The sequence below is a fragment of the Microvirga sp. genome, assembly GCF_014699075.1.
In the GTDB taxonomy this organism is placed as follows: domain Bacteria; phylum Pseudomonadota; class Alphaproteobacteria; order Rhizobiales; family Beijerinckiaceae; genus Microvirga.
The window spans coordinates 1-54,480 of record NZ_JACXAB010000026.1 but is presented as its reverse complement, the minus strand read 5'-3'; the positions used below and the strand labels follow the sequence as shown (position 1 = coordinate 54,480).

Genomic DNA, 54,480 nt, shown 5'->3' with positions numbered 1-54,480 from the left:
CGATGCTCGGATTCAAGTCGATGGCGTCCGCTCGGACGATCTTGAGCGGCATTGAGATGGTTCACATGATGCGAAAAGGACAGGCGAAGTATGCCTGCAAGTTGAACCTGTCACTTGCGGAGCAGTTCGAGCGGCTAGTCGCCTAAAGCTCAGTGAAGATTGCTCCGCCGCTTCGGCCCAACTCTCAATTTGCGACACGTCCGAAGAACCCACCACCAATCAGCAATCCCGCCCGTAGGCGCTGCCGCCGCATCGCCAGGAGGCGTTGCTGGGGTAGTTGTCTGGGCCAGAACTAATGAGGATGAGAGGGTAAGCAGGGCAGTCCCTGCGAGTGAGGTGGATAGAACATCGCGCATGTGTTCCTCCTTGAGTTTCTTGCCAATGAGAGACGGAAGGTCACGGAGCTAATGACGGAGCGCCATCCGATCCATCAGAAGCTGTAACTCGGCCAACCTCTGAACATAGAGAGCGCTTTCTCTCCGGTAGCGCTCTGCAAGTTGGGCAGCGAACCGCGTCTTAATGGCCTCGGGACCTGCCCATCTCTGAAGCTGTTCCTGATCACTGTGGTAGCGAAGCTCGATATCCGCCAGTGCCGCCAGGGTGCTCTGTAGCTGGGGCAGCAAGTCGGCTGGATACGAGGGGCATGGCATCGACGAGGCAGAAGCCAGTCGCGCGGTAGAGGTACGCGGCATCGAACACCCTCCCTCTTCTCAGAAGAGAGGCGAGCATAGCAGCATTCGGGACAGGGAGAAGCCAGATATCCAGGGTAGATCGCCAAAAATCAGAACTTAGGAGCCTTGGCAGAGCCGTTTTGATCTCGCAGTGAGGTTCAAAGTCGGGATCGGGAATATCGCGTTGTTGCCGGAAGGAGACGACACCTGAGAGTAGGCAAACCGTGGGCCTGACTTTCCTTTTGTCGGCTGGCTAAGCTGATCGACTTTTCAGAGGGATCACGTGTGGGCGGGGTGCTCCTCCACAAGCGTTCCGATCAGACGCAGCAACTCCTGCTGTTCAGGACCCTCACCACGACTCAAGAAGGTGGCAATGTCCTCATGCTCCACGTGCCCTCCAGACGCGACATTGGCTTCGTGATGGATGAACAAGGTACCTGAGGGATCACGGATTAAGTACCAGCGGTCGCCGCTTGAGCTTTCGTAGAACTTGAGCGCCTTCTTCACGGACCGCTCCGATCAAATCGCCGTGGTGCGTCCACTATAGCGCCTTTCACTAAGTGGCAGAACGCGTCCTGTAAGGAACCAAGCGTTCTCCAGGAGAGCCAAAGCGGCATCTTCAATAAAGCCAACGGTTTGGTCACCCGACTGAAGCTGGGTCGATCAGTTGGATTGGCTCTGCTGGATTGATCGCAGAAACTGCATGCTTGTAGACGACCTGCATCCCGGTGCCCCGAACAAGCCGGATTGTGAAGTTGTCGAACGATCTGATCTGACCCTGTAGCCTAATCCCGTTCGCCAGAAAGACGGTGACTTCCACTCTGTGATCGCGAAGGTGTTTCAGGAAAAGGTCCTGAAGGCTTGAGGCGCTTTGTGTGGCCAATGTCCGGTCCCTAATGGAAGGCTACTGCACCAGAGCAGGCCAGCGCTGTCAAAGAAATTGGGCCATAGGATCAAAGCCGTTCTTCTCCAGAGGATCAAAGCTCCTGCTGAACGACGTTCTGTCCGTCAAGATATGCTTGGATAATCCCGGTATCTTCTTCCCGTGAGAAAACATCCAGGGAGCTTGATGCCCCTCGAGCGATGATCTTCCCGTCCTCCAGATGGACGTGACCCGCGCTCACCACCGTGGCTGGAACTGACTGGGCCATGTGGGAGTGCTGCATGAACTCGGGAAAGAGCAGCGGGAGCAACTTGCCGCCGTCAAGTCGGAGCATAACGTATTTCATAGGCATAGAGCCCTCCCACTGATGTCATAGCGATAGTATCCCTACCTCAGATAGGGCCCCCCTCTGGAAACACCCGATGTCCGTACCCACGTGGGTCGCTTTATCACCGAAAGGTTACTCCTATGTTTGAGAAGAAGAAGCAGAGTTACACGCCGACAGAGGCTCAGAGAGCCTCTGACCAACTGGATCAGCTTGTTGCGAAGAAGGCCATCAATCCACGACAGGCCGGTGCCTATCGGCGGCACATCGCCAGCCACGTTCAGGTCACGCTGAAGCCATCCTATACCGCACAGGCGGCACGACGCGCCAAGGCCGAGATCGTGAAGCTGACCGAAGCTGGGACGGTCACTATGAAGTCGGCAGCGGCGTACCGAGCGCACATCACCAAGCGCACGCGGACAGCTTGACCCCGGGAACTTCGTTTCTGACCGTGCGATCAGTTCAGGTCGCTGTGAGCGGTCTTCCGGCTTGATCACGCGGCATACCCCTCGCGCATTGTCGCGTTGATCGTATTCTGCGCTTGAGCCTGCATCCCTGTCCAGAGATCGTCACCGCGCTGCGATTGGGGCACAACGCAGAAGAGGCCCTGATGTGCTGGTAAGTCACGACTGTTAGTGCAATGGGCGTTCGTGAGCTACTTCTTCCGCCCGAACAAGGTGGCGAGCAGGCCCCTCTGCTCATTGGCAGGCTGAAGCTCAACATCGACCGGAGTTTCCTCAGACTTTGTCTCTGCTTCAGGTGTTTGTTCGCTCAAAGGTCCCGCGCGGACATCCGATTCAGCCGGAACAGTCTCATCCGCATCCTGAGCGATTGTTTCTTGTGCCCCCAATGCCATTGGCAAGGTCTCGGGCTCAACTGCCGTAGCCCGCTCAGTCCCTGAGAGAACCTCGATCCGGCCTGGAAAGTCGTTCGGACACTCGTAGAGGACGAAATCACGAAACCCACGCCTGATGGGGTGCTCCCAGTCGAGAATAACCTCGTGCGTGACATCGATGACAAAGAAGCGCCCATCTGAGGCACTGCCATCAACCCGACTGACCGTACCCTCACAAAAGCTCTGCATCGGGTAAGGGGGGTGGAAGTGAACGCGCACCTGATCCCCAATGGCGATCTTCATCACTGATGCCTCAGACATTCAGTGTTGACACTCCTGCTCTCGGCAGGCGCTGAGACGCCCACATCGCAGCCTGTGTACGATTGGTAGCTCCGATCTTTCGCAGGATGGCTTTGACATGCACCTTGATGGTGGCTTCAGTGATGTCGAGCCTGCGGGCGATGACCTTGTTGGCCTCTCCCTTCGTTAAACAGCCCAGGATTTCCGCCTCGCGCGCCGAGAGCTTGCAGGCCGTCAGGTCAGACAGCTTCGCCTGCGCCAAGCTGTCATCCTGAACCAGTTGATTATCGGGTTGGGGAGCCCTCTCCATGAGGGAGCGCACCACCTCAAAGGGCAGAATGCTCTCCCCGAGCATGACCAGTTCCACTGAATTGATCAGCACCTCAGGACCGCTGGTGGTGAGGCAGAAGCCGGTGACGCCCATCTCATGGGCCGTCTGCACGAAGCTGAGGTCGAACTGATCCGCCAGAGCCACAATCCGGGTATCTGGCGACTGCGCTCTTACTTCCTTGATTACCTCAAGCACTCGCCCAGTGTTCTGGCTGGCTTCGATGATCATCAAAGCCGTGTTGACCGCACAATGATAGAGCCGCTTTGGACCTGTAACTGACGCTGCTTCGACAACAGCAAACGGCGTGTCACGAAGGATGTGCTGAAGTCCTGAGCGCAAAAGGGGGCTGTCGCACATCAGGGTCGTAGGGATCGGGGGAGTGAAACGCGTCGATGGGGTGTCAGTGGCCAACGAGAGATCATGTACAAGCGTCAGCGTGTGTGCAGTCATCCGCGCCCCCTGTTCAGCCTTCCAAGTTAATCAAAAGTACACAATGAGCGGGAACTCTGTCTGTCTGAATCCCGACAGAACGTACTCAGCTATAAGTCCTATGCTGTTCTTCCAATCACATCCGTGTGAACAAGCTTGACCTTAGGCGACGTAGCCCCTGAACGTTGCCTCAACGCTAACGATAAATGGCAGACAGCAGGCAATAAGAAGCGCCGCTTCAGGCGCTTCAAAGTTCCGGTCCGGAACTATAAATGAGCCGGGAAAGCGAAAATGCTGTCAGCCCGTTGCCTGAAGATCGTGCGGCATCGCTAACGAGAGATGGCTCTGAAGTTCGGCAATCAGGGTTACGTAAGGCTGACGCCGCTCGCGGTGCCGTCGATTCAGATTTTCAGTAATCTGCCGCTTCAGCGCCGGATCAGTCCTGCCGCGCTCCACCCGCTGGACCTCGTGCTGATGTTCAAAGTCGAGATTGGAGAGGGTAAGTGACGTGTTCTGCAACAGAGCATGGAGATCAAAAGTTTGCTCTGCGCCAACAATCAGGCGGTTAAGCGCAGACGAGACATACTGCTGGTTCTGCATTACGGCCCTCGACTGGCCGCGCTGAGCCGCACCCTTATTCGGGTGCTTACGCTCAGCACGTGTCCATTCACAATAAACGGTTCATCCCTAAACTATTCTGCTTCAGCATACAGTGATCGTGTCACAGTTCCTGATCCTCTCTGTGGGAGGTCAGGCGGTTGGCGGGGGCACCCGCCGACTGGATGTTTGCTGAAGACGAGCAGGCAATAATGAACAATGCATCTTGTGTCTGTCTGGAAGCCGACAAAGATGACGGTTTTTCGTTAGCTCAGCTTGCCGCAGCAGAAATTCCCTTGAACCATGAGGGTCGTTTCGCCAAAGCATCCACAATCACTTGTGCCTGCATAGCGCTCTCGCTTGAGCCAGTTGCACGGTGTTACTGGGTACATACCTCCCGAGGGCAGCACCGTTTTTTCGAATTGCAGTGCTCGATCTACAAAACTCAACAGTCAGGGTTTTCACATAACTAAGGGTACCCAGGAACGCCGCTCGCAGCCTTGGCGTTACAAATGGTGTAGGTTGGCGGCAAACCTGCTCTGAACGCTCTGGAGGACCCGTATGGTCAACGCACCCGATAGTAGCAATCGATCCACTCCTGCCAAAGAGGGTAAGTCTACGGAACTTCCCTCGGATAACAGTCTGGCCGAGAATTCGCAGCAGAACCTTGATGCAAGGCTCGACCATGCGATTGAAGAGACCTTCCCAACGAGTGATCCGGTTTCTGTGACTATCACCAAAGGCCCTGAGCCTGATGGTTCTGATCAGGGCGACCGTCCTTCGTCGGCGGATGGTCAGCGAAAACAACCGGAGCAGGAAGCCACCGAGCAAATCCTGGATCAGGTGAGGGAAGCCCTGCACGACGTTGCAGATCAGGCGTCCGGTGCAGCCCGCGACATGTACAGCCGAGGTGAGCACTACGCGCGGCAAGCACGAGAGCAATATCCGGAGGCAGAGCAATACATTCGTGAGGGCCAGCGAGCCGTCACCCGCCGAGTGACAGGGAACCCGTTGCTTGCGCTGTTCATGGCAGGAGTCGCCGGATACGCCCTTGCGTGGATGATCCATGGGCAACAGCGCGGACGAGACGAACACATCCCGGATTATGGCCGCACCAGCCGGGGCTATGCACCTCACCGCGGCGAGTAAGGGCGAGCAACTCACCGACGTTGTAGAGACAAATACCATGGGTGAGGATAAGCCGCGTTAGCCCAGACGACTCAATCCACAAATGCCCAATCAGGTTCTGCTGATGGCGAGCAAGCGACGACGGGGAGAAAACGCACCTTTCTGCCCGCTATCCACAGCCCTCTGCAAAGATGGTTAACGTCGTCTCAACACCTCGATACATCTACTTAGGCGGTGATTTGGAGGCGGTGATGGGAAGCAGCGGCGCGGGTGGCAGAAGAGTCTCACTGGTCTCCGACGAAGACCTTCTACGCATCATCGGCGAGGACCTCCGTAGCTTCTATGCTGACTTCATCCGACAGCCCCTGCCTCCGAAGATCGAAGCTGCTCTGGCCCGGATAGATCGGGTGCAAAGCCAAGGTAGTAACCTGCGCCGACCAACAGCCCATTGGGCTGGGACCTCACTCGGGCTCTAAGCACTTACCAAGACAGCAAAGGCCGCAGCGAGGGAGGCAGCAATGATGCTGTACTCGGCCCATGCTAACCATTGTGGCCTGCTGTGAAAGTTCACCTCACCAAGCATTTCATACCTCCCGTCAGGTGTGCATCGCACCAAGTTTTGTTCTCGCAATGTTCTCATTCTACGACTTCGTCAGAAGAGATCAAGCCGCCAAGAGACTTGTCCACGGGAACGTTGCGCCTCGTACGGGCGCGAGAGCGAAGCGGTCAATAGGTAGGGACCAGCCGCCGTTCAACCAGCGGCGCACTCATCTGGAAGCGTAGACCCTCCTGGGCATATTGCACCTCCACCGCAGCATTGCACTGCATGGGTAGAACCCGCTGGAGCAGGGTTGAACCAAACCCACGGTGCTGAGGCTCCTTCACCGGAGGGCCGCCGACCTCTTCCCACTCAAGGTGAAGCTTCCTTGTCCCCTCGACCTCGTCCACATTCCACTGAACTCGGACATGCCCCGTTGGATTTGAAAGAGCCCCATAGCGGACGGCATTCGTGGTTAGTTCGTGAAGTGCCATGCCGACAGGCACTGCGAGATCAGCCGATAGCTCAACGGGTTGTCCAATGAGCATGAAGCGGGGCTGTCGACTCTCATCGAACGGCTTGAGTTCGTTGAGGGCAATCTCGCGCAGCGGGGCCGTCTGCCAATAGTCCTCGGTCAGCAGGTTGTGGGTCTTCGCTAACGAAGTGATCCGGCTGGAGAACGAGTGATTGAACTCGTCAAAGCTGCCGGTGGACCGGCCTGTGGCTCCAACGAGCGCCTGGACAGTAGCCAGGGTGTTCTTCACCCTGTGGTGAAGCTCGCGAACAAGCAAAGTCTGCCGCTGCTCGATCTGGCAACTGGTCTCCACCTTCGCATCACAGTCTGCAACAGTTCGACGCAGTTCCAGCAGCGCCATAACCTGCCGCGCCAGAATGGAAAGAGTGACAAACTGATCCTGAGACAGTTCACGCACTACACTGTCGAAGACGCACAATGCTCCTAACGGCACACCATCAGGTGTTCTCAGCGCAGCCCCCGCGTAGAAACGCAGGTTGGGCTCGCCCGTTACCAGAGGATTATGAGCAAAGCGAGGGTCTTCCGTCAGGTCAGGCACGATGGTCAGCCCAGCTTGAAGCATGGCAGTGAGACAAATGGAACGATCCAGGGGTGTCTCTCGAACTCCAAGCCCCACCTCGGCCTTGAACCACTGCCTGCGGTCATCAATGAGGCTGATGAGAGCGACGGGAGTCTGACAGATGCGGGCGGCAAGCTGTACCAGATCGTCGAACGCAGGCTCTGGTGGCGTGTCGAGAATCCCATAGCTGCGCAGGATGGCGAGCCGTTCAGTCTCTGATTCAGGAGGGAGCAAGTTGCCGTTCAACACGAGGGATTACCACTGACACCACTCCTGAGAACGTGCATAACCTATGTTAGTTCGAGCAAAGCGGCTGATTTCAAAAGCGATTTAGGGTCAGCCGACCAGAAGCTGCTGGCAGGCTTGGACCAGAGCCCCAGACGGGACGGGTTTCTCGATCCAAGTAATGTGCTGGAAGTCGGACAGAAGCTGCTGATCCTCCTGGTACCCTGAGTATATCAGGAACGGGACCTCACGGCGGCTTAGCTCCAAAGCGATCTCCCGGCAGTGGCCATCTTTCAGGGTTGTGTCCAGGACAGCCATGTCAGGCGTGGTTGTCCGGAGCCACTCAAGGGCGGCAGAGCAGGCTGAAAAGGGTCCAGCGACCATATAGCCTGCATCCTGCAATTCATCTTGAACGTTGAGCGCAATAAGGGCCTCGTCCTCCAAAATCAGGACAAGTGGTCTGCTGTTGGCTGGTTGGTTCATCTGTTCATTCTTCGGCCATCAGGCTTGAATCTAACCTGAACAGGCAAACTTGGCCATTTCTTATGGAATTGAGCAATTCATCTCAGCGCCAGTGCCGCTTTGGACAGATCATCAGGCCCCAAGTCAGCCCCACCTGAAAACTGTAAGAGTGATGCCAGTTTGAACCGGGCGCGGTTCACGCGGCTTTTGACCATGCCAACCGCCACGTCGCACACCGCGGCGGCTTCTTCATAGGACATCCCGTGCGCCCCCACCAAAAGCAGCGCCTCTCGCTGATCCAGGGGGAGCGTGGCTAAGGCCGCTCGGAAGTCCTCGAAGTCGAGACGGCCATGCTGATCCGGGTGTGTTCTGAGGCCAGCGGCATAGGGGGCTTGTCACGTTAACTGACACTAAGCGCGTCGAGCGCAACTTGGCCACTCAATTGGCTTAAGCGATGAGGGTGGCCGCGGCTTTCCACTCCGCCACGGCATTGAGGCGGAGCAGATGGGTGGCAAGGGCAGAGCGTCGGGAGCGGGGCGGAACGAACAGGTTGCGAGTAGCCGAAAAGACACTGGGGAACCGCTGTAGGCCTCCGGGGGAGCGAAAGCCCTGCATTGCCTGCTCTCGCCGTCGTAAGGGCAGATGCGAGTTCTCCGCCCTGTTGTTCAGACCCTTGTGCGAGAGGTGGTCGACCGCTGGCATGATCTGCCGCCGGGCAGCAGCATACGAGCCGAGCTTATCGGTGATCATCCGTCGCGGTGGACAGCCCTGTTTCTTCCACAGACGCCTCAGCAAGCGCTTGGCCGCCTTGATATCGCGGCGGCTCTGGACGATCTCATCGAGCACATAGCCGTCCTGATCGACAGCCCGCCAGAGCCAGTGCTTCTGGCCGGCGATGCTGATGACCACCTCATCGAGGTGCCAAACATTGCGACGGCTCGCCTTCTTGCGCCGGAGGCGGCGAGCGTAGGCGGGTCCGAACTTCTGAGCCCATCGGCGCACCGTCTCATAGGACACGAGAATGCCGCGCTCCAGCAGCATCTCCTCAACCAAGCGTAGGCTCAGCGGGAACCGAAAGTAGAGCCAAACGGCATGGGCGATGATCTCAGGCGGAAAGCGATGGCGCTTATAGCTGATGGGCTTGGTTATGCCGGCCCATCTACACGGCTCCCTTCAATACCCGAGTTAACGTGACGACGCCTATGGGACGTGCTCCTCGCGTGCTTCTGCCCCGCAGCTTACGACCAAGCGGGGCAGAAGCACGGCCGGACCATTCCATTAGCGGCCATTCACTTCGTTTGAATTTCGGGTGCACCTGATGTGCTCAATTGTTACGGCAGAGTGCCGCAAATTTAATATTATAATGTCTTTAGAGACGAAGGTGCGGAGTCGCAATAGTAACCGGGCTTAGGTAAGTCGAGTACCACTTACCGTCCTATGCAATCGATCTCGGGGAACCGAAGATCCTAGGCTTTGTTGGTTGGTATCGCACGCATGGGGAGGAGCCCGATGATCTGCTGGCAAAAGAATCTTCAGGTTGCAACCTTCATGCTGTTCGTCTCTGCCCCCGTTTCGGGAGCAGCGGTTGCTCAGCAGGCTGAAGAAACGTCGTGCTCAGGGACAATGACCCAGCAACTGAGACGCTTCAGCGAAAAGTGCCTGTCCGATCTGGTGACTTTCGTGGCCACGCAGCCGGATATGACTGCGAAGGTCTACAGTGAGAAGGAGAAGTACTTCGTCGCCGTCATCCGAACCGACGATGGGCTGCTCGCAGAGGCTGTCAGCAAGTTCAATTATCCTTTCATGAAGGAGGATACCCCTGAAGTGCTCGAGCGCTTCGGCTGGATGCCCCCGGAGAACGAATCCGACAACTGGAAGAAGAAGATCACCAGCGACCAGGTCAGGGCCGGCGCCGCGGCTCAGGAACTGAGCCAGGCTCTTGCAGCCTATGGGCTCAAGCAGGGGGAGGCCATCTCCCTGACTGTAGGACCCAAGCTGGCGGACAAGCCCACAAGCGGCTAGCCCCGCCCAGGTTCCATCAGGGCCGAACGGCTGGAGTTTCTAGGGGCATACCCTTGGCACGGGTCATCAGGAATAGTTCGAGCTCGACATATTCTTGCGAGCCGTAGGGGTACGGCTCCGCCCGCACGCCTGTCATGCAGTTTCGCAGCCGCCGCTGTAGGGAGCCCATGCCCTGCCATTCCAGACGATAGAGAGGGTAGCCTGTTGGATGGGATTGAGGGATCATGCTGCTGGCAAGTCTTCTCCCCCAGTTGTCGTCGTGGCAATTGGCGCAGGAGAAGTTGAGCTGGCCCTGCCGCTGTTCGTAGAGCTCCTGCCCCCGGGCGCGGAACGGTTCAAGACGGTTGTCTTCACCTGTCGTGATGGGCATGCCGCGTGACTGCTTTCCGATAAAAGACGAGAGTGCGAGAAGATCCCGGCCTTCGAGCGGAAAAGGTGTCGCATTCTGGTTAGTCTTCCGACAGACATTGATGCGGCTCTGGAGATCAATCGGCCGTCCGCTCTCGGCGAAATAGACAGGATAGCGCGCGGCAACGCCCTTCATGCTCACAGACGCGTCCCCATGACACTCGGCGCAGGAGCGCCCGAGCACACCAGCCTTCGCGTTCCAGACGGCCTCGCCCTCGGCGACCCACAGCATGCCGGGGTTCGAGAAGTCATCCTGCTGAGTCGCCTGCGATTCCGGGCTCATGAACTCGAATCCGGACTTGCGCTCGGACGGGGGCGATTGAGCAGTGGCAAGAGAAATGCAAAGAGCCAGTACGCCTCCGAACCCAGCAGTCAGCGCAACGTTCTTCAGCACACCCCTCATTCGACCGCGATCTCTGCTGTCTCGAGATAAGCCTGCCCCCGATCATCGATCCATCGGAACGCGATCCGTCCGCTCTCGGTTGCTGTGGTGGTGAAGGACAAAAACGGGTTGGCGGCTATGGCCGGGAACAAGTCCGCGCTGAAGATCTCTTCACCATTATACGTGCAGATGAAGCGATTAATGATGTCGCGCGGCACAAGCGCGCCGTCGGGCCCGGTTCGATAACCCGTCTCCATGGGATGCGAGATCAGGGCCTTGATCTCGATGATGTCGCCTCGCTTGGCCTTGGCAGGAACATTGATGAGCGCGCGCGCCATGTTCAGCTCTCCACGCAGGCCGGCAAGGTGACGACGAGTTCGGCCTTGTCGGACCAGAATGTGCCGTCGCTCAGCTGAGCAATGGCAACGATGTTTTGGGAGTCGCCCAAGCGGATCCGGGTGGACACGAGGGCCCGTCCTGCGCGGGGGCTCAAGTAGAAAAGGGCCACGTTCGGCTGAGGATTGCGTTCGTTAAAGACGGCGATCCTCTTGACGTAGTCCTGTGCGGTCATTGGGCTGTCGACCTTCACGGTCAGGGGTACGGAGTTGCCGTTTTCCACGAGTGCGGGTAGCTCGAGGGTCACCATTCCCTCCCGTATATCCGCCTCGCCAACAAAGGCTTTGATGGCAGCAGCCATGCTCTCAGGCGTCGCCCGAGCCGGGCGTGCGATGACCAGCGCCAGAGCGCCCGCGCCGGCTGCAAGAATTTCACGCCTTGACGTCTCAACGGGTCCTGACTTCCGGCTCATGGCGTCTCCGTTAATGTTGTGAGGAACGCCACCACGTCCTCGACCTGCTCTGCGCTCAATACGGGCTTATCCTGCCAGTTCCGCCCAACGCGGACGAGACCATCCATGGCGTAGTAGGGCGGCATGATTGTCGCAGGATTCAGCCGTCTGCTGTCGACGATCTTGAGCCTCAGCTGGCCTTCCGACAAGCGGATCCCCACCCCTTTCAGGTCTGGGGCGAGATTTCCTTGAAAACGCTGCTCCGGAAAGGGACCGGTATGGCACAGAAGGCAAAGGCCTCTCTGACGATCCACCACGATGGCACGACCGCGGACAGGATCCCCCTTGGCAGCGGTCAGCGGCACCGGAATGGCATCACCAACGATCTCGTAGGGGCGCACGTCCTGCGCCCTGGCCTGACTGGGGAGGAGGACGGCAAGAAGGACCAGAGCTCCCGCCATCGCCAATCGCCTATCAGCCGTAGACTTCGCGGGAGATGGTCTGGAACCAAGCTTCGGCATAGACAGCTTCCTGGGCCCTGAAGGACGGCGGTGCATTGACAGGGCTGGTGCCGCCGGCACCCTCCACATCGGCCAGTAATCCATTGCGAGGAGTGTACACGCCAGCAACGGAAATGCCGTAATCGGGCGCCACAAGGCTGTAGCAGGTGTTGATGAGCTTTGGCTCAGCCGGAGCCTTGCCCCGTAGAAGGCCCGCAACAGCCGCAGCGCAGGCCTTTCCCTGGGCATTGGCTGAGAAAGCCGATTTGGGCATACCGCCTGCAATCGAGGCATCGCCTATCACGTGAATACCCGGCTGGAGACGGGACTCGAAGGTCACGGGATCGATGGGGCACCAGCCGGTCCGATCGGCAACGCCAGCCACCTGAGCGATCTCGCCGGCGCGCTGCGGCGGGATGACGTTGACGACGTCGCCTTTATGCCGTCCGAAATCGGTGACCAGTGTATTGGCCTTCGCATCGACCTCGATCACCTTGCCCCCGGACGATAGGGACACCCACTCGATCATGCCGGGATAGAGATCCTGCCAGGCAGCCTGGAACAGGCGCTGTTTGGAGAAGCTGTCCTTTGCATCCAGGATGAGGAGCTTGGATCGTGGCTTATGCGTCTTGAGGTAATGCGCGACTAGGCTTGCCCGCTCGTAGGGCCCCGGTGGGCAGCGGAACGGATTGGCGGGAGCTGCCATGACAAAGATGCCGCCGTCATCCATCGCTTCGAGCTGGCGGCGCAGGAGTATCGTCTGCTCTCCAGCCTTCCAGGCATGCGGCATGATGGCGGCTGCCGCCTCGTCATAACCGGGCAACGCATCGAACCTGATGTCGATTCCGGGAGAGAGGACGAGACGGTCGTAGTCCAGCGAGGAGCCATCCGCGAGGATGACACGCCGAGCTTGTGGGTCGACACGGGTCGCCCTTTGCCGGACGACGGCGATCCCGCCCTTCTCGACAGCATCGAGCTTGAGCTGTTGCGCCTCGATCGGACGAAGACCCGCGATCACCGCATTGCTGAACGGACAAGCAGTGTAGACAGCATTCGCTTCGACAAGGCTTATGGCAAATCCCGCCCGCTGCAGTTCCCGGGCGCACGTGGCTCCTCCGAAACCGCCGCCGACGACGACCACTTTCGACGAGGCTTGAGCAGCCGTTCGGCGGGAGAATGCAGCGGCGGCTGCTCCCACGACTGCCGTTTTCAGAAGCGTCCTTCGGGTCAGGGCTTGCGGCATGCCAGCCTCTCACGGTTGCTGACTGAGCCAGGATGCGATGGCGCGGGTTTCCTCATCCGTGAAACCCTTGGCGATGCGATCCATGACCGTCGCCGGGCGCTGACCCGTCCGAAAATCCTGCATGGCACCGACGATCTCTCCTGGGGGACGACCGTGAAGAGGAGGAACGACCGCATCGGAAATGCCTGGACCATGACATCCGGAGCATGCCGTGGCACCGGGAGGCGCCACGTTCTGAGCCATCGCAGGCACCGTTACGGTCATCGTGGCGACCGCCATCGACATCATGCCTCCCAGCGTGAGAGCAGATGTTCGACGCAACCTGCTCACGCCTTAAGCCCTGCGCAGATCGGCTTTCGTCAACGGACCGGAGCGGACCCGCTTTCCAGTCGCGGCGAAGATGGCGTTCAGCACCGCCGGCGCCGCCACGAAGATCGTCGGTTCGCCCACACCGCCCCAGAAGTCCCCCGACGGCATCACGATGGACTCCACTGCGGGCATTTCGTCCATGCGCATCATCTGGTAAGAGTCGAAGTTCTCCTGCTCCACCTTGCCGTCTTTCAGCGTGATCTCGCCGTAGAGCAAGGCTGTCAGCCCATAGACGAAGGAGCCTTCGATCTGGGCAGCGATCTGCTGAGGGTTGACCGCATGGCCGCAATCCGTCGCCGCCACGATGCGGTGGATTTTCAGCACCCCGTTGTCGCCGACCGAGACCTCCGCACAGGCTGCAACGTAGCTGCCATACCCCATATGCTGGGCGAGCCCGCGGTAGATGCCTTGCGGCGCTGGCGTGTCCCAACCTGCCTTCTCGGCCACTGCATTGAGCACGGCGAGGTGCTTGGGATGGTTGACGAGCAGCTTGCGCCGGAACTCCAACGGATCCTTGCCGGCGGCATGCGCCAGTTCGTCCATGAAGCATTCGAGGTAGAGGGCATTTTGATTGTTGTTCACGCCGCGCCAGAAGCCCGGCGGGATCGGCGGGTTCCGCATGGCATGGTCAATGAGCAGATTCGGGATCGTGTAGCCGAGCACACCTTCTGTCCCGCCCGGGTTCAGACCCTGGAAGGTCGCCGGGTCCCGCCCGTTCTGGAGCCCTTGGGGATTCACACCCGCCAGGATCGACTGACCCGAGATGCGCATGCGCAACCCGGTCAGGTTCCCGTCCGCATCGAGAGCTCCAACCATCCTGGCCTGGGTAATGGGATGATAATGCCCGTGCAGCATATCCTCTTCGCGGGACCAAATCAGCTTCACGGGCGTGCCCGGCATCTCCTTGGCGATCAGGACCGCCTGACGGACGTAATCATGGCTTGTGGCGCGCCGGCCGAAGCCCCCGCCTAGGTTCTGGCGATAGACATCGCATTTGTCGATCGACAGGCCCGATGCGGCGACTGCCGTGGCGAGGGCAGCCTCGGCATTCTGCGTTGCCGTCCAGACTTCGCATCTCTCATTGGTCCACAGAGCGGTGGCGTTCATCGGCTCCATGGTGGCGTGATGCTGGTACGGGAAGCCGTAATCCGCTTCCACTTTCTTGGCTGCACCTGCGATGGCTGCTTTGATGTCACCGGCTTGGTTGCCGACGAAGGCCTGCTCCGCCGCAAGCCCCTCCTTCAGCATCTGATCGATGCTCTCACTGGAAAGTGCCGCATTCGCCCCCCCGTCCCATTCGATTGTTAAGGCATCGAGCGCCGTCTTGGCCCGCCACCATGTGTCGGCAACGACTGCGACCGCGTTGTCGCCAACGGTGACGACTTTCTTGACACCCGGCATGCCTTGGACCGGTGCGGCATCGAAGCTCTTGAGCTTTCCGCCGAACACCGGACAGGCCTTGATGGCAGCATTCAGCATCCCCGGACGCTTCACGTCGATGCTATAAATCTGGGAGCCGTTCAGCTTTTCAGCGGTGTCGATCCGCTTGACGGGCTTTCCGGCAATCGTCCAGTCTTTGGGGTCCTTGAGCTGAACGTCTTTCGGGGCTTCAAGCTTCGAGGCAGCTTCAGAGACCTTGCCATAGGTTGTGGTGCGGCCTGACGGCGAATGAGTGATCACGCCTTTTGCGACTGTACACTCACCGGCTGGCACGCCCCACCCGTTGGCAGCAGCCTGGATCAGCATCTGCCGGGCAGCGGCGCCTCCCTTGCGCATGTAATCGTGCGAGTCACGGACACCCCGGCTTCCGGCCGTTTGGAAATTGCCCCAGACGCGGCTGCGGGCAACGTTCTGGCCTGGGGTTGGATATTCGGTTGTCACCTTTGCCCAGTCGCATTCAAGCTCCTCGGCAACGAGTTGGGCAAGGCCCGTCAGGGTTCCCTGCCCCATCTCGACGCGGCCGACCCGAACTACCACCGTTTCGTCGGGTCTTACGATCACCCAGGCATTGATCTCCGGGGCGCTTTGCGCGAGGGCGTCGCCGGCGAAGGGAATGTTGAATCCTAGAGCGAGCCCGCCTGCTGCTGCAGCGGAACCGACAAGAAATGAGCGGCGAGAGACGTCGAGTGCTGCAGGCATTGGTTCCTCCTGATCCCGGTCAGCCGCGGTTCTCTGAGGCGGCGAGTTTGATGGCCGCCTTGATGCGATTGTAGGTTCCGCATCGACAGATATTCGTCATCTCGGCCAAAATGTCGTCGTCGGAAGGATTGGGATTGGCCTGAAGCAGCGCCGCAGCGGCCATGATCTGACCAGTCTGACAATAGCCACATTGTGGAACATCAAGTTCGAGCCAAGCCTTCTGCAACGGGTGCGACGTGTCTGGAGACAGTCCCTCGATGGTCACGATCTTCTGCTCAGACGTAACAGCCGATATCGGGAGACTGCAGGACCGTGTGGCAACACCATCCACATGAACGGTGCAGGCACCGCATTGGGCAACGCCGCAGCCATATTTTGTACCGGTTAGTCCGACCTGCTCGCGTATGACCCACAAGAGCGGCGTGTCCGGTTCAGCATCGACTTGATGAACAGTTCCATTGATCGTCAGGCTGACCATCTCGTTCCTCCCGCTTTTTGATTATGGGTGCATCTTCACGCGCAACTGAACTATGAATTTTAGAACGGTTCGAATGCCAGTCAATCGTTCGTGACTAAATGCAATAGGAATTCAACGATCCTGTATCTCAGCTCCAGCTATGATCGATTTTGCCAAGAGAACGATCAGGCAAGATGAGTTGAACCGTCAATTGGGAAAACCGACACAGGATTGGATTTCTTGCCGCACTGCACATATCAATTGTGCGATGCATCAACTGAGTTAACAGCAAACAGGTCGCGGCTGTTTTGGGCTGCTTGTTCTCTGCTCGCAGCAGAACTGCGGGGCAGAGTCTATGGAACCGCTATGTCATTCTCCGGTTGTGCTTTGGCAACCGTGACTACTGATAGGCTCTCCGATGCGCATTCCTCTTCTCACATTCTTTACCTTGGCATTCAGTCCAACAATGGTTCAGGCCCAGGACGTGGCGGCCGGCGAGAAGGTTTTTGCGCAATGTCGCGCCTGCCATCAGGTTGGCCCTGCTGCCAAGAATGCGGTTGGTCCGGTGCTCAATGGTCTCTTCGGCCGAAAGGCCGGAACAGTCGAGGGTTATAACTACTCGCCCGCCAACAAGAACTCAGGCATAACCTGGGATGAGGCTATATTTTCCGAATACATCAAGGATCCCAAGGCGAAGGTGCCGGGCACCAAAATGGTGTACGCTGGCCTCAAGGACGAGCAGAGGATCAAGGATCTGACTGCGTACCTCAAGCAGTTCGATGCCTCCGGCCAGAAGACAGCGTCCGCCAAAGGCGGGATTACGGTTGCAGAGCACTAGACGGTGCTAGCTGCTGTCCTGCACCAATAGCCCGCTCTAGGATCTCTGCTCCGTCAGCGCCGCTGTCGCTGGAAGCCCACGCAACGAACTGGTCAGGGCGGATGAGGATTAATCTTGCCTGATACTGCTCGCGGCCCTCGTCGCAGGTATCCCTGATGATCTTGAGCGGCACGCTTCGTTGCTTGGCAGATACTTCGAAGGATTTCAGAGCCTCTTCATGGACGTCCAAGCCCAGCAGACAAAAACCCTGGCCTAGTTCCTCGAATAGGTTGCGGCCTGACGAGAGAAGCACAGGCGCAAGGTGATGTCCTGCCCGCGCTACAAAGCTATGTGAACCGAGAGCGCTGCATCCGCTTTCAGGTTCTCCCCACACAAGCGAGGAGCCGCGGTAGTTGGGCTCAAAGGCATTGATCTCGGCCTTTGCGCCGGAGCTCCGAGCCTTCCATTCTCGCTCAAACGTGCTCCGATCACGATCCGGATTAAATCTATCGAGGAAGTGTTTGTCGGCCGAGATGGCCCGCTCGATGAAATCTCGCGCTGTCGACTGAAAGACCGGCCTTCGCTCTTCATCGTAAGTGTCCAGGAGCTTGGACCCGGCCCAGCCTTGCAAGGCGGCGGCAAGCTTCCATCCGAGGTTTGCCGCGTCCTCGAGACCAGTATTGATGCCGTAGCCACCATAGGGCGGATGGCTGTGGGCCGCATCACCGGCGATGAAGATGCGGCCCTTTCGGTAAATGTCGGCCGTGGCAACTCGCAGTTCCCAGAATCCGATGTGTTCAAATTCTACGTCGAACTCTGCTCCTATGGCGGAATGAAGATACTGCCTGAAATCGAAATTATCCTTGTGCGTTCCAAGTGGGACCGGCGCGTGAAAGAACCACCTCGTTCCAAGATCCACCCGACCTAAGAACTTCCAGTATCCCTTCAGTTCTGGGTCAAGAACATTGTAGTATGACTTCCCGGAAAACCGCTCCAAGAGCTGATGGAGGCCTTTGGAGCGAAACACCAGAAGGACCATGAGTCGGTCGTGGTCAGAGCATGTCTGAGTAATGCCACTCTGCTCCCGTACTAAAGACCGGCTACCATCACTGCCTACAACATACTGAGCATGCAGAACTCGGCGATCCCTTTGCTCACGCTCGGACATAACAACATGCACACCATCATGGCCCTGACTTACCTCCTCGACACTCCACCCATATAGCATGCTGACTTCCGGGATCTCGGCAGCACGCTGCCGGAGCACTGCCTCTGTTGCGTATTGCGGCAGCCGCTCGTTATCAGTGAAATAGAATGGCCTTACGAGCTCCCGCTGAAGCCAGTCATAGGCATACTTCCCAAGCAGGGTTTTATAGGCCGTCAAACCTCCAATTCCGTACTCACGTGGGATGGTTCGCGCAGCGCGCAGAGCCTTTTCCGCACCCCAAAAGTAGAAGTGCTCCATCGTCCGCTGAGTTAGATTCTGCCCTTTTGGAATAGGTTGCGGGGACGTGTAGCGCTCGACGACCACGCAGCGGATTCCGCGTTGCCCGAGCTCGATCGCCAGCCCCATGCCGACAGGGCCGCCTCCGACGATGATGACCTGCGCATCGTGCTGTTTTCCGCCGCTCATGGTCACCTTGAGAAGCGATGACCGGTGAGCTTTTCCAGGTTCCTGAAGTAGATTTTTTCCTTATCCTCCTGGGACAGGTCCAGACCTTCCAGGATCTGGAGTGTCTCACGGATGTAGCCGGGTCCCTGCTCGGGATCGAAGGGGCAATCGGATGCAAACACGACATTGTCGACGCCGTAGAACTCGAGGCCGCACATGGTCGCCGCCTTTGAGCCGAACACGGCGGTGTCGGCGTAGAAATCCTGTTTGAAGTAGTCCAGCGGACGCTTCTTCAGACTCTTCAGGAGGGCGAAGTAATCCTCGTCGGAGGTGCGCTTGCCGAGCTGATCCCACCCTGGCCCGACGCGCCCTTCGAAATAGGGCACCATGGCGCCGAGGTGATGCGCGATGATCTTAAGGTTCGGATACTTATCGAGCGTTTGCGAGAAGACGAGACGCGCCATGGCGACACTGGTCTCATACGGCCAGCCGAAGGTCCACCAAATCTCATAGAGCGACTTCTTCTCATCGAGATAGTCCGGGTGGTTGGCGCCTCGGGACGGATGCAGCCATATGGGCTTGCGGAGTTCGTTCATGGCCGCGAAGAAAGCTTCGAATTCCGGCCGGTCGAGCGGCTTGCCGGCCACATTGCTGTAAATCTGGGTGCCGATCGCGCCGAGATCACGGATCGCGCGCTGGGTTTCCGCTACACCGGCGTCCGGCGTCGCAAGAGGCGTCTGGGCAACGAAGGCGGGAAACCGGTCAGGATACTTGGCGCAGAGTTCCGCAAGCCCGTCATTGCAGCGCTTGGCGAGTTCGAGCGCCGTATCCGGGTTCCCTCCCGAGATGATTTCCAGCGGCGGAGCCGGCAGCGACAGAACCTGCGCATAATCGGGGAACTTGTCCATCACACGGAAGCGCTCGTCGAGATCATGGATCGCGGGGATTGCACGGGCACGGCGAACCATGTCCCCCATGTGGCCCGCGACTTCGCCCATCAGATCGTAGTAGCCTTTCGGAAAGAAGTGCGTGAACGCATCGATCCGCTTCATCGATATCTCCTCATGAAATGTCTTGTGGAATGGAGCTTGGCGTTCTGGCCTTGAGACAGGACAAAGCTCGCATTCTGAACTTGCTGATCATTTTGCACACGGAAGCGGCTTAGGCGCCTATTCCTGGGTGATGCCCGCGTCCTTGACCACTTTCGCCCAACGGGGCAGATCCTTCTCGATCAGTGCCGCCAATTGCTGCGGCGAGCCGCCGACCGGCACGAGCCCTTGCTTGGCGAACTGGTCACGGATATCGGGAGAGGCCAGGATCTCGTTCACGACCTTGTTGTAGCGGTCGATGATGTCTTTCGGCGTGCCCGCCGGAGCACTCAAGGCATACCAGAGATCAACCTCGAACCCGCTGACCCCTTCTTCCGCTAGGGTCGGCACATCCGGCGCAAGCATGGAGCGCTTCTCGCTTCCGAGCGCCAGCAGGCGAACTTGGTTCTCAGCCGCCATCGGAAGCACGGTGTGCACTGGGACGAACATCGCGCCTACATGCCCGCCCACCAAATCCTTCACGGCGCCGGCAGAGCCTGTATAGGGGACGTGCCGGAGATCCACGCCCGCAGTGAGCTTGAACAGCTCCATCGCGAGATGCTGCGGCGTCCCACGTCCGGGCGATGCGTACGTGACCTCGCCAGGCTTGCCCTTCGCATAGTCGATCAGTTCCCGTGTGCTCTTGACCGGGGTCGAGGGATGGACGGCCAGAACAAGCGATCCTGTCGCAAGTTCGACAATCGGCGCGAAGCTCTTCACGGGATCGTAGGGCAAGCTCTTGGAGAGCGCGGCGTTCATCAGGAACGTGTTGACACTGAGCAGGATCGTATGGCCATCAGGTTCAGTACGAGCCGCCGCGGCCGCACCGATGTTGCCGCTGGCGCCTGGCTTGTTGTCGATGATGACCGGCTGGTTCCAGCGCTTACGCAGCTCCTCGCCGACGATGCGCGCCAGCACATCGGGCCCGCTGCCCGGAGTGAAGGGAACGATGATGAAGATATTCCGATCAGACAGGCCCTGAGCCTGGGTCAGGCCAGGGGCGGCAGCCGACATCGCCAAGGCGGCGAGCAGGCTCCGGCGCGACAATCCCACCATAAGCTTCCTCCGAGTCATTTCTTGCGAGGCTGCGTTGGCGCGCAGTTACCGGCTTAGTCCGGGTTCCTCTTGGTAGGAAGAATGGAGTTCTTAAGGCTTTGGACAAGGGAGCAGAGATTTCAGATGGAAAACGGGATGGAGCCGATGGCTGGCGGATGCGCCTGCGGAACAACTCGGTATGAGACGGCACCAAACCGATCCGATGCTGAAATGCCACTGTCGCGACTACCAGCAGGCGACCGGCAGCGCCTATGCGGCTCTCATGGTTGTGCAGGAAGAAGCTTTCCGGAGCTTTACGTCCGGATTGGGTCCACCTGAGAAGTTCCGGAACTTTTGAGGACTTCCGCTTATAGGCTGGAAGCGGTCCTTGGGATTTGGATGATTGGCCTGCTGCCCCTCGTCCTGCGCGTGGACAGCGGGACAGGCAGCTGGTACAGTCAATGCATGCGAGGGCCTCGGAAGCCCTTACTGCGCAAGGACTTTCTGCATCGGGAGCGAGAGTCTCCCCCTCTCCGCCATTTATCTCAATCAAAAGAACATCTTAGCTGCTTCGACTTGCGCTGCTGGTCTGAACCGCGAGCTGCTTTTTTCTCGCAGATTCTGTGACGGCCACAATCGCGGCACTCATCATCTGATTTGGTGCCTGCCCAGCGATGCTCCTTGGCAGAGCAACACCGCTTCTGCTTTGCAGACTCTGAGACCTTTAGAAAGAGCCGTGCCTGCAGTTCGCTGAGAGCGCTGTTAGCGCTGCTTAACCTCCACTCCCATTCTTCCATTGACCAGCGATGTCACCGCGGGTAGTGTTCTCTATCCGTTCTTGATTGTAGGCTTGTGACCCAGCTCTGGGCTACAGGCTGCAATAGCATTGCACGATTGAAGATGATGGCGGCCCAGTCAGCCTCGCGCACGCTGTTCTTCTTTGAGAAGCCCTCGGCCATGCGCCAGCTGCAGCGGTTCTTCAAATCGCCAACAACGATCTGTGTTTCAGCCGAGGGCCACCTCCTAGCTGCCGAGGAACCCGGCAACATCCGGGACGAGTGGAAATCGTGGCGCCTTGATACTCTGCCGATCGTGCTCGAGCGTATTCCTGTTACATACGGCACCAGCCGCTCGGGCCAGTCGCACAAGCCCAAGGTCGAGGCGATCAAGCAGGCTCTCCAAGGCGTAGAGCGGGTCATCATCGCCACTGATCCTGGCCGAGAAGGCTCAATGATTGCTTGGGAGGTGCTCGAGCACCTTGGCTACCGGGGTCGGGTGGATCGTCTCAAGCTGGGAGCTCTTGATGAGATCTCGATCCGCCGGGCCTTCTCGGCTATGGCCAAGGAGCCGGACTCGGGTGAGCGGGACTATGCCGCCTATCTGGAGGCTCTGTGCCGCCAATATGAGGATTACCACCTGGGGCTCAACGGCACGCGCGCCATTTCGTTAAGGCTCCGGCCACCGGCTTTCCGACAGCCTTGGCGCTTTGGCGGCGTGCAAACTCCGACGCTCGCTATCCTGGCTGACCTCGAAAAGCGCATTCGCAATTTTGTCCCTCAGGACTATTTCAAGATCGCCCTGGCCGTTACGGCGGACAGCGGAGCCGAGATCACCCTCTGGCACGCGCCAAAGGACAAGATCCTCGCTAAGCAGATCGCCGAGACGATCCAGCAGGCAGCCGCTTTCTGGTCGGGCCCGCTCGGTGTCGAGCAGAAGGATGTGCGTCGATCGCCTCCTCGCCTGTTCTCAAAAGACACTCTCGCACGCCGCTGCGCCAAGCGCTTCGGCTGGGATCCACAGCACACGGCTAAGCTGGCGCAGGAGCTCTACGACCAGGGATACTTGACCTATCCTCGCACCGAGTCTGAGCACCTGCCGGAAAGCCAGACTGGCGACGCCAGTTCTGTGATCGCGAGTGTTGTCGGGATCCTAACTGATCTTGCGAGCCTCGTGCCGGCAGCAGGCAAACTGGTGTTTCGCAAGGGCAACAAAGGCCATTACGTCAAGGATCCGGGCGAGCACCACGCCATTGTGCCACTGCGCAAGGTGCCTCAGCTGGGGAGCATTAATGGGGATCAGCTGCGTCTCTGGGAGTTAGTGGCCAAGAGCTTTCTGGCAGCCCACCTGCCTGACGGTATTGACGCTCGAACCACAATTGCTGTGCAAGTCGCGACGTCACTCAGTCCAAAGCGGTTTTCAGTCAGCGGCAGCGTAATCAAGTCGCCGGGCTGGCGAGCTGTCTATGGAGCCGAGGCTGATGAGGACAATGAAGTTGTTCCAGGCAAGGCCAAGCCGGAGGAGGAACCGACCATTGGACGCCTGCCGCCCGTTCGGGACAACGAGCCGGGGAAAGCGACCAACGCTTGGATCGAGACTGCCAAAACCGAGCCACCCCGCCGCATCACCCGTGGCGAGCTGCCGGTGGTCATGGGGCGCCTCGTTGATCAGGTGGAAGACCCAGCCCTCAAGGCAGCTCTCGAGAACCCAGCGAACCCAAATGAACCCAAGGGTCTCGGGACCGCGGCGACCCGCGACACAATCCTGCCCAAGCTCCAGAAGAGCCAGTATGTTGAACTGCTGAAGGGCAGGGATCCGCCAATCCAGGTGACTGAGGTTGGTCTCGCATTGATCGCTGCTGTTCGTTGTGTCTTTCCGGCCTATGGCGACCCAGTTGGTCGGGCAATGTTCGAGGCTGATCTTGCTGAGATCGGGCGCGCAGCCACACGCGCAGAGGCGGCCCGCCGAGCGGCAGCCTATCAGGAGCGAACCCGCAGCCGTGTCAGAGAGCTGATCACGACGATTGGACAGTCCGGCGCTGTTGCTCTCGATCCGGCATATCTCCCAACGCCCTCCACAGCGGATGGGAAGCCCCCAACGAAGGCGATGATTGCTTTCGCGACATCGATTGCTGCCCAGCGTGGCCTGAAGCTTCCCCGCGGGCTGAAGTCCAATAGTGCCATCTGCCGGACGTTCCTGGACCACCATGCACCACAACGATCGTCTGGACCTACTACGGCAACACCGCAGACCGGCCCGCGTTCTCCAAGTGAGGCAATGGTGCGCTATGCTCGGTCCCTGGCCGAACAGAAAGGGATCGAGTGCCCACCCGCAGTGTTAGATGACTTTGCCGCTTGCCGCACTTTTCTCGATGAACACTCGCTGAAGGCACAGCATCCTGACGAAAAGAACCGGCCCGTCGCTCCAAGAGGCCGCCGCCCAGCCCGCGCGGGCAACAGCGATGTTGGACCAAAGCGAGTGTCTGCGTCCGTAAGGAGGCCGTCAGAGCCAAGAGCCAAGGCGCCACGTCAGCGCTCAAAATCGCGCACTGTAGCTTTCGGCGAAGACGGATAGTGAACGCGCCGGCCCCGATGAGGAGCCGACGCCGAAGCGAGTTCGAGCCTATCTACTGCGCCGTTGGCCAGGGCATAGCCGCATTCACCGTTGAGACAGGGCCGACGCCTTTGTTGACGAACTTCTGCAGGCGCTTACCCGTGTAAGTCTCAGTTGTGTAGATGTTCCCCTTGGAGTCTACAGCGATGGAATGCACACCGAGGAACATGCCCGGCTGACGACCGCCGTAGCCGAAGTTGTAGAGCTCCTCCATGGTCTGGCGATTGAAGACGCGCACATGCTCGTTCACGCCATCAGCGACATAGAGGAACCGCTGCTCGGGATCATGGGAGAAATCAATGTCCCAAACCGAGCCGTCGGCCAGGGTTTGCGTGGCGACGAACACCTCTTTGACAAAGGTCCCATCGGTGCGGAAGATCTGGATACGATCATTCGCGCGGTCGCAGACATAGACCAAGCCGTCGTTCGAGACATTGGAGCAGTGCACGGGATTGGCGAACTGCTGGGCCACGGGAGCTGCTGGATTGTAGGGCGGCAGGACCTCGTCAGTCGGCGGCTTGCCGTAGGCGCCCCAGTAGCGCTTGATTTTGCCTGTATCCATATCGACCACGGCCACACGGTGGTTCAGATAGCCATCCGAGAGGTAGGCCTCGTTGGCGCTCTCAACGAGGTCGATCTTTGCGACCCGGCCAAAACTCTCCTGATCATGGCTGTTGGCCTGGTAGGTCGGCGCGGCTGCCGCGGCAGGTGCGGCAGCGGAAGGAGCCGCAGCGCTCGCGGCAGGAGTTGCCCCCGCAGAAGGAGCAGCAGTGCCCGCTGCAGGAGTCGCCGCGCCCGCGGCGGGAACACTGCCCCCTGGCGCCACGCCGGCATACCCGGCCAGTGGATCCGAGGCCGCAGCCGCGGGCTTAGCCTGGCGAGCACCCGCCCGGCCCCACTGAGCGACGAACTTGCCGTCGCGGGTGAACTTCAGGACATGCGCATCGCCGGCGCCATTTCCGCCAATATAGACGAAGCCTTCTGCATCGACCGCGATGCCGTGATTGGACGAAGGCCACTCATATTCCCTTGTTGGAGAAGGGCCGCCCCAGGAATTTACGAGATTGCCTGCCTGGTCGAACTCCATGACCGGTGGCGAGGGATTGCAGCATTCCCCAACACGCTGACCGGCGCGGTTGCCGGTAATCGGAACGGCTAGTTCCGTATTGTCCAGAGCGGCCGGGTCCGAGCCACGGTGGACGATCCAGATATGGTCGCGCGAATCGACCGCCACACCGATTGTCTGGCCGAGCACCCAGTTGTTGGGCATGGGCTTCGGCCAGAATGGATCGACCTCAAAGCGCGGGGCCTCCTTGCCCTGCGCAATAGCCTTCTGCAGCAGAAGCTGGCCCGTGCCGAGCGCCGCCATAACTGCCAGGAAACTTACACCGACAAACGCCCTGCGACTCCAGAAGAGCTGTCTCATTCTGTTTCCTCCCGGCCCCCTTGCCGGGCAGCTTGGCGCCGCTCTTGTCAATATATTGAAATGTAGCCAAGCTGGGCTCTGCTGTCGAGAACCATCGAGAATCATGGCGCCCCTTCGGATCGTCTTTGCATTCATCATCGCAGCCGCCCTGCTGATTGGCTGGCCCATGCGCACCTCAGCCCATGAAGTGCCCAACGAGGTCACGGTCCTGGCTTTCCTAAAGCCGGAGGGCAAGACACTGACCTTCCTAGTGCGGGCACCGATGGAGTCTCTGCGCGACGTCGATGTGCCGCTCAAGCCCAACGGATTCCTGGACCTGTCGCGCATCGATGCGCCGCTGCAGCACGCCGCCCAGGTCTGGATCCGTGATTTCGTTGAGGTCTACGAGAATGGCACATTGCTGGGAAAGCCCCAGCTTGTCGGCTCGCGGGTGTCGCTGACCTCCGACCGCTCCTTTGCGAGCTACGAGCAGGCGCTGGCCCATATCCGAAGCGGTCCGTTGCCGGCGGACACGGAGATCTATTGGAAGCAGGGTCTGCTGGACGTCGCCTATGAATATACGATTCAATCGGACCAATCAGATTTCGCCATCCGGCCGGGACTGACCCGTCTCGGGCTCAAGGTTAACATAATAATGCGCTTCCTGTCGCCCGACAGCCCGGAACGGGTGTTCGATGTTCACGCCGGTGTCGGCATCGTTCATCTCGATCCGAGCTGGCTGCAGGCGTTCCTGCTCTTCGCTGAGGACGGCTTTCTCCACATCCTGGAGGGCATCGACCATCTTCTCTTCTTGCTCGCCTTGGTCATCCCATTCCGGCGCCTCCGCCCACTTGCCGTCGTGGTGACCGCCTTTACGATCGCTCATTCGATTACGCTAATCGCTTCGGCCTATGGCCTTGCGCCGAGCGCCTTGTGGTTTACGCCGCTGATCGAGACGCTCGTGGCAATCTCGATCCTCTATATGGCACTGGAAAACATCGTCGGCCCCAGCACGGAGAGGCGCTGGTTCGTCGCCTTCGCATTTGGCCTCGTGCATGGTTTCGCCTTCTCATTCCTGCTGAGCGAACGCCTGCAATTTGCCGGCTCGCACCTGATCACCTCGCTCTTGGCGTTCAATGTAGGTGTGGAGGTCGGCCAGCTGGTTGTGCTGGCAGTAGCGGTTCCGGCACTTGGTCTCTTGTTCAAGTATGTGGTGCCCGAAAGGATCGGCACGATTATCCTGTCAGCACTGGTGGCCCATACGGCTTGGCACTGGGTGACGGAGCGTGGCGCCGAACTAGCGCAACATCCGTGGCCGGTGATCGACGCCGCGGCACTGTCGACCGCACTCTGGTGGGCGATGGCCGCGGCCGCGGTGGGGGCGATGCTCTGGCTGTTCTCTGGCCTAGTGCGGGGCTGGCAGTCGCCTCCCAATGCGGAAGGTGATCGAGCCGCCCCGCCCCGTGCTTCGTAGTTCTGCGTGGTCCCGCGCATAGCCTCAACCGGTCTACTCGACCAGAGGCTCGACCTGCCTATTGCGCCGACGACATCTTGCCCTTTGCTTCACCTGGGCCTCTTTCGAGTGCCAACTCCCCTGATCCGTGCAACGCAGTCCTTCCGCACCACAGCGCTTGGAAGCTGCATCGAGCGCTTGACAGGCAAAAGCGCTGGCCAGACATTCGCTCGATGGCCAGCCGGCTCTAGAATATGGCACCTCTATGAAGATCGACATTGACCAGCTGACCGAAGCCGAGCTTATCGATCTCAACCACCGCATCGTCGAGCGCCTGCGCCTTCTCGACCAGATGCGCGCTCATGTGGAGATGCTGGAGTTCAAGATTGGCGACCGGGTCACCTTCCAGCCTCCCGGCCAGGGTCAACTTGAGGGCATGCTGACGCGCTTCAACAAGAAGACCGTGACGGTGATCACCGGCACTGGGCAGAGGTGGAACGTCTCGCCCACCCTCCTCGGGAGGATTGAGCCGAGCAAGGGCACCAATACGGCTGAATTCAATGTGGTCGTGCTGAATAAGTGCTGATGCGATTATTGCCTCGGGCATGGTTGGACGAAGAAATGTTCGGCCGGCTCCCCTACCGAGCACCTTATCCCTGCCAGAATTGACGCGGCCGTTGCAAAGGATGGAGAACGGCCGACGACTCGGTCTCACAGCAGGCGTAGTGCGGCGCAGTTGTCCGGCCCAACTTCACCTGTTGGACGGCCTATTGAAAAATCATAGCACAAACGAAAAGGCCCCAGATCACTCCGGGGCCTTTCCACTGGGTATGATGGGAGCAGGACCTTAGAAGTCCATACCGCCCATGCCGCCGCCCATTCCGCCACCTGGCATCGCCGGAGCGGATTCTTTCTTCGGAGCCTCGGCAACCATGGCCTCGGTGGTGACCAGCAGACCAGCGACCGACGCAGCATTCTGCAGAGCCGTGCGCACGACCTTGGCTGGGTCGACGGTACTGTCAAGTTGACGTAAACAGACGAACCTATCGCTGGGGCAGTCATCGTGATTGCCCACATCAGCCGACGAGGGCAGTACCAGTCGCATCGCGCCAAGAACTGAAAGCGCGATTGCGGGCAACGCGGTACTCGCTGGCAGAAAGACGGTGACGGCGAAGTTGGAAGTGGTTGTGGATCGGAGTGTGAGTGGCGAGAAATTGCTGGGCCTGCCGGGCTGATTTGAACCGCCTCATGTGGCGCTCCCGTCGTCGGGTGGGTTGGTGTGAGACCTCACAGCGGTTGTTGAGATACCGGCTCTGCCGATGTTCCACGCCCGGCAAGATCTCGCGTTCGGCAGCGCCATAAGAGCCAAGTTTGTCCGTCACGATCACTGTCGGCACATAGCGCAAGCCCTTCAGCCGCTTGCGAAAGAAGCGCTTGGCGGCCTTTGTGTTCCGGCGACTCTGGACCAACACATCGAGTACGTTGCCGTGCTGGTCGACCGCCTGCCAGAGATAATGCAGTTTGCCTCGGATGCGAACAAACACCTCATCGAGAAACCATTTGTCACCGGGTTTCGGCCGGCACCGTTTGAGGCTGTTGGCGTAGGTCCGTCCGTAGCGGAGGCTCCACGCGCGGATGGTCTCGTAGCTGACCACGATGCCCCGCGCTGCCAGGATCAACTCGACCTCACGCAGGCTCAAGCTGAAGCAGTGATACAGCCACACCGCCTGACTGATGATTTCGGCTGGAAAGCGGAAGCCTCGGTAGGGGTTGGATGTCGTGCTCATGCCCAAGACCCTGCCATAGGCCCCAGTCCCTTGCCAATTGACAGTACCGTTCACCGGATATCACCATCGCAGGCAGTTTGCTCCTTGGATCAGCCGCTGGAGGGATCGGAGCTGGGCTTGATGCGCGGAAGAACCCGCTCCACGTCCTGGTCCGCTGTGGCTTGTAACCTTGCATCCGGTGCCCGCGCAGCGTCATGCTCGCGAAGCACATCGGCTCATGTCCACGAAATCGGACCAAGCGATTACGTCTCAGGAGTGCCAAAAGCAGTACTCCTCGTCATAGGCTGAAGATCAGCCGCCAATGAGAGAACCGAAGTGCAGTTTCCGATTTTTCCGCGGAGGTCGTGTCATTGTCTCTACCCAAATGCTATTACGAAGCCCGCAAGGGTGATTGCGGCACCGAGAAACTGATTAGCTTTCTCATGACCCATGGCTATACGGCTCAGGCCGATACCGAGGGCATGCAGGGCTGCACTCGCGAGGCTGAAACCTACGCTATATGAAAATGCAGTGGCGCCGGACGGAACTTCGGTGCCATGCGCGTAACCATGAAAAAGCGCAAAGAAGCCCACGAGCATCGCCGCGGCGCTCAGTGGCCAAGACCGGCCCAAGGCCACCACAGCACCGACGGCAACCACCGAAGCAGCTATGGACACCTCAACGGCCGGAAGATTGATTCCCGCCAGTCCAATGACTCCGCCTACGATCATCATCAACACAAAGCTCGCGGGCACCACAATGAGGGCACGGCTGCCTAGCGATGCGGCGAAAAGACCAACGCCGAGCATGGCGATCATGTGATCGAACCCGCCAAGGGGATGCAGGAAACCGGCGGCAAAGCCCGACATTGAATGCACCCCGGTGTGGGCCAATGCCGGTGTTGCGGCTCCGACCGATGCTGCGGCAAGGATTAAATGTTTAAGTCGCATGAATACCCCCTATGCGGCCGCGGCCAAGCCGCCGGCCTGTTCGATAAACTTCGCGATAGAATCCACACCGATGCCGGCGCGGATATTGCTGAAGACATACGGACGCTGTTTGCGCATTCGCTTCGTGTCCTCCTCCATGACAGCAAGGTCGGCACCGACATAAGGTGCAAGATCGATCTTGTTGATCACCAGAAGGTCCGAGCGGGTGATGCCTGGGCCCCCCTTACGTGGGATCTTCTCACCGCCCGCAACGTCGATGACATAGATCGTCAGATCCGCGAGTTCGGGCGAGAAAGTTGCCGACAGATTGTCGCCGCCGGACTCCACTAGCACGATGTCGAGCTCAGGAAAGCGTTTGCACATGGTCGCGATGGCAGCCAGGTTGATCGAGGCATCCTCTCGGATTGCCGTGTGGGGGCAACCGCCCGTCTCCACGCCCATGATGCGTTCTACCGGAAGGGCGCCTGCGACTGTCAGGAGGCGTGCATCCTCCTTCGTATAGATGTCGTTGGTGATGGCGCAGATGTCGTAGCGGTCGCGGAAGAGCTTGCAGAGCGCCTCCATCAGGGCGGTCTTGCCCGAGCCGACCGGCCCGCCGATGCCGACGCGAAGAGGTCCTGTTTGGGATTTCATGAGCGGAAAAGCCTCGTATACTGGTTTTCATGATGGAAGGAGCCGAGATCGGCCCGGAAGGTCGCACCGCCGACATCATCCAGCGATAAGTCAATGGCTTCCTGCGCGATCTCTTGCACAGTCACAGCCAAGGCAGCGCAGACGCGGATGCCTGCCGTCTGCCCAATCGGTGCGAGCCGGATGGCGGCTGAGACGAGCGTTTGCACGAGCCCGAAGAGATAGGCGCTCAAAGTTAGCGGCAGAGGAACGCCATGCGCCGCAGCCGCCATGCCGATGGCGACCGGGAATGCCACCTCACCGTCCAGATTGAGCAGACGTGGTGCTGGCCACGCAGCCAGGGTCGCATCGAGGAAGCTGCGCCCCTGCTGGCTCGTCTCGAGGTACAGTTCGGCGGAAGGGGAGAGCGCAAGGGCCAATTCATTGACATCCCTAAGGGTTGCCTTATCGCCCGCTTCAACCGCTCGGTAGGCATGGCTCAGCAAGATCGCGTCATTGCGGCCGAAGCCGAGCGTCATCTGGTCGGTCAGCCAAGCGATGAGCGTTTCCTCGTCCGCCACAGCCCCTGCCTCAACCGCCCACTCCAGGGTATGGGAATAGGCATAGCAGCCAACGGGATAAGAAGGAGAAAGCCAGGCGAACAGCGGCAGGATGCCCTGCCCCCGCTCCACGGCCTGCAAGGGGAACGCGTCACCCATGGCCGTGTCCATGATGGTGCCCGGAATGCCCGCCGTGCTCGTGCTGATGGTAAGCCCCGCGCACCGGACGGAACGGGCGCTCGACGATCTCCGTCCTGGCTCCGAGACCGTGCAGCATGTCGAGCAGCACATGATCGTAGGCGATGTAGATCGCCTCCTTGGTGATCTCCGCAGGCACATGCCGGTTGCCGATGTGCCAGGCCACGGTGAGGAGATCCAGGGAATTTTGCGTGCAGATCTCGATCAGCCTTTCGGAGGCCGCCTTCACCTCCACGAGCCAGCCGCTGTCGAGGCGGATGGCGTCCCCATCCTCCAGCACGTCGGCCTTCTCGAGGTCGAGCAGGAAGGTCGTACCGCCATCGGCGTTCAGCATGATCCGGCGGCGATGGCGGTCGCCGTGGTCGAGGGTGATGATATCGACGATGCGGTCGGACTCGACGGCGTCGCGGCGGATGATGGATGTAGCGCGGATCATGATCAGAACAGGAAGTAGCGTTGAGCCATGGGAAGGACTTCGGCCGGTTCGCAGACAAGGAGCTCGCCGTCGGCGCGAACGTCATAGGTCTCCGGGTCGACCTCGATGACCGGCGTAGCGCCGTTCAGCACCATGTCCTTCTTGCCGATGCCGCCGCGAACATTCTCGACAGCGACGAGCTGCTTCTGGACTCCGAGCCTGCCTGCAAGCCCATTCTCGACAGCGGCCTTGGACACGAAGGTGAGCGAGGTTGCCGCCAGCGCACGCCCATAGGCTCCAAACATCGGACGATAGTGCACCGGCTGCGGAGTCGGGATGGAGGCATTCGGGTCGCCCATGAGCGCCGCCGCGATGGCCCCGCCCTTGATGATTAGATCGGGCTTTACCCCGAAGAAGGCGGGGCTCCAAACCACAAGATCGGCAAGTTTTCCGGGCTCAACCGAGCCGATATGCCGAGACACGCCATGAGCAATGGCGGGGTTGATCGTGTACTTGGCTACATAGCGCCGAACACGAAGGTTGTCGTTGTCACCGGTCTCACCGGGCAGCGGCCCGCGCTGCACCTTCATCTTATGCGCTGTCTGCCAAGTGCGGATGATGACCTCGCCTACGCGGCCCATGGCCTGGCTGTCGGATGACATCATCGAGAGCGCACCGATGTCGTGGAGGATATCCTCGGCCGCAATAGTCTCCTTACGGATGCGGCTCTCGGCAAAGGCCAAATCCTCGGGAATCGACGGATCGAGATGGTGGCAGACCATGAGCATGTCGAGATGCTCGTCGATGGTGTTCACCGTGTAAGGCCGCGTCGGATTCGTGGAGGACGGCAGCACATTGGGAAGCGCTGCCACCTTGATGATGTCTGGAGCGTGGCCGCCGCCTGCCCCTTCCGTATGAAAGGCGTGGATCGTGCGTCCCTTGAAGGCCGCGATCGTATCCTCGACGAACCCGGATTCGTTGAGGGTGTCGGTGTGGATCATCACCTGCACGTCGTAGGCATCGGCCACGGAGAGGCAGCAATCGATGGCCGCGGGCGTAGTGCCCCAGTCTTCGTGCAGCTTCAGAGCGCAGGCGCCCGCCTGGATCATCTCCTCAAGAGCACCGGGGCGTGAGGCGTTGCCCTTGCCGGTGAAGGCGAGGTTCATGGGAAACGCGTCCGCAGCCTCGATCATGCGGGCGATATGCCATGACCCCGGTGTGCAGGTGGTCGCGAAGGTGCCGGTCGCCGGCCCTGTGCCGCCACCGAGCATTGTCGTGATGCCTGACATTAGGGCCTCGTCGATCTGCTGCGGGCAGATGAAGTGAATGTGCGAGTCGAAGCCGCCCGCCGTGATGATCTTGCCCTCCCCGGCGATGATCTCCGTGCCCGGGCCGATGATGATGTCAACATTCGGCTGCACGTCCGGATTGCCGGCTTTGCCGATCCTGGTGATCCGCCCGCCCCGGATGCCGATATCGCCCTTGACGATACCCCAGTGATCAAGGACGACCGCATTGGTGATGACGGTATCGACTGCGCCTTCGGCACGGGTCGCCTGCCCTTGGCCCATCCCGTCGCGGATGACCTTGCCGCCCCCGAACTTCACCTCTTCGCCGTAGGTGGTGAAATCCTTCTCGACCTTGATCACGAGTGCGGTATCGGCGAGCCTGATCCTGTCGCCCTTGGTGGGGCCGAACATATCGGCATAGGCGGCACGCGGGAGCGATGCGGGCTTTCTTCCATTCGTCATCAGAGTGCCCCCATCACGCTCTGGCGGAAGCCGTAGACCTCGCGCCTGCCGGACAACGGGATCAGAACGACTTCGCGCGTCGAGCCGGGCTCAAACCGCACCGCCGTGCCGGGAGCGATGTCGAGACGCATGCCGCGCGCCTTCTCACGCTCGAAGGATAAGGCCGGATTGGTCTCGAAGAAATGGTAATGGCTCCCGACCTGAATGGGTCTATCGCCCGTGTTCGCCACCGTCAGAACGGTTTGCTCCGCGCCCCCGTTGAAGACGATCTCGCCGTCCTGTGCCATGACCTCGCCCGGCACATCCTTTGAGGCCGCACCTCGGATCGGATGGTGCACGGTGACGAGCTTGGTGCCATCGGGAAAAGTGGCCTCGACCTGAACGTCATGGATCATCTCGGCCACTCCTTCCATCACCTGATCGACGGTGACAACATGCGCGCCCGCCTCCATCAACTCGGCGACAGAGCGACCGTCGCGCGCACCCTCCACCACTGTGTCGGTGATGAGAGCGATCGCCTCCGGGTGATTGAGCTTCACGCCGCGCTCCAAGCGTCGTCGTGCCACCATGGCAGCCATGGCGATCAGGAGCTTGTCTTTTTCACGAGGTGTAAGTTGCATTGCAGAGTCCTAACTGAGCCAGACACGAGGCAGGGACTCGCCACGAAAGGTGACGAGAAACGGGCAGATGGCGGCTCTCAGCGCCTCGATGGAGAACGCGCAGAAGCGCACGGCGAGAATTCCGTTCCATGCACTTGCCGCCGCATCGCAGCCCTGCCCGGAGGGCAGTTGCTCGCGCACCGACTCCAGGCGGGCCTCGGCATCCGGCGCAACGTGGATCAAGGTTGCGAAGGCACGGGCACCATTGCCCACGCTCGGCTTCTGCAGCAGGTCGGCAATGGCTCCATTAAGTCGCAGCGTATCGGCATAAATGAGCTGCGATCCTCGTCGGATGCGCCAACGATCGATGAAGAGGCCATCGACAATCCGCTCCGCCCTCGCCTTGCGCCCGAAGACGACAGCCTCCAGCAGGGTCAGACGCCCGTCCTCGGCAACATTCGCCTCAAGCTGCCGGTCAAGCCTCGCGTTGTCGAACAGGATCGTCTCCTGTGGGAGCCAATCGAGACGAGCCCCTGCCCCTGCAGTGAGCTTCACCAGCAGATTGGAAACAGGCCCGTCCGAGCGGTAGACCTTCTCCGCGGCAGGCGTCGCAACCGTCACGTTCGTATCCGCCTGTGCCTCGACTTCCACGGTGAAGCGATCGCCACAGGCAATACCGCCTGCAGTGTTGACGAGCACGGCGCCCAATCCCGCCCCCGCTCCCCTCGGCAGACGGATACGCATGGAACCGCTTTCCTCGATGCGCATCGGCCTTGTCCGCCCGTCGACAGCGGCTGCAGCGAATGAAACCCAGCCGACGGCCCGCTGGCGCTGCGCGGGAACGCCGTTAAATGGCAAGGCGCTGACGAACATCGTTCCCCTCCAGCGCTGCGCGGTCGCCATGCTGAACGATCTCGCCGCGCTCCATGACCACGAAGCGGTCCGCCTGATCACGGGCAAAGTCGAAATATTGCTCGACGAGCAGGATCGCCATGTCCTTGCGACCGCGGAGGTAAGAGATGGCGCGGCCGATATCCTTGATGATCGAGGGCTGGATGCCTTCCGTCGGCTCGTCGAGCAGAAGGAGGCGCGGACGCATCACCAACGCCCGCCCTATGGCGAGCTGCTGCTGCTGCCCACCCGACAGGTCGCCGCCCCGCCGCCCCAGCATGGACTTGAGCACGGGGAAGAGGTCGAACACCTCCTCGGGAATCTGCCGCGAGCCGCGCTTCAACGGGGCAAAGCCCGTTTCGAGGTTCTCCTTCACCGTCAGGAGCGGAAAGATCTCCCGCCCCTGAGGCACATAGGCGACCCCACGCGCTGCGCGTTGGAAAGGCTTCAGACGCGCTATGTTCTGTCCCTCGAAAAGAATGCTGCCGCCGGAGATGGGCCGATGGCCTGCGACGGCACGGAGCAGCGACGTCTTGCCCACGCCGTTGCGTCCGAGCACGCATGTGACCTCTCCCACGGTGGCAGCGACGGAGACGCCGCGCAAAGCCTGGGCCGCGCCGTAATGGAGAGACAGGTTTTCGACTGCAAGCATCGTCATCGGCCCAAATAAACTTCCACCACACGCTCATTTGCGCTCACCGCATCGAGCGATCCCTCGGCCAGCACAGATCCTTCGTGCAGGCACGTGACCTTCACGCCGAGATCGCGCACGAAGGTCATGTCGTGCTCGACCACGATCACGGCCTTGCTCCTTGCGATGTCACGGAGAAGGTCGGCGGTGTCGGCGGTTTCCTGGTCCGTCATGCCGGCGGCCGGCTCGTCGATGAGCAGGAGCTTCGGCTCCTGCGCCAGCAGCATGCCGATCTCGAGCCATTGCTTCTGCCCGTGGGACAGCTCGCCCGCCCTACGATGGCGCTGCGCTGTGAGGCGCACCCGCTCCAGGAGAGTGTCGATCCTCTCCCTTTCCTGATTGGCGCGGCGCGAGAGCAGGGTCGCGAGAGGCCCCCGCTTGTTTTTCAGCGCGAGAAGCAGGTTGTCCTCGACCGTATGCATCTCGAAAACCGTCGGCGTCTGAAACTTGCGACCGATGCCGAGTTCGGCGATCGCCGTCTCATCGAGGGCGGTGAGATCATGGGCGCCTTCGAACAAGGCTGTGCCCTCGTTGGGCTGCGTCTTTCCAGTGATCACGTCCATCATGGTCGTCTTGCCGGCCCCGTTTGGGCCGATGATGGCGCGCATCTCCGCATAGTCGATGGTGAGCGACAGAGCGTTCAACGCACGGAAGCCATCGAACGAGACGGTGACGTTGTCGAGATAAAGCAGGGTCGGCGTAACAGGTGCGGTCATTACTCACTCCGCTGCATGGGTGACAGGCTCGGGCGAGCGGCCTGCTAGCAGCCTTCGGCTTGAACGCTCCCAGAGACTCCCAGCTGCCCCGAGGATCCCGCGGGGCATGAAGAGCGTGACGAAGACGAAGAGGCTCCCTAAGGCGAACAGCCAGAACTCCGGCAGCGCGCCGGTGAACCAGGTCTTGCCCGCGTTGACGAGCAGCGCGCCGACGATCGGGCCGGCGAGGGTACCGCGCCCGCCGACCGCGACCCAGATCACCACCTCGATGGAGTTGGCGGGAGCGAACTCGCTCGGGTTGATGATGCCGACCTGGGGCACGTAGAGCCCCCCCGCGACGCCCGCCAGCATGGCGGACAGGGTGAACACGGCGAGCTTGTAGTGCTCGACGCGGTAGCCGAGGAAGCGCGTGCGGCTCTCCGCATCGCGCACGGCCACGAGCACCTTGCCGAACGTAGAGCCCACAACCCAGCGGCACAGCAGATAGCCGCCCGCAAGCGCCAGGACAGAAAGCACGAACAGCACGATCCGCGTCGAGCCCGCCTGAACAGGGAAGCCGAGGATTTCCTTGAAGTCAGTCAACCCGTTGTTGCCGCCCAATCCCATGTCATTGCGGAAGAAGGCCAGCATCAGCGCAAAGGTCATGGCCTGGGTGATGATGGAGAAGTACACGCCCGTAACCCGCGAGCGGAAGGCGAACCAGCCAAAGAACAGGGCGAGCGCTCCAGGCACCAGCAGCACCATCAGCGCAGCGAAGGGGAACCAGTCGAAGCCGTGCCAGAACCAGGGCAGTTCCTTCCAGTTCAGGAACACCATGAAGTCGGGCAGAATTGGGTCGCCATAGACGCCTCGGGACCCGATCTGGCGCATGAGGTACATGCCCATGGCATAGCCACCCAGTGCAAAGAACGCCCCGTGCCCGAGGCTGAGAATGCCGCAGAAACCCCAGATCAGATCGACTGAGAGCGCTAGCAGGGCAAAGCAGACATACTTACCGAGCAAAGGCACTAGATGGTCCGAGAGGTGCAGCGCCGATCCTGGGGGCGCCAGCACGTTCATAGCCGGGACCAGTATGGCGGCAGCGGTGAGGAGCGACAGAACGAGAGTGGTCTGCCGATCGAACAAGGATTGCGTTCTCATGCTTCGACCGCCCTGCCTTTGAGTGCGAAAAGCCCGCGCGGACGCCTCTGGATGAAGACGATGATGGCGATGAGCAGGGCAATCTTGCCCAGCACCGCACCAGCGTAGGGTTCGAGCAGCTTGTTGGCGACGCCGAGTGTCATCGCGCCGACCAGCGTGCCCCACAGGTTCCCAACTCCGCCGAACACGACCACCATGAAGCTGTCGATGATGTAGCCCTGCCCCAGGTTGGGACTGACATTGTCGATCTGGGAGAGCGCGACGCCGGCGATGCCCGCCACGCCCGATCCGAGCCCGAAGGCCAGCGCGTCGATGCGGCTGGTCCGGATGCCCATGGAGCCCGCCATGCGCCGGTTCTGCGTGACGGCGCGCACGTAAAGCCCCAGCGAGGTGTATCGCAGCACGAGGAGCAGAATGGCGAAGACCGCAAAGGCAAAGACCACGATGGCGATGCGATTGTAGGTCAGGCTCATCGCCCCGATGTCCAGTGCTCCGCTCATCCAGGCGGGTGTCCCTACCTCCCGGTTGGTAGGACCGAAGATCGTGCGCACGCCCTGCTGCAGGATGAGGGAGATTCCCCACGTGGCGAGCAAGGTTTCCAAAGGACGCCCATAAAGGAACCTGATGACTGTTCTTTCAATGAACACGCCGACCAAACCTGCAACCAGAAATGCAAGCGGCAGTGCGATGAGAAGCGAGGCCCCGAACAGACCAGGGAAGTAGATGCGGATGACTTCCTGCACCATGAATGTGGTGTAGGCTCCCAGCATCACCATCTCGCCATGAGCCATGTTGATCACGCCCATGGTGCCGAATGTGATGGCAAGGCCGATGGCTGCCAGCAGCAGGACGGACCCAAGGGAGATGCCGTACCAGACGTTCTGGACTGCTTCCCAGAACGCGAGGCGAGTCTGGATGCCGTCGGTCGCTTTCCCCGCAGCGGCTATAACTTCAGGCGTTGCGTGGGACGGCAGGTTGGACAAGAGAGCGAGAGCTTCCTGATCACCTCGAGCCTGCAGGATTTCGATGGCAGCGAGCCTCTGCGCGGGCAGGGCATCCTGCTTGCTCAGGAGGATGGCAGCGCGGGCGCTCTCGAGGGCATTTCGGACATGCGGCTGGCCCTCCTGCGCAATGGCTTTCTCCAGCGTCGGAAGGGCTGCCTCATCCCGGGAGCGGAACACGGCGCGCGCAGCCTCCAAGCGCTTCGCCGCATCGGAGCTGAGCAATGTGAGACTGCCGAGCGCAGCCTCGATGGCGCGGCGCACCCGGTTGTTGACGCGGACCGGCTTCAGCTCGCCAGTTTGGTTGCCCCATGCTTGACCCGTGGCTGCATTGACGAGTTCTCCAGAGGCCCGACGAACGAAGACCTGTCCGGACCCGACAAGAAGCCGCCCGTCGCGCAGGGCCTCGACGACGTCGATAGACAGAGGGTTGCCGCTGCCAGCGACGGCACCGATGGCGGCGTCCGTATCAGCATAGCTGTCATTGGCGAATTTGGGCAGCGACTCCTCGTAAGGTCCCGCCAAGGCGGCGGAGGCCATGCCAAGCAGCAGAACGAGAGCCCGCAGGATATTGCGCAAGAAAATCATGAAATAGACTTTGACCGGAGGGGAGTGAGGGCAGCAGCAGCCGCCCTCATCTTTGAACGGCTAGGAACCGCACTTCTTCGTCACGGTGTTGTAGTTGCCGCACTTGACGGTCTGCCAGTCGGCGATGAGGTCCTTCGAACCCTCCAAGTGCTTCGACCAGGCATCGCCCGCTACCAGATCATCGGTTTGCCAGACGGTGTCGAACTGACCGTCCTCCTTGATCTCGCCGATCAGCACCGGCTTGGTGATGTGGTGGTTTGGGAGCATCTCCGAGACGCCGCCGGTGAGGTTCGGAACCTTGATGCCGACGATGGCGTCGATCACCTTGTCCGGATCCGTCGTGCCGGCTTTCTCGACGGCCTTCACCCACATGTTGAAACCGATCACATGGGCTTCCATCGGATCGTTCGAGACGCGCTTCGGATTCTTGGTGTAGGCCTTCCACTTCTCAATAAAAGCTTTGTTCTCGGGAGTATCGACCGACTGGAAGTAATTCCAGGCTGCGAGGTGTCCAACGAGGGGCTTCGTGTCGATGCCTGCGAGTTCCTCTTCACCGACTGAGAAAGCTACGACCGGAATATCGGTCGCCTTTACCCCCTGGTTGGCGAGCTCCTTGTAGAACGGCACGTTGGCGTCGCCATTAATTGTGGAGACGACTGCCGTTTTCTTGCCGGAGGAGCCGAACTTCTTGATGTCGGCAACGACGGTCTGCCAGTCGGAATGCCCGAACGGCGTATAGCTGATCATGATGTCCTCGGCCTTCACGCCCTTGGACTTCAGATAGGCCTCCAGGATCTTGTTGGTGGTGCGGGGATAGACGTAGTCCGTTCCGGCCAGAACCCAGCGCTCGACCTTCTCCTCCTTAGCGAGGTAGTCGACGGCCGGGATTGCCTGCTGGTTCGGGGCAGCGCCCGTATAGAATACGTTCCGCTCGCTCTCCTCGCCCTCGTATTGGACCGGGTAGAACAGGATGCTGTTGAGTTCCTTGAGGACCGGCAGCACGGACTTGCGGGAGACGGAGGTCCAAGCGCCGAAGACGGCGGAAACCTTGTGCTGGCTGATGAGCTCACGGGCCTTCTCGGCGAAGAGCGGCCAGTTGGAAGCCGGATCGACGACAACTGCCTCAAGTTTCTTGCCAAGCAGTCCGCCTTTCTTGTTCTGCTCCTCGACGAGCATCAGCATGACATCCTTCAGGGTGGTCTCGCTGATGTCCATCGTGCCCGACAATGAGTGGAGAACCCCTACCTTGATCGTTTCCTCTGCTTTTGCGGTTCCCGCCGTGGCGCCCGAAACCAGAGCCGCTGCTGCCAGCGCCATCAGGCTTCTCCGCGTCATGTTGAATATCGACATAGGTTCTTCTCCCTTGCCTGCCCTGGTTCAGGTGCAGCATGGGACTACAAGCAAGAACCGTGCCAATGTTGTTGGTGGGACTGACGCCCAGTGACCGCCGATGAAGGTATGGGATGGCGCAACCCAGGCGTTTGCTTAGAAAAGCAGCGAAAGATTAGAAAAGCAGCGAAAGATTAGATCCGAGGCAGAGAATAAGTTTAGGCGGCTGGTGAGAGGTCCAGTTCGTTTCAACTTGAGCCTTTAGGAATGGCCGTGAAAGGGTTCGCTCCCCCGCAGGTCCAGACGTTCGGTTTGCTTTCTGGAGGGCTGAGGATCTGCCAATTGGGTTGATTTTTCTTGATCTCACCAACCGCACCGAGGAACTTCTGTATGGCTCCATGGTGTGAAACAGAAGGGATCACCTGATGAAGACGCGCAAACTTGGTCCTCACCTCGCCGTTTCGACAGTCGGGCTCGGCTGCATGGGGATGAGCCACGCCTATGGTGGCCAGGACGAGCAGGAATCCATCCGCACGCTTCATCGGGCCATCGCTCTTGGCGTCACCTTCTTCGACACGGCCGAGGTCTATGGCCCGTTCGAAAACGAAATCCTGGTGGGCAAGGCGCTGAAACCCTACCGGGACAAGGTGGTGATTGCCACCAAGTTCGGCTTTCGGATCGACACGAGCAAGAGCGGCGCGGGCGCCATGTCCGGGCTCGACAGCCGACCGGAGCATGTCCGCGAAGTGGCCGAGGCGTCGTTGAAGCGGCTCGGGGTCGAGGTGATCGACCTTCTCTACCAGCACCGCGTCGACCCGCAGGTGCCAATCGAGGAGGCCGTCGGGGCGATGGCGGACCTTGTGAAGGAAGGCAAAGTGCGCGCGCTCGGCCTTTCCGAGGCGGGGGCCGCCCATATCCGCCGGGCTCACGCTGTCCATCCGATTTCCGCTCTTCAGAGCGAATACTCGCTCTGGACCCGCGATCCGGAAGGCGAAATCCTCGACACCTGTCGCGACCTTGGGATTGGCTTTGTGCCATTCAGCCCCCTCGGCCGCGGCTTCCTGACAGGCAAGATCCAGAAACCGGAGGATTTCGGTTCCGAGGACTTCCGGCGGACGCTTCCGCGCTTCAGTCCCGAGAACATGGCCGCGAACGCCTCGCTCGTGAAATTGCTGGAGGAAATGGCGGCGTCAAAGGGCGTGACAGCTGCACAGCTCGCGCTTGCCTGGGTTCTCCACCAAGGGGATTTCATCGTGCCCATTCCCGGAGCTCGGAAGATCGCGCATCTGGAGCAGAACGTCGCCGCTGCGGAGATTACGCTTTCGTCGGACGAGTTGAAGACGCTCGGCGACATGCTCGCGCCTGAAAAGTTTGCTGGCAAGCGCTATGGCGATGCAGCCATGTCGCTGACAAAAAGGTGAGCCGGGGCACTCATCCCTTCACGATGCAGGTGTTCGCCATTCACATCTTTTAAGGCCAATGGGTCAAACTCAGTCCGATGCGAAACCTGCTGTGAAGATATGGTGGGAGGCAGACGAGAGGAGCCGCGGCAATGCGCGCCGTTGCTCCGTGGCTGCGCCAAAGGCACGAATCAGCAGAAGGCGCACAAAGTCGCCTCTGGGGCAATCCACATGCACACCATTGCCGTGTACGGCACAATCGATCACCTCGATCTGAAACCGGTTGAGGTCTGCACATTTGCGGAACTTTTCTATCGGGCTACGTTACAGATTCGGATGGCCGGCTACAGTGACGAACGCACCGTTGGCGTGATCCAGAGCAGCGGGCCAGGTCACCAAGTCTGGTATCCCAGCGTCTCCTTCAGGCTCATGGACGAGATCATCACCTATGCCCTGAGCCCCTTGAGTGCAGCCTCTCTGGCGGTTGAGATGGAGCGTCGGGCGGCCACATCGGCCATTATTGGATGCACGGCCTCGGCGGCTTTCTTTCGCTTTTTTGCCAGTGAACTGCCCGGCATGATCCACTTTTGCGGAACGTAAGAACGCGTCCGGTTCTCCACGCAGTCGGAAGAGCAAGAGCCTTACCGTCATCCCTATCGCAGGGCACGCCTCAGCTAGGACCCACGGTCTCGGCTCACATTAAGGTAAGTTCCCGTATTGCACCGGATAAACTGGGGGACGCCTCCTGCCCGGACATGGAACACCTTCAGCCCGCGCCTGACGTCCCCACCCGTTCGCAATCAGTTCCACACTGACGAGGGACAATGACAGGAGTGCGGTCATTCCTTCACCGCTACCGACGCACCTTCCCTTGTAATGTCGGTGATCATCTGGATGATGAGCTGGGCGGCTGCTTTCGGAAGATCCGCTGTTATGGTCACGCCTGCTTCCGTGAAGCTCTCGTTGCGGATCTGAACACCCGAGGCACTGGAAAGCCGGGCCTTGACCAGCGCCAGGTCGGAGAACGGAACGAAGATGGTGGCTTCCTGTACCGGGACGATTTCAATGCGCTTGGCAGCGCGCAGACAGGCCGCTGCGGTCCCGCCGTAGGCACGACCAAGACCGCCGCTGCCGAGCAGCACCCCGCCAAACCACCGCAATACGACCACCGCGACATAGTCGAGCTCGAGCCGATCGATGGCCTGCAGGATTGGCTTGCCGGCAGTGCCACTGGGCTCACCATCGTCGCTGAACCGGTAGGTCTGACTAACCCGCCAAGCCCAGCAGTTATGATTGGCGTTCGGATCGGAATGGGCGGCCATGAACGTCTTGGCCTCCTGCTCACTTGCAACTGGACCCGCCACGGCGATGAACCGGCTTTTCTTGATGCTCTGCTCAAGCGACGTGATGTGCTCCAATGTAAACATGAATCCCTGCCTTACACCCATCATGCTGACCGGGTAAGCCGGGAGCTCAGTTGAGGTCGGTCACGATTCGGGTCTGTAGTGCCCAAAGACTTACCCGCGAATGCAACCGGAAAGGCTTTCCCGCCTGGGCAACTTGGAACTGCTATGACATCTTCCTAGGATGTCCGTGTCGGGTCGGTCAGCGGGTCAGCCAGATCATGGACGCGATGCCCCAGATCAGACGTCAGACCACCCGTTTGCCGCTCGATCATGCGTCGCACGCGCGGCCGACCTGGTCCCTGATGCAGCGCTCGGAGCCGTTCTCCCACGGCCGCGTCCGCCTGGGTGATGCGTTGGTTGTGCCGCACGTAGTCCAGCCAAGTCGGGTTGTGGTAGCGCTCGATCCAGATCTCAGGGTTCTCCAGATCGCGTAGCAGCGTCCAATGACGCGCCCCGTCCCGGCGCCGAATCCGCCGCCGCTCTTCCATCACGGCGAGGAAGGCCACCATATCGGCTTCCCGGATCGCGTACTCGATCGTGATCACGACTAGGCCGCTCCGCGGTAGAATGTCCACCGCAATGTCAGGCTCTCTCCATCGCTCCAGGGGATCAAGGTTCAGCGTCTTCATCTCGGGCAAGGGGAGCCATAGGCCCAGGGCAGCTCCGGCAACCAGCACCCCTGCCGACATCAGCAGAGCATCCGCCGTCCCATATGCCTCAGCCGCTACGCCCCAGAGCCAGCTGCCAAAGGCCATGCCGCCGAAGGTCGCCATCTGGTACCGCGCGAGGGCACGGCCCACGACCCAGCGGGGCGAGGACAGCTGCACGGTGGCGTTGAAGCTCGAGAGCGCCAGCACCCAGCTAGCCCCACCTAGAGCCATGGCGACGATCGTCAGGATTGCGAAGGAGCTCAATTCCGCGGCCACCGCGCAGATGGCGAAGCTGAGGAAGGCAATCCGCAACAGAGCCTCAAGGGACAGGGCCTGCCTCAGACGGGTACTCGAGAGGGCTCCACCGACCGCCCCGGCGCCGAAGGCCCCGAGCAGGAGGCCAAAGGTGAGCGGACCACCCTGGATCAGGTCGCGGGCAATGAGCGGCATCAGCGCCTGGACGGCAATGGCCGTGATGCCGAACACGGCTCCCCGCAGGAGCACCACACCAAGATTGGGCGACATGGCCACATAGCGGATCCCGGCTGCCATGGCAGACCCGAGCGTTTCGGGCGTCAAAGCCCTGGGCGGGCGGGGAGGCTGCCAGCGCGCCAGGACGACAATCAGACCGAGATAGCTGACGGCATTGACGGCAAAGGCCGCGAAGGCGCCCACAGTTGCGACGATGAGGCCACCGAGGCCGGCCCGACACTGCGGGCAATGTTGAAGCCCATGCTGTTGAGGGCGATCGCAGCCGGCAGGTCGGAGCGGGGCACCATCTCACCCACCAGCGACTGCCAGGTGGGTCCGTTGAAGGCGGTGCCGCAGCCGACCAGGAAGGTGAATGCCAGCAGGAGCCAGGGCTTCACGAGACCGAAGTAGGCGCACAGCGTCAGGGCGATCGAGACCGCCAGAAGGAAGAGCTGGGAGGTGAGCATCAGCTTGCGCCGGTCGAAGTTGTCGGCGATGGCACCGGCCATAAGTGAGAACAGCATAATCGGCAGCGTCGTCGAGGCCTGCACCAGGGCAATGAGATCGACCGATGCACCGATCGATGTCATCAGCCAGGCCGCACCCACCGACTGGATCAGCCCGCCGAAGTTGGAAGCAAGGCTGGCAATCCAGACAGCGAGGAAGATGCGATGCCGGAACGGCGCCAAAGCGGATGCTTGCCTGTGTGATCCTTCAGCGTCTTTTTCCCGAGGTGACGTGTGGGCTAGAGTCAGCCCAGGGCGACTAGGTAGGGCCAGCAGGGCTACGTGCTAGGGTAAAGACGAAGTCGCCGAACAGGGCTGGGCCCAAGGTGGTTTCTGCGTTCAAGGCTTTGATGTCAAAGGAGCCCTGCTCCCCCCTCTGCCGCGATGCTCAACAATCTTGCAAGGCTGAGGCGGCATGGATGCTGCCATATCTCTTGGCTGACACGGCTCTTCCGGCTGTGTTCTTCGCTGCACAAGCCTATGGATGCGCGCCAGAGCATCCTGAACTTCTGGACGAGTGGAAACCTCCTGAGCCGAGAACTCATGCCGGCACAGGCGGCAGGTCAGATCTGCGCCGAACCGCAGCTTCCGTAGTCGGACTTTGAACATCTGGTGGCACTGAGGACAGGCCAGACTGATCCGTGTGCTTCCGTGATCCTCAAACAAGTGGCCTTCTCCGGTTAAGGTTCGTGAAGAAGCCCTGAAGCATGGCAGTAAGGCAACAACGGGGCGTCACCTTCGTAGCCAGAGAGGCCCTACACGATGCTCCAGGCGCGGTAGCGGGTTCGGCCGGTGAACTCGCACGGGAGGGCGCCGCCGAGCTGCACCAGCATCAAGTTGATGGCCTTGGGCGTGGTGATCGGAGCCGGTTGGATTCATCCCTCGGCTCATCCGCTTTCGCTTGGTTCACCTACCACACCTCGCTGGCAGAGCAGGCAGTGGCACCTAGATGCTTACGCAAGGCAGAGATTTACCTGAGATCAGCAGCTACAGAAACGCGGAGGGCGCTCATGACAGGGCAGGATGCGGATAAAGTCCAAGGGCAGATAGGCAGAAACATGCCCGGGCCCGATGTGATGCTGAGGCTTTGGGCCTCCTGGATGGACCAGATGTCCACCCCAGCTAAGGCGTTGGCTGACCCAGGGACTGCGTGGTGGCAGATGACAACGGACAACCCTGTTTCGAGTCTGATCGACGGAGGTGTCGATCAACTCCAGAGGAGCCTGTCACAGGATCCTACTCTTCGCTCCATCGACCAGATGTGGAACGCCAATCCTCTGCGCGAGGTCGTGCCTGTCGACTGGGCTGAGATCGCCCGGGCTCTGCGTATAGTCTGGTTGCGCTCACTGAGAAAACCAGGCACAGCCTTGGACGTCGTGGACCTCAACCAAGACCTATGGCGCTCCGCGCTCGACGTGTGGCACGAAGCAGGGCAGCGCTGGCTTGGTCTTGCCGGCTCATCGTCAGCCGAAAGACCAGCTTCTGCCACAGACAAGCGGTTCGCTGCTCATGAATGGCACGCCAACCCTGTTTATCGCACTCTCCAGCAGATCTATCTGCTCGCGTCCGATTGGCTACTGCAGCAGGGCGGTGTGGAGGGCATGGACGAGGTCGAGCAGCAGCGCATCAACTTCCATCTGCGCCAGTTCGTGGATGCCATGAGCCCTGCCCTGATCCTGTTGTCGAACCCTGTCGCTCTTCAACGAGCCGTCGAGACCGGAGGAACCAGTATTGCAGCCGGGGCCGCCAACCTGGCCGCCGATCTCCAGGCCGGGCGCCTGAGCATGGTCGACACCGAGGCTTTTGCGCCAGGCAAGAACCTTGCCCTCACGCCCGGAAAGGTGGTCCATCGCAATCGCCTGATGGAGCTGATCCAGTATGCGCCCAAAACGGCGAAGGTTCACAAGACGCCGCTGCTGATCCTGCCACCCTGGATCAACAAGTACTACATCCTCGACATGCAGCCGAAGAACAGCCTCGTGCGCTATCTGGTAGAGCAAGGGTTCACGGTCTTTCTGGTCTCCTGGAAGAACCCGGACGCTTCCATGGATGAGATCGGCATTGAGGACTACATGGACCTCGGACCGCTGGAAGCCAGCGATGTGGTGCGCGAGATCACCGGCAGCCCTACCGTCAATGCTATGGGCTACTGCATCGGTGGGACGCTGCTGACGATGACGCTGGCGGTCCTCGCGGCCAAGGGCGACAAACGCTTCAACTCGGCCAGCTTCATGGTCTCCCTGCAGGACTTCTCGCGCGTGGGCGATACAGCCGTCTTCATGGACGAGCCAGGGGTCGATCTGATCGAGCAGCAGATGATGGAGCGCGGCTACCTCGACAGCCGCGAGATGTCGAACATGTTCAACCTGCTGCGCTCGAACGATCTGATCTGGGCCAACGTGGTCAACAACTACCTGATGGGCAGCAAGCCGCCGGCTTTTGATCTGCTGTACTGGAACAGCGACGGCACCCGGATGGCCCGCGCCGCCCACAGCTGGTACCTGCGCAACACCTATGTTGAGAACAACCTGATCGAGCCAGGCAAGATCACGCTCAAGGGCGAGGTGCTTGATCTCGGCCGCATCGGCCAGGACACCTATGCCGTAGGAGCAGAGAAGGACCACATCGTGCCGTGGGATGCAGCCTGGCGCATTACTCAGCTGTTCGGCGGAGACGTGCGGTTCGTCCGTGCCTCCAGCGGCCATATTGCCGGGATCATCAACCCACCAGGTGGCAAGGGAACCTACTGGACGCGGGAGGCTGGCGACGGGGCAGCGAGCAGCCCCGATCAGTGGCTGCAGAGCGCCAGCCGCCATGAGGGGAGCTGGTGGCCGGATTGGACCGCCTGGCTTTCGGACCGCTCAGGCCGAAAGAGCGCGCTGCCCCCGATGGGCAGCGCGAAGCACCCACCCCTGCTGGATGCACCCGGCATGTATGTGATGGAAAAGTAGGATGGCCGAGGTCAATCCAAGTAGCAGTCGTACTGCGTAGCCCCGTTTGTTTGAGCTCAGCCGCGATATAAAAGACCACCGTTCGGCAGCCCATCTGTTGATGCTGGAGCAGGATGTCAGATGAAGATCACCATGGACGTTGAGTGCACGCCTGAAGAGGCACGGGCCTTTCTAGGCCTGCCGGATGTGAAACCCATGCAGGAGCAGCTCATGCGAGAGGTGCAGGAACGCATGACGGCGAACATCAGGGCCATGGAGCCTGAAGCCATGCTGAGGACCTGGCTACCCGCTACCCTCAAAGGGTTTGAGCAGATGCAGGAGATCTTTATGTCCCAGATGACCGGGACGAAACGAGAGTAAGCGAAGCGACGTGCTGAACTGCCAACGCCGGAGCGGTGCCCGACCGGCTTAACGTTCAGATCCCAAGCGGCAAGATAGTAGGCCCAAACGAAGGCCTTATGCCCCGCTCTGATGAGCACTACTTCCTTAATTGGATATTGTGCGTTGCACAAATTTGTCGCAGACTGCCCGGCTCGAAAGCGTATCCATACGCGCTTGTCTCACCTCAACCAGCAGTAATCGCTGGGGAAAGGAAGAACCACATGCGCCAGAGGTTCTGTCCACAGTGTTCCTGCGACGCAGCATCCGTTCTGAGCTTTGCCACGAGGGACCTTGGCTTCATCGCTGCTGTTCAGTGCCACGTCTGCGGCTTCGAGAAGCCCACTGACCGTGGCTTTGAGGACGAGCAGACCGCCCGCGAGGCCGCAATCCACGCCTGGTTTGAGGGAACAGAACCCCTCCCCTCACCTCCTTATGTGTGACCTCAGCGCTTATCTCCTGTCGGCATCGTCAATTTAACGACTTGAGGTCGGTCTGCCGCTCTTGGTTCGTCAGATCAGAAGCCAGCGGCGATGCCAGTCGTCTCAGCCCAAGCCTGAAAGGCCCGCGCGCGTGCACAGCGATGATCAGCGGCATTGGTGTTGGCGGGACGGCGGAAGAGATTATCGGTCACTCTCCAGTTAAATTGACGATGCCGCTGTAGGAGGCTCATCCCTGAAGCCAAGTAGCCGCTTGAACAAGCCTCAGCCCACCGAATGGAACTAACATACATCAACGCGGGCTGACCCAAGTGGTTCTGCCGTTGGATGCCGTGTCGGCCTCCCACTTGCGCCGTACCAGAGCGGATATCCCAGCCACAAGGGAATGGCCGGTCGTGCAGTGCCCCTTCGCCGATCAACGTGGCACAGTCATATGGTCAGCCGACGTTGGTTGTTGTGATGGCAGCTCTGAAGCGATCTCCGCTGTAATGCGTGAGGCGTCCAACTCCCACGCAAAGCCTAGAACGACACCGAGCAAGATCCCAAGAATGGTGAGGTCGAGCGCCACCATCAGCGGGATCACGATAGACTTGATTTCGTAAGTGTCCATTGAGCGCCCCTAAAGCGTAGCTATAGGTAAACGCTGGAGGTGCTCCTGATATTCCCGCTTGGCGTATCGAAGAAATGGGCGACCACTCGGGCCGCCCTCCTTCTCGCCTCAAGACCGATCAATCAATGACCTGAATGACTCGGCGGGTCTGCGGGTCAACCAGGACAGTGCGCTCGTTCAGGACTGAGTACTGATGCTGGGTGTTCACGCCCACATCCGCAGGAACCGGGTAAGAGCTCACCGTTCGTGGCATCGGCGTTCCCACGACGACCTGGTCCTGAACATACGCAGATGGGGTTCCTTGCGTCACAACGTATTGCTGAACCCGAGCAGTCTGAGGGCCCGAAAGAGTCCCACCAGCAATGGCACCAATGGCTCCACCGATAGCTGCGCCAACGGGCCCCCCAACAATTGCGCCGGCTACAGCACCGGTCGCGAGACCCGCGCCAGCACCAGCGGCCTCATGGGCCGTCTGAGCGTGAGCACCAAGAGGAAGAGCGACAGTCGCTAGAAGAGCAGCAGAAAAAATAACTCGCATCGAATGACCTCATTGATCTATGGAGGTCAAACGCAAGGATGCTTGAGATCGTTCCTGTTATGACAACTCTGCTTGACGACCTTGTCTTCAGACAATGATAACGTTTGTTAAATTAGTCAGTCCGGGAGCAGCATACTGCTATTCCTGTTGCTGATAGGCACTCGCGTAGGGGAATTTATACTTCAGCAGAGGCTCTCACCGTGAGATCTGCCTGGATAGCTGAGCAGTGGCTAGGGATGGCGACCACACGGCACTCAGAATCGGCTGGGCGACAATGGCAACAAGCAGCCCGAAGGACGCTACGGCGAGCCCGATGCAGCCGCACAAATGGAGACGCTTCTTGTCGGGCATGGCTACCCTCCTGAGCATCGATGACGGGAGGTAACGCTTGAACTTCAGGCCGGTTGCGGCTCCGGTGTGGGGACCTTGAGCAGTAAGTCACGGCGATTATACCCGTCTCCAAGCGTCTCCTGCATTCCATGAAGGACCTCCGTTGCGGACGCTGGGTCTTACGCTTCCCAAGCCAATTCTTGGATACGCGTGATTTGGTCGGAGATGCGCTGCTTGAGGTCGGCAATTTAATGGGTGAGTCTTCTCAGTTCCTCCTGCTGATTGAAAGCAGTGTCACTCGCCCTGCGTATATGGCCGAGCAGGTCTTGTCCAAGCTTGAGCATATCGCGGCATAGCGGCTCAAATCGCTAAAACCAAGCCTTGCGCCCTTAAGGCTGTCGTTCAATCCCAGGCAAAGCCCAAATAAAAGGCCAGCAGCACCGCGAGGATGGTGAAGCCAAGGGCTGCCAACAGCGGGATCACAAAAGAGTTGAGGTTGTGGATGTCCATGGGAAGCCTCCCTGGCAACCCACTAAGACAACGCTGGAGGGCTCATAAGGTCTCAGGAGCAGGAATCTACAAGGTGCTGAACCAGTGAGGAGCAGTCACACCTTACGCAGTACCAATCAGCAGCCACCGTGACCCTCAGATGCTGAGCCGCTACACCCGCCTGAGGCCGGGAAATGTCGCTGAGAAGTTGGCGAAGGTTACGGCTGGCTGGAGGCCAAAAGAAAGGAGCCTGATGGTGGGTATCCGTCAGGCTCAAGTTCAACAGAAAGGGACACCCAGAACGCTACTGAACCAAGAACCACGCTTGTCCTGAGGTCTTCCTCCTGCTCTCTGCACAGGCATGATCAGGCTCAGCGACAGATTTCCTTACGCACCTGAACCCTCTCGCCCCAGCGGTTCACCCGCTCGTTTATGATGATCTTGCAGCCTCTTTGATGGTGCCAACGCGGCCCAGCGAACACAGGCCGATGCCATTCGTGCCGCTCCACCACTGGGATACCTCGGTAGCCACCATGGTGGTGCCTTCTCTCACGCCACTCAGGAACAGGGCGACCATAGTAGCTATCCGGATCACGATGCCCGTATCTGTGTTCGTCGTACCTATGGCCAACAAACCCACCACCGTATTCTGCAATCCGCTGAGGCCGCCCAGCATCATTGGTGCGGATTGCAACCGTGACTTCCGACGCCTGAGCGGCACCCCCAAGTGCAAGAGCCGCAAAAGCAACGAGAACAAACTTGCTCCAACCGAAGCTCATAAGAACCCTCCTCACAGGGCTGAACTCGGACTGAGCCACCCCATAGCCCAAGAGGATGCACCCGGTCGGTTGAAGCAGAGCCAAACGGCTTCGACAGCGATTGTTCATGATCGCTAGAGGGGTGGTATGCCTGACGTCTATTAGGACTTAAGTTCCTGGGCCTCTCTGAACGGCACTGTCAGGACGGTCTGGCCGCTCTCGTCGTCAATCTCGACCACGAAGTCATTCTGCTGCTCGGCCGACAAATCATTCCAGTAGGGCACGACTTCAATAAAGACCTGCGCCACCCTCAAGGCGACCTTTCGGGCAGCTTCGACATCGAGCAAGTTTTGGCTCTTGGGATACCTGATCCGACGGTGCTGATCGGAAATGAAGAGCTTGTACTGGGGCATGGTTAAGAGGAATATTAGCCAAGCTCTCGTCGCCGACAATCCTCACTTAGGGATTACTTCCACGCCACAGGTATTTAGTTCATCCACTTACGCGCTAGTTGCCCTTCCTGCATCAGCTCCCTCTCATAAGCCAAAGCAACTCTCAGCGCACACCATCGTTCTTCCGCCTCGGTGAGCGTGGAGGCTGCTTGCTCATATCGAGCCAGGGCTGCCTCTTCCTTGGTGAACAGGGGATCAAGTGGTCCGAATGACTGCTCTCGGCAGGCATGATCCAGGGCTTGCTCCAATTCTTCGCGTATGCTCGCTAAACCTTGTGCAGCCTGACGGCACCCGAGCTCAGCCTCCTCAAGCTCACGGGTAGCTTCACGAAAAGCTTCAAGGCAGATGAGATTGGTCACATCCCCAAGGCTGTTCTCCTATCAGAGAGAATTCAGCCTAACATCTTCCTGGAGGGGGTGCCTTTACATCGATCTCCTTTGATCTTCTTGGCTGATGCTATTGAGGGGTACACGCAGCGTGATAAAGGCTCAACATTTCAGTAAATCTTCCTATAATAAGAAAACCATCAAAAGGTTATTCCTCAACTATTGTCTTTTCTTGCAAACAGAAATGTGCAATTTTCATGGCGGAACTTGTTTTCGCCACAAAGCGTTGACCGCCAAAGACAGTTAAACTTATCAATCATGCCTCAGATTCGTCGCTCGACGGATGAAAGCTAACGAATAACAACATGAACAACTCCCTCAATGGTGAAGCTCGCCTTGGATTTTCTGCGCCCGAGGACCGAGTCGTCTCACTCAATGTTCCCCTCGCAATTCAAGACGGGCAGAACAGCTCTCATCACTCCTTTGACATCGAGTATGACTCAGAGCAGCCAGACAAGCTGACAATCCGCCTTCTTGAGCTAGACGAGCATCGTTTCATCAGAACTGCACAACAAAGCGCCTCGTTCCCGGTTGATCTACTGGCTGATCTGGTCAGCAGAAGGAAGGCCACACCGGAAGAAGTCGCCGAGTGGAAAAGTATCGCTGATGAGGATTGATCCACCCTTCTAAGCGTAAGCGCAGCGCGACCTGATGGCCTATTGCCCCTGCACGGGGTGGATCAGGGGCTTGCCTTTTTCAACGATGAACGCGTTGATCATCTTGGTCGTGCTCTGAGCTGCATTCTTGCCCTGGTGAACCACACTCGCTGGTACAGACCAGGACTCGCCCACATTCATCGTCTTCCATTCGCCGTCACCCTGTTTGACGGTATAGGAACCCTCAAGGACAGTTCCATGTTCATCACCCAGGTGGGTATGCACGGGTGTCCCGGTTCCAGCGGGCCACTCGATGCTGACCAGGAGAAACTCCTTGTCCGGCTGCCCTGTCACAGGGGACCTAACCAGAGTGGTCAACTTCGGGGCAGGCGGCTGCTGGGCGTGAGCCACCTGCAACACAAACAAAATGCCAAGTCCGAGTGCACATGCCGTTTTCATCGCCCTCTCCCGTGCGACAAGGCATCGTCTCCTCGTGGAAAGCTTCAGGCAATTTCAATAATGCGCTGCCGGTATCCTGCCGAGGATGCTTAAAGGGGGTACGGCACGGCCCAAGCACCGGCTCCGTGCATGAGACCATCGTCCGCGAATGCCGTAAGCCCCTGTATGGAACCGCTCAGCATGGCCCTCGATTAGAGTGGTGAAGGCTTGAAGGATCATCAAACACCGGCGCACCTATGCCATTGAGCCAGACCCCCATCGTTGAATGGCCAGCAGAACTCTATCACCTTCTGCAGGGTATTCAGATTGTTACCGGCGCTGATGGCAATCGCTATGGTCGCATCGATGCCGACGTGGATCGGGAGACCCTGTTCCAGCTCAACGACTTCGAGGCACGGGTGCGGCACCGCCGGGTACGGCTCAGACTGACTGACAATGCCGAAGAGTGCCTCGTGGGCGAGATGAACCCATTGGTTGGCCTCGGAGCGGCCGCCGACCCAACCCAGCACATTGGCAAAGTCCGTCTCAGCTTTCACGATGTCCAAGATGATAGCTGCATCGATCCATCACCTCTGCACGCCGCCTCACAATTAACATAGATCAACCTATACTTCTGGGTGCTCGCCCAAGGCTCGGAAGCCACAATCCCGAGCGTTTTGGAGTGACGCAAATGCGCAATCACTTCAGCGAATGCTGGGGAGGCCCGATCCGTGGCCTCCGTCTCCCTCTCGTCATGTGGAACACCTTGAGGGACGAAGGCATAACAACCCTCGACCAGCTCAGGGCCGTGTCAGATCAGCTCGAACGACTGCCCCGCATTGGGCCAAAGCTGGCTCAAATAACGCGAGAAGAACTCGCTCGTGCATCAGGTTCTGAAGAGAACTCGCTGGGATAGAGCTGAAGCCGTGGCTCGCGGATGGCAGTGATGGAACCGGGAGCAATCCTGGGGGCACTCGCCGCTGTCGTAGGATCGCTATCCTTCGGGGTAGCCGCCTACCCTGAGTAGACGGCAGGCTGTCCTTTTCAGTCAGCCAGTCCGGCGAGGGGCATGTTAGGGTTGGCCTGCCCACCTCAGGGGGAGGCGACAATGCACATGACGCACACCGAGCGTTTCGTCGTGTTCCAAGTTCAGAATGAGTGGTTGGTCACCTATGGGGATCGCACCCGGATGTCGTACCTCACGCGTGAGGAAGCCGAGACGTCCGCCTTCAATGCCGCCGATGCCTTGGCCTCTCAGGGCCACGCCGTTTCTGTGCTGATCATGCCAGACGGTCCGGATGCCAGTGGGCAGCACCTTATGATCCTCTCCGGGCGCAGCACTCAGGCTCAACCAAACTAAAGTTCTTCTGCGTGTGACACTTGAGACCCTGTGACACGAGCAGTTTCAAAGACTTAGCTAGAGCATCGGACCGGAACTAGGACTCTACGGCTTCTGCGCGGGCTGGAGTTGTGACTCACTGCCTGGAACGGGAGGTGGATCATGGGTCATTGCTATTCTCTCGATCTTCGGGTGCGGGTGGCTGACTTTGTC

At 59.7% G+C, this 54,480-nt stretch carries 59 protein-coding genes and 3 pseudogenes; 15 read left to right on the top strand and 47 right to left on the bottom strand.

All coding sequences use genetic code 11. The annotated features are described in order from the left end of the window. Positions 1 to 146, top strand: a pseudogene (locus tag IC232_RS22865) (IS6 family transposase); the annotation flags it as partial. Between the two features lie 804 nt (positions 147 to 950). Here IC232_RS22865 and IC232_RS22860 read toward each other — a convergent pair. The 3 genes from IC232_RS22860 to IC232_RS22850 all read right to left on the bottom strand — a co-directional run bounded on the left by IC232_RS22860 (position 951) and on the right by IC232_RS22850 (position 1,906). Then, positions 951 to 1,178 (bottom strand): hypothetical protein, encoded by a 228-nt coding sequence (locus IC232_RS22860; RefSeq protein WP_190847259.1) that lies wholly within the window; start codon positions 1,176 to 1,178, stop codon positions 951 to 953. 133 nt (positions 1,179 to 1,311) lie between these two features. Further along, positions 1,312 to 1,554, bottom strand: coding sequence for an RNA chaperone Hfq (gene hfq, locus IC232_RS22855; RefSeq protein ID WP_190847258.1), 243 nt, complete (start codon positions 1,552 to 1,554; stop codon positions 1,312 to 1,314). Positions 1,555 to 1,648: 94 nt separating this feature from the next. Continuing rightward, positions 1,649 to 1,906, bottom strand: coding sequence for a hypothetical protein (locus tag IC232_RS22850; RefSeq protein WP_190847257.1), 258 nt, complete (start codon positions 1,904 to 1,906; stop codon positions 1,649 to 1,651). 116 nt (positions 1,907 to 2,022) lie between these two features. On the opposite strand from IC232_RS22850, the gene IC232_RS22845 reads away from it, so the two are divergent. Further along, positions 2,023 to 2,307: a hypothetical protein gene (locus IC232_RS22845; RefSeq protein WP_190847256.1), complete on the top strand. Its 285-nt coding sequence runs from the start codon at positions 2,023 to 2,025 to the stop codon at positions 2,305 to 2,307. Positions 2,308 to 2,534: 227 nt separating this feature from the next. Here IC232_RS22845 and IC232_RS22840 read toward each other — a convergent pair whose 3' ends face one another. The 3 genes from IC232_RS22840 to IC232_RS22830 form a co-directional block, all read right to left on the bottom strand. Continuing rightward, entirely contained in the window at positions 2,535 to 3,035 is a 501-nt protein-coding gene (locus IC232_RS22840; RefSeq protein ID WP_190847255.1) for a hypothetical protein, read from the bottom strand. Then, on the bottom strand, positions 3,028 to 3,573 hold the full coding sequence (locus IC232_RS22835) for a LuxR C-terminal-related transcriptional regulator (protein ID WP_190847254.1): 546 nt from the start codon (positions 3,571 to 3,573) through the stop codon (positions 3,028 to 3,030). The genes IC232_RS22840 and IC232_RS22835 overlap by 8 nt, the downstream gene beginning before the upstream one ends. 498 nt (positions 3,574 to 4,071) lie before the next feature. Continuing rightward, the gene (locus IC232_RS22830; protein ID WP_190847253.1) at positions 4,072 to 4,374 is read right to left on the bottom strand and encodes a hypothetical protein; all 303 of its coding nucleotides are present in this window, start codon (positions 4,372 to 4,374) and stop codon (positions 4,072 to 4,074) included. A 558-nt stretch (positions 4,375 to 4,932) separates the two neighbouring features. Between IC232_RS22830 and IC232_RS22825 the strand changes: the two genes are divergently transcribed. Further along, positions 4,933 to 5,520, top strand: coding sequence for a hypothetical protein (locus IC232_RS22825; RefSeq protein ID WP_190847252.1), 588 nt, complete (start codon positions 4,933 to 4,935; stop codon positions 5,518 to 5,520). Between the two features lie 705 nt (positions 5,521 to 6,225). Here IC232_RS22825 and IC232_RS22820 read toward each other — a convergent pair. The 4 genes and pseudogenes from IC232_RS22820 to IC232_RS22805 all read right to left on the bottom strand — a co-directional run bounded on the left by IC232_RS22820 (position 6,226) and on the right by IC232_RS22805 (position 8,967). Continuing rightward, positions 6,226 to 7,380 carry a sensor histidine kinase gene (locus IC232_RS22820; RefSeq protein ID WP_190847251.1) on the bottom strand — a complete coding sequence of 385 codons (1,155 nt, stop codon included), beginning with the start codon at positions 7,378 to 7,380 and terminating at the stop codon, positions 6,226 to 6,228. An 87-nt stretch (positions 7,381 to 7,467) separates the two neighbouring features. Next, positions 7,468 to 7,839, bottom strand: a complete 372-nt coding sequence (locus tag IC232_RS22815) for a response regulator (protein ID WP_190847250.1) — start codon at positions 7,837 to 7,839, stop codon at positions 7,468 to 7,470. A 77-nt stretch (positions 7,840 to 7,916) separates the two neighbouring features. Beyond that, positions 7,917 to 8,141 (bottom strand): annotated as a pseudogene (locus IC232_RS22810) (sigma factor-like helix-turn-helix DNA-binding protein); the annotation flags it as partial. A gap of 124 nt (positions 8,142 to 8,265) precedes the next feature. After that, positions 8,266 to 8,967, bottom strand: a complete 702-nt coding sequence (locus tag IC232_RS22805; RefSeq protein WP_190847261.1) for an IS6 family transposase — start codon at positions 8,965 to 8,967, stop codon at positions 8,266 to 8,268. A gap of 360 nt (positions 8,968 to 9,327) precedes the next feature. On the opposite strand from IC232_RS22805, the gene IC232_RS22800 reads away from it, so the two are divergent. Then, positions 9,328 to 9,840, top strand: a complete 513-nt coding sequence (locus tag IC232_RS22800; protein ID WP_190847249.1) for a TY-Chap domain-containing protein — start codon at positions 9,328 to 9,330, stop codon at positions 9,838 to 9,840. A 16-nt stretch (positions 9,841 to 9,856) separates the two neighbouring features. Here the strand turns inward: IC232_RS22800 and soxA are convergent, their stop codons facing one another. From soxA to IC232_RS22760, 8 genes are read right to left on the bottom strand one after another with little or no spacing between them, the layout of a single operon-like run. Then, positions 9,857 to 10,651 (bottom strand): sulfur oxidation c-type cytochrome SoxA, encoded by a 795-nt coding sequence (gene soxA / locus IC232_RS22795; RefSeq protein ID WP_190847248.1) that lies wholly within the window; start codon positions 10,649 to 10,651, stop codon positions 9,857 to 9,859. Then, positions 10,648 to 10,968 carry a thiosulfate oxidation carrier complex protein SoxZ gene (gene soxZ / locus IC232_RS22790; RefSeq protein ID WP_190847247.1) on the bottom strand — a complete coding sequence of 107 codons (321 nt, stop codon included), beginning with the start codon at positions 10,966 to 10,968 and terminating at the stop codon, positions 10,648 to 10,650. Before soxZ ends, soxA begins: the two co-directional genes overlap by 4 nt. A 2-nt stretch (positions 10,969 to 10,970) precedes the next feature. Further along, positions 10,971 to 11,438 carry a SoxY-related AACIE arm protein gene (locus tag IC232_RS22785; RefSeq protein WP_190847246.1) on the bottom strand — a complete coding sequence of 156 codons (468 nt, stop codon included), beginning with the start codon at positions 11,436 to 11,438 and terminating at the stop codon, positions 10,971 to 10,973. Then, the gene (gene soxX / locus IC232_RS22780) at positions 11,435 to 11,878 is read right to left on the bottom strand and encodes a sulfur oxidation c-type cytochrome SoxX (protein WP_190847245.1); all 444 of its coding nucleotides are present in this window, start codon (positions 11,876 to 11,878) and stop codon (positions 11,435 to 11,437) included. The genes IC232_RS22785 and soxX overlap by 4 nt, the downstream gene beginning before the upstream one ends. Before the next feature lie 13 nt (positions 11,879 to 11,891). Continuing rightward, positions 11,892 to 13,160, bottom strand: coding sequence for an NAD(P)/FAD-dependent oxidoreductase (locus tag IC232_RS22775; RefSeq protein WP_190847244.1), 1,269 nt, complete (start codon positions 13,158 to 13,160; stop codon positions 11,892 to 11,894). Positions 13,161 to 13,169: 9 nt separating this feature from the next. Then, complete coding sequence (locus IC232_RS22770; RefSeq protein WP_246812346.1) at positions 13,170 to 13,439, bottom strand: c-type cytochrome; 270 nt, start codon at positions 13,437 to 13,439, stop codon at positions 13,170 to 13,172. A gap of 54 nt (positions 13,440 to 13,493) precedes the next feature. Further along, on the bottom strand, positions 13,494 to 15,668 hold the full coding sequence (locus IC232_RS22765; RefSeq protein WP_190847242.1) for a xanthine dehydrogenase family protein molybdopterin-binding subunit: 2,175 nt from the start codon (positions 15,666 to 15,668) through the stop codon (positions 13,494 to 13,496). 19 nt (positions 15,669 to 15,687) lie between these two features. Beyond that, positions 15,688 to 16,146, bottom strand: a complete 459-nt coding sequence (locus tag IC232_RS22760) for a (2Fe-2S)-binding protein (RefSeq protein WP_190847241.1) — start codon at positions 16,144 to 16,146, stop codon at positions 15,688 to 15,690. 397 nt (positions 16,147 to 16,543) lie between these two features. Between IC232_RS22760 and IC232_RS22755 the strand changes: the two genes are divergently transcribed. Further along, positions 16,544 to 16,963 carry a c-type cytochrome gene (locus tag IC232_RS22755; protein WP_190847240.1) on the top strand — a complete coding sequence of 140 codons (420 nt, stop codon included), beginning with the start codon at positions 16,544 to 16,546 and terminating at the stop codon, positions 16,961 to 16,963. Here IC232_RS22755 and IC232_RS22750 read toward each other — a convergent pair. The 3 genes from IC232_RS22750 to IC232_RS22740 all read right to left on the bottom strand — a co-directional run bounded on the left by IC232_RS22750 (position 16,944) and on the right by IC232_RS22740 (position 20,698). Next, positions 16,944 to 18,575, bottom strand: a complete 1,632-nt coding sequence (locus IC232_RS22750) for an FAD-dependent monooxygenase (RefSeq protein WP_190847239.1) — start codon at positions 18,573 to 18,575, stop codon at positions 16,944 to 16,946. The genes IC232_RS22755 and IC232_RS22750 overlap by 20 nt on opposite strands. A 2-nt stretch (positions 18,576 to 18,577) precedes the next feature. Then, entirely contained in the window at positions 18,578 to 19,606 is a 1,029-nt protein-coding gene (locus IC232_RS22745) for an amidohydrolase family protein (protein WP_190847238.1), read from the bottom strand. A gap of 117 nt (positions 19,607 to 19,723) precedes the next feature. Next, positions 19,724 to 20,698 (bottom strand): Bug family tripartite tricarboxylate transporter substrate binding protein, encoded by a 975-nt coding sequence (locus IC232_RS22740; protein ID WP_190847237.1) that lies wholly within the window; start codon positions 20,696 to 20,698, stop codon positions 19,724 to 19,726. A gap of 178 nt (positions 20,699 to 20,876) precedes the next feature. Between IC232_RS22740 and IC232_RS33350 the strand changes: the two genes are divergently transcribed. Both IC232_RS33350 and IC232_RS22730 read left to right on the top strand, forming a co-directional pair. Beyond that, positions 20,877 to 21,035: a GFA family protein gene (locus IC232_RS33350; protein WP_190847236.1), complete on the top strand. Its 159-nt coding sequence runs from the start codon at positions 20,877 to 20,879 to the stop codon at positions 21,033 to 21,035. Between the two features lie 545 nt (positions 21,036 to 21,580). Then, complete coding sequence (locus IC232_RS22730; protein ID WP_190847235.1) at positions 21,581 to 24,028, top strand: type IA DNA topoisomerase; 2,448 nt, start codon at positions 21,581 to 21,583, stop codon at positions 24,026 to 24,028. A 52-nt stretch (positions 24,029 to 24,080) separates the two neighbouring features. Here the strand turns inward: IC232_RS22730 and IC232_RS22725 are convergent, their stop codons facing one another. Then, positions 24,081 to 25,493 (bottom strand): hypothetical protein, encoded by a 1,413-nt coding sequence (locus tag IC232_RS22725; RefSeq protein WP_190847234.1) that lies wholly within the window; start codon positions 25,491 to 25,493, stop codon positions 24,081 to 24,083. Positions 25,494 to 25,596: 103 nt separating this feature from the next. On the opposite strand from IC232_RS22725, the gene IC232_RS22720 reads away from it, so the two are divergent. Continuing rightward, positions 25,597 to 26,946 (top strand): HupE/UreJ family protein, encoded by a 1,350-nt coding sequence (locus IC232_RS22720; protein WP_190847233.1) that lies wholly within the window; start codon positions 25,597 to 25,599, stop codon positions 26,944 to 26,946. A 244-nt stretch (positions 26,947 to 27,190) separates the two neighbouring features. Next, positions 27,191 to 27,511, top strand: a complete 321-nt coding sequence (locus IC232_RS22715; protein ID WP_190847232.1) for a hypothetical protein — start codon at positions 27,191 to 27,193, stop codon at positions 27,509 to 27,511. Between the two features lie 261 nt (positions 27,512 to 27,772). On the opposite strand, the gene IC232_RS22710 is transcribed toward IC232_RS22715, so the two are convergent. The 14 genes from IC232_RS22710 to urtA form a co-directional block, all read right to left on the bottom strand. Further along, positions 27,773 to 27,919 carry a hypothetical protein gene (locus IC232_RS22710; RefSeq protein WP_190847263.1) on the bottom strand — a complete coding sequence of 49 codons (147 nt, stop codon included), beginning with the start codon at positions 27,917 to 27,919 and terminating at the stop codon, positions 27,773 to 27,775. 82 nt (positions 27,920 to 28,001) lie between these two features. Further along, positions 28,002 to 28,712, bottom strand: a complete 711-nt coding sequence (locus IC232_RS22705; RefSeq protein ID WP_190847231.1) for an IS6 family transposase — start codon at positions 28,710 to 28,712, stop codon at positions 28,002 to 28,004. Between the two features lie 356 nt (positions 28,713 to 29,068). After that, entirely contained in the window at positions 29,069 to 29,641 is a 573-nt protein-coding gene (locus IC232_RS22700) for a HupE/UreJ family protein (RefSeq protein WP_190847230.1), read from the bottom strand. Positions 29,642 to 29,650: 9 nt separating this feature from the next. Then, a complete protein-coding gene (gene ureG, locus IC232_RS22695) occupies positions 29,651 to 30,274 on the bottom strand; it encodes an urease accessory protein UreG (protein ID WP_190847229.1) in 624 nt (207 codons plus the stop codon). Beyond that, positions 30,271 to 30,969 carry an urease accessory protein UreF gene (locus tag IC232_RS22690; protein WP_246812345.1) on the bottom strand — a complete coding sequence of 233 codons (699 nt, stop codon included), beginning with the start codon at positions 30,967 to 30,969 and terminating at the stop codon, positions 30,271 to 30,273. The genes ureG and IC232_RS22690 overlap by 4 nt, the downstream gene beginning before the upstream one ends. Beyond that, positions 30,962 to 31,444 carry an urease accessory protein UreE gene (locus tag IC232_RS22685; RefSeq protein WP_190847227.1) on the bottom strand — a complete coding sequence of 161 codons (483 nt, stop codon included), beginning with the start codon at positions 31,442 to 31,444 and terminating at the stop codon, positions 30,962 to 30,964. The genes IC232_RS22690 and IC232_RS22685 overlap by 8 nt, the downstream gene beginning before the upstream one ends. 2 nt (positions 31,445 to 31,446) lie before the next feature. After that, complete coding sequence (gene ureC / locus IC232_RS22680; RefSeq protein ID WP_190847226.1) at positions 31,447 to 33,174, bottom strand: urease subunit alpha; 1,728 nt, start codon at positions 33,172 to 33,174, stop codon at positions 31,447 to 31,449. Further along, the gene (locus IC232_RS22675; RefSeq protein ID WP_190847225.1) at positions 33,174 to 33,794 is read right to left on the bottom strand and encodes an urease subunit gamma; all 621 of its coding nucleotides are present in this window, start codon (positions 33,792 to 33,794) and stop codon (positions 33,174 to 33,176) included. Before IC232_RS22675 ends, ureC begins: the two co-directional genes overlap by 1 nt. A 9-nt stretch (positions 33,795 to 33,803) precedes the next feature. Beyond that, positions 33,804 to 34,646: an urease accessory protein UreD gene (locus tag IC232_RS22670; RefSeq protein ID WP_190847224.1), complete on the bottom strand. Its 843-nt coding sequence runs from the start codon at positions 34,644 to 34,646 to the stop codon at positions 33,804 to 33,806. Then, on the bottom strand, positions 34,621 to 35,316 hold the full coding sequence (gene urtE, locus IC232_RS22665) for an urea ABC transporter ATP-binding subunit UrtE (protein WP_190847260.1): 696 nt from the start codon (positions 35,314 to 35,316) through the stop codon (positions 34,621 to 34,623). The genes IC232_RS22670 and urtE overlap by 26 nt, the downstream gene beginning before the upstream one ends. Positions 35,317 to 35,318: 2 nt before the next feature. Then, a complete protein-coding gene (gene urtD / locus IC232_RS22660; RefSeq protein WP_190847223.1) occupies positions 35,319 to 36,071 on the bottom strand; it encodes an urea ABC transporter ATP-binding protein UrtD in 753 nt (250 codons plus the stop codon). Positions 36,072 to 36,074: 3 nt separating this feature from the next. Beyond that, complete coding sequence (gene urtC / locus IC232_RS22655; RefSeq protein ID WP_190847222.1) at positions 36,075 to 37,211, bottom strand: urea ABC transporter permease subunit UrtC; 1,137 nt, start codon at positions 37,209 to 37,211, stop codon at positions 36,075 to 36,077. Beyond that, positions 37,208 to 38,800, bottom strand: a complete 1,593-nt coding sequence (gene urtB / locus IC232_RS22650; RefSeq protein ID WP_190847221.1) for an urea ABC transporter permease subunit UrtB — start codon at positions 38,798 to 38,800, stop codon at positions 37,208 to 37,210. The genes urtC and urtB overlap by 4 nt, the downstream gene beginning before the upstream one ends. 60 nt (positions 38,801 to 38,860) lie before the next feature. Next, complete coding sequence (urtA, locus tag IC232_RS22645) at positions 38,861 to 40,117, bottom strand: urea ABC transporter substrate-binding protein (protein WP_246812344.1); 1,257 nt, start codon at positions 40,115 to 40,117, stop codon at positions 38,861 to 38,863. Positions 40,118 to 40,554: 437 nt separating this feature from the next. Between urtA and IC232_RS22640 the strand changes: the two genes are divergently transcribed. Beyond that, complete coding sequence (locus tag IC232_RS22640) at positions 40,555 to 41,550, top strand: aldo/keto reductase (RefSeq protein WP_190847219.1); 996 nt, start codon at positions 40,555 to 40,557, stop codon at positions 41,548 to 41,550. Positions 41,551 to 41,760: 210 nt separating this feature from the next. Next, entirely contained in the window at positions 41,761 to 42,129 is a 369-nt protein-coding gene (locus IC232_RS22635; protein ID WP_190847218.1) for a hypothetical protein, read from the top strand. A gap of 239 nt (positions 42,130 to 42,368) precedes the next feature. Here the strand turns inward: IC232_RS22635 and IC232_RS22630 are convergent, their stop codons facing one another. From IC232_RS22630 to IC232_RS22620, 3 genes and pseudogenes are all read right to left on the bottom strand, one after another. After that, positions 42,369 to 42,956, bottom strand: a complete 588-nt coding sequence (locus IC232_RS22630) for an IMPACT family protein (protein ID WP_190847217.1) — start codon at positions 42,954 to 42,956, stop codon at positions 42,369 to 42,371. A 155-nt stretch (positions 42,957 to 43,111) separates the two neighbouring features. After that, a pseudogene (locus tag IC232_RS22625) lies at positions 43,112 to 44,811 on the bottom strand (MFS transporter). 506 nt (positions 44,812 to 45,317) lie between these two features. After that, positions 45,318 to 45,422, bottom strand: a complete 105-nt coding sequence (locus IC232_RS22620) for a helix-turn-helix domain-containing protein (protein WP_312895224.1) — start codon at positions 45,420 to 45,422, stop codon at positions 45,318 to 45,320. 249 nt (positions 45,423 to 45,671) lie between these two features. Between IC232_RS22620 and IC232_RS22615 the strand changes: the two genes are divergently transcribed. Both IC232_RS22615 and IC232_RS22610 read left to right on the top strand, forming a co-directional pair. Then, positions 45,672 to 47,513, top strand: coding sequence for a PHA/PHB synthase family protein (locus IC232_RS22615; protein ID WP_246812343.1), 1,842 nt, complete (start codon positions 45,672 to 45,674; stop codon positions 47,511 to 47,513). Between the two features lie 120 nt (positions 47,514 to 47,633). Beyond that, positions 47,634 to 47,873 (top strand): DUF6489 family protein, encoded by a 240-nt coding sequence (locus IC232_RS22610; protein ID WP_190847215.1) that lies wholly within the window; start codon positions 47,634 to 47,636, stop codon positions 47,871 to 47,873. 873 nt (positions 47,874 to 48,746) lie between these two features. On the opposite strand, the gene IC232_RS22605 is transcribed toward IC232_RS22610, so the two are convergent. The 6 genes from IC232_RS22605 to IC232_RS22580 form a co-directional block, all read right to left on the bottom strand. Next, the gene (locus IC232_RS22605; protein ID WP_190847214.1) at positions 48,747 to 48,941 is read right to left on the bottom strand and encodes a hypothetical protein; all 195 of its coding nucleotides are present in this window, start codon (positions 48,939 to 48,941) and stop codon (positions 48,747 to 48,749) included. 118 nt (positions 48,942 to 49,059) lie between these two features. Then, positions 49,060 to 49,479, bottom strand: a complete 420-nt coding sequence (locus IC232_RS22600; RefSeq protein WP_190847213.1) for a DUF1236 domain-containing protein — start codon at positions 49,477 to 49,479, stop codon at positions 49,060 to 49,062. Positions 49,480 to 49,674: 195 nt separating this feature from the next. Next, complete coding sequence (locus IC232_RS22595) at positions 49,675 to 49,830, bottom strand: hypothetical protein (protein ID WP_190847212.1); 156 nt, start codon at positions 49,828 to 49,830, stop codon at positions 49,675 to 49,677. Positions 49,831 to 50,728: 898 nt separating this feature from the next. Then, positions 50,729 to 50,992 carry a hypothetical protein gene (locus IC232_RS22590; RefSeq protein WP_190847211.1) on the bottom strand — a complete coding sequence of 88 codons (264 nt, stop codon included), beginning with the start codon at positions 50,990 to 50,992 and terminating at the stop codon, positions 50,729 to 50,731. Positions 50,993 to 51,217: 225 nt separating this feature from the next. Then, complete coding sequence (locus IC232_RS22585; RefSeq protein ID WP_409564955.1) at positions 51,218 to 51,469, bottom strand: DUF6894 family protein; 252 nt, start codon at positions 51,467 to 51,469, stop codon at positions 51,218 to 51,220. 74 nt (positions 51,470 to 51,543) lie between these two features. After that, positions 51,544 to 51,867: a hypothetical protein gene (locus IC232_RS22580; protein ID WP_190847209.1), complete on the bottom strand. Its 324-nt coding sequence runs from the start codon at positions 51,865 to 51,867 to the stop codon at positions 51,544 to 51,546. A gap of 332 nt (positions 51,868 to 52,199) precedes the next feature. On the opposite strand from IC232_RS22580, the gene IC232_RS22575 reads away from it, so the two are divergent. Further along, on the top strand, positions 52,200 to 52,511 hold the full coding sequence (locus IC232_RS22575) for a hypothetical protein (RefSeq protein WP_190847208.1): 312 nt from the start codon (positions 52,200 to 52,202) through the stop codon (positions 52,509 to 52,511). 39 nt (positions 52,512 to 52,550) lie between these two features. Here IC232_RS22575 and IC232_RS22570 read toward each other — a convergent pair whose 3' ends face one another. Next, positions 52,551 to 52,949, bottom strand: a complete 399-nt coding sequence (locus tag IC232_RS22570; RefSeq protein ID WP_190847207.1) for a cupin domain-containing protein — start codon at positions 52,947 to 52,949, stop codon at positions 52,551 to 52,553. A gap of 218 nt (positions 52,950 to 53,167) precedes the next feature. After that, positions 53,168 to 53,494, bottom strand: a complete 327-nt coding sequence (locus IC232_RS22565; protein ID WP_190847206.1) for a hypothetical protein — start codon at positions 53,492 to 53,494, stop codon at positions 53,168 to 53,170. Between the two features lie 542 nt (positions 53,495 to 54,036). Between IC232_RS22565 and IC232_RS22560 the strand changes: the two genes are divergently transcribed. Further along, positions 54,037 to 54,288 (top strand): hypothetical protein, encoded by a 252-nt coding sequence (locus IC232_RS22560; protein ID WP_190847205.1) that lies wholly within the window; start codon positions 54,037 to 54,039, stop codon positions 54,286 to 54,288. Positions 54,289 to 54,480 lie beyond the last annotated feature (192 nt).

Coding starts and splice junctions, on each gene's coding strand:
- IC232_RS22850 (WP_190847257.1), bottom strand. CDS start 1,906: ATGCCTATGAAATACGTTATGCTCCGACTTGACGGCGGCAAGTTGCTC.
- IC232_RS22845 (WP_190847256.1), top strand. CDS start 2,023: ATGTTTGAGAAGAAGAAGCAGAGTTACACGCCGACAGAGGCTCAGAGA.
- IC232_RS22840 (WP_190847255.1), bottom strand. CDS start 3,035: ATGTCTGAGGCATCAGTGATGAAGATCGCCATTGGGGATCAGGTGCGC.
- IC232_RS22835 (WP_190847254.1), bottom strand. CDS start 3,573: ATGATCATCGAAGCCAGCCAGAACACTGGGCGAGTGCTTGAGGTAATC.
- IC232_RS22830 (WP_190847253.1), bottom strand. CDS start 4,374: ATGCAGAACCAGCAGTATGTCTCGTCTGCGCTTAACCGCCTGATTGTT.
- IC232_RS22825 (WP_190847252.1), top strand. CDS start 4,933: ATGGTCAACGCACCCGATAGTAGCAATCGATCCACTCCTGCCAAAGAG.
- IC232_RS22815 (WP_190847250.1), bottom strand. CDS start 7,839: ATGAACCAACCAGCCAACAGCAGACCACTTGTCCTGATTTTGGAGGAC.
- IC232_RS22800 (WP_190847249.1), top strand. CDS start 9,328: ATGATCTGCTGGCAAAAGAATCTTCAGGTTGCAACCTTCATGCTGTTC.
- soxA (WP_190847248.1), bottom strand. CDS start 10,651: ATGAGGGGTGTGCTGAAGAACGTTGCGCTGACTGCTGGGTTCGGAGGC.
- soxZ (WP_190847247.1), bottom strand. CDS start 10,968: ATGGCGCGCGCGCTCATCAATGTTCCTGCCAAGGCCAAGCGAGGCGAC.
- IC232_RS22785 (WP_190847246.1), bottom strand. CDS start 11,438: ATGAGCCGGAAGTCAGGACCCGTTGAGACGTCAAGGCGTGAAATTCTT.
- soxX (WP_190847245.1), bottom strand. CDS start 11,878: ATGGCGGGAGCTCTGGTCCTTCTTGCCGTCCTCCTCCCCAGTCAGGCC.
- IC232_RS22775 (WP_190847244.1), bottom strand. CDS start 13,160: ATGCCGCAAGCCCTGACCCGAAGGACGCTTCTGAAAACGGCAGTCGTG.
- IC232_RS22770 (WP_246812346.1), bottom strand. CDS start 13,439: ATGGCGGTCGCCACGATGACCGTAACGGTGCCTGCGATGGCTCAGAAC.
- IC232_RS22765 (WP_190847242.1), bottom strand. CDS start 15,668: ATGCCTGCAGCACTCGACGTCTCTCGCCGCTCATTTCTTGTCGGTTCC.
- IC232_RS22760 (WP_190847241.1), bottom strand. CDS start 16,146: ATGGTCAGCCTGACGATCAATGGAACTGTTCATCAAGTCGATGCTGAA.
- IC232_RS22755 (WP_190847240.1), top strand. CDS start 16,544: ATGCGCATTCCTCTTCTCACATTCTTTACCTTGGCATTCAGTCCAACA.
- IC232_RS22750 (WP_190847239.1), bottom strand. CDS start 18,575: ATGAGCGGCGGAAAACAGCACGATGCGCAGGTCATCATCGTCGGAGGC.
- IC232_RS22745 (WP_190847238.1), bottom strand. CDS start 19,606: ATGAAGCGGATCGATGCGTTCACGCACTTCTTTCCGAAAGGCTACTAC.
- IC232_RS22740 (WP_190847237.1), bottom strand. CDS start 20,698: ATGGTGGGATTGTCGCGCCGGAGCCTGCTCGCCGCCTTGGCGATGTCG.
- IC232_RS33350 (WP_190847236.1), top strand. CDS start 20,877: ATGAGACGGCACCAAACCGATCCGATGCTGAAATGCCACTGTCGCGAC.
- IC232_RS22730 (WP_190847235.1), top strand. CDS start 21,581: ATGGCGGCCCAGTCAGCCTCGCGCACGCTGTTCTTCTTTGAGAAGCCC.
- IC232_RS22725 (WP_190847234.1), bottom strand. CDS start 25,493: ATGAGACAGCTCTTCTGGAGTCGCAGGGCGTTTGTCGGTGTAAGTTTC.
- IC232_RS22720 (WP_190847233.1), top strand. CDS start 25,597: ATGGCGCCCCTTCGGATCGTCTTTGCATTCATCATCGCAGCCGCCCTG.
- IC232_RS22715 (WP_190847232.1), top strand. CDS start 27,191: ATGAAGATCGACATTGACCAGCTGACCGAAGCCGAGCTTATCGATCTC.
- IC232_RS22705 (WP_190847231.1), bottom strand. CDS start 28,712: ATGAGCACGACATCCAACCCCTACCGAGGCTTCCGCTTTCCAGCCGAA.
- IC232_RS22700 (WP_190847230.1), bottom strand. CDS start 29,641: ATGCGACTTAAACATTTAATCCTTGCCGCAGCATCGGTCGGAGCCGCA.
- ureG (WP_190847229.1), bottom strand. CDS start 30,274: ATGAAATCCCAAACAGGACCTCTTCGCGTCGGCATCGGCGGGCCGGTC.
- IC232_RS22690 (WP_246812345.1), bottom strand. CDS start 30,969: ATGGGTGACGCGTTCCCCTTGCAGGCCGTGGAGCGGGGGCAGGGCATC.
- IC232_RS22685 (WP_190847227.1), bottom strand. CDS start 31,444: ATGATCCGCGCTACATCCATCATCCGCCGCGACGCCGTCGAGTCCGAC.
- ureC (WP_190847226.1), bottom strand. CDS start 33,174: ATGACGAATGGAAGAAAGCCCGCATCGCTCCCGCGTGCCGCCTATGCC.
- IC232_RS22675 (WP_190847225.1), bottom strand. CDS start 33,794: ATGCAACTTACACCTCGTGAAAAAGACAAGCTCCTGATCGCCATGGCT.
- IC232_RS22670 (WP_190847224.1), bottom strand. CDS start 34,646: ATGTTCGTCAGCGCCTTGCCATTTAACGGCGTTCCCGCGCAGCGCCAG.
- urtE (WP_190847260.1), bottom strand. CDS start 35,316: ATGCTTGCAGTCGAAAACCTGTCTCTCCATTACGGCGCGGCCCAGGCT.
- urtD (WP_190847223.1), bottom strand. CDS start 36,071: ATGACCGCACCTGTTACGCCGACCCTGCTTTATCTCGACAACGTCACC.
- urtC (WP_190847222.1), bottom strand. CDS start 37,211: ATGAGAACGCAATCCTTGTTCGATCGGCAGACCACTCTCGTTCTGTCG.
- urtB (WP_190847221.1), bottom strand. CDS start 38,800: ATGATTTTCTTGCGCAATATCCTGCGGGCTCTCGTTCTGCTGCTTGGC.
- urtA (WP_246812344.1), bottom strand. CDS start 40,117: ATGGCGCTGGCAGCAGCGGCTCTGGTTTCGGGCGCCACGGCGGGAACC.
- IC232_RS22640 (WP_190847219.1), top strand. CDS start 40,555: ATGAAGACGCGCAAACTTGGTCCTCACCTCGCCGTTTCGACAGTCGGG.
- IC232_RS22635 (WP_190847218.1), top strand. CDS start 41,761: ATGCACACCATTGCCGTGTACGGCACAATCGATCACCTCGATCTGAAA.
- IC232_RS22630 (WP_190847217.1), bottom strand. CDS start 42,956: ATGTTTACATTGGAGCACATCACGTCGCTTGAGCAGAGCATCAAGAAA.
- IC232_RS22615 (WP_246812343.1), top strand. CDS start 45,672: ATGTCCACCCCAGCTAAGGCGTTGGCTGACCCAGGGACTGCGTGGTGG.
- IC232_RS22610 (WP_190847215.1), top strand. CDS start 47,634: ATGAAGATCACCATGGACGTTGAGTGCACGCCTGAAGAGGCACGGGCC.
- IC232_RS22605 (WP_190847214.1), bottom strand. CDS start 48,941: ATGGACACTTACGAAATCAAGTCTATCGTGATCCCGCTGATGGTGGCG.
- IC232_RS22600 (WP_190847213.1), bottom strand. CDS start 49,479: ATGCGAGTTATTTTTTCTGCTGCTCTTCTAGCGACTGTCGCTCTTCCT.
- IC232_RS22595 (WP_190847212.1), bottom strand. CDS start 49,830: ATGCCCGACAAGAAGCGTCTCCATTTGTGCGGCTGCATCGGGCTCGCC.
- IC232_RS22585 (WP_409564955.1), bottom strand. CDS start 51,469: ATGCCCCAGTACAAGCTCTTCATTTCCGATCAGCACCGTCGGATCAGG.
- IC232_RS22575 (WP_190847208.1), top strand. CDS start 52,200: ATGAACAACTCCCTCAATGGTGAAGCTCGCCTTGGATTTTCTGCGCCC.
- IC232_RS22570 (WP_190847207.1), bottom strand. CDS start 52,949: ATGAAAACGGCATGTGCACTCGGACTTGGCATTTTGTTTGTGTTGCAG.
- IC232_RS22560 (WP_190847205.1), top strand. CDS start 54,037: ATGCACATGACGCACACCGAGCGTTTCGTCGTGTTCCAAGTTCAGAAT.